Origin of the sequence: Antarctobacter heliothermus (genome assembly GCF_002237555.1) — a bacterium.
In the GTDB taxonomy this organism is placed as follows: domain Bacteria; phylum Pseudomonadota; class Alphaproteobacteria; order Rhodobacterales; family Rhodobacteraceae; genus Antarctobacter; species Antarctobacter heliothermus_B.
Map to the genome: position 1 here is coordinate 3780226 of NZ_CP022540.1, position 57671 is coordinate 3837896.

Genomic DNA, 57671 nt, shown 5'->3' on the forward strand with positions numbered 1-57671 from the left:
TCTGCGTCATGCTGAATATTGCGATTCTCATCCCCGCCGCAGGCGCGTCGTCACGAATGCGCGGACTGGACAAATTGACGGAAAACATCGACGGCTTGCCGCTCTTGCGGCGGCAGGCTTTGCGGGCGAAGGCCACGGGTGCCCATGTAGCAGTCACGCTGCCAGACTGGAATCACCCGCGCGCCGCGGTCCTCCAAGGGTTGCCGGTGCAAGTGATTGAGGTGCCGGATTCAGATTTGGGCATGTCTGCCTCGATCCGCCGGGGTGTGGGATTCCTTCCGCGTGATATCACGGCGGTGGTCATCCTACCTGCCGACATGCCGGAGATTGAAACCGAGGATATTCAGAAGCTTATCCAGAGTTTTCAATCCACCCCTTACCCGATGTTACAGCAGGCCACGACCGAGGATGGAACGCCAGGTCATCCGGTGCTTTTCCCTGCGGATTGCTTCATGGCTTTGCAAACCTTGACCGGTGACCATGGTGCGCGTGAGATCCTGCGAATGAATGCACACCGATTGCGGCACGTCGTACTGCCCGGTCGCCGGGCCTTGATCGATCTGGACACGCCGGAAGCATGGACAGCCTGGCGCGAAGCCCACAAAGACACCTGCCTGATCGGATAAAACCCTCTACGACAGCATGTTAGCAGGTGCGGTTTCTGTGATCAGTGAAGCCGTACATGTTTCTGCATGACCCGCCGTACCGCAGAGCCGATAAATTCACGTTTTGACCAAACCTCACAGACCTGTGCGGCTTGCGCCTTGGCGTACATAAATGGTGAGGGAAAATCGCTGACAATGATCACCGGAACATGGTTGAGGGTCTTGTCCGCATTCAGTTCGGATAGAAAATCGACCCCCATTCCATCTGGCAGGGCGTTGTCGAGAAACAGGATCGACACGTTTTCCGACCGAAGACGCGCGCGCGCCTCACCCAGATTGCGGGCAACGATCAGCGGCATCTCTGGGCAGTGCTTTGCCATCACTCGGCGCATCATGCGCCTGTCGAATTCAACATCATCCACAATCAAGCAGACCTGATCCCCAGACATTTCAATCACCTTTGAGAACGCCAGCCCGCATCTGTCACAGAAACCGTTTTAGATTTCGTAAACCGTTAAATTTGCACTGAAACTCTGGCGCTCCAACGCAAACAAAAACGGGGCGGCACAAGGCCGCCCCGTCTTCTGGTCTTCCGTTCCGGACGCAAGGATCGCGCCCCGGAACAGCGCTGCATATTTCGTTCCGGGAACCCCGGTTATTTGGTCAAAAGCGCGGCTTCGTGCTTTTTCAGCGACCGGCGCGCCGAGGCATAAGCCTTGAGGCCCTCTGCGTGCTCGAGTTCCGGGAAGAGCTCCAGAATCTCTTGACGCTGCGCATTGCCGATCCCTTTGAGGCTATAGTCGCCGGGCTGGAAGCTTTCGGTCCACGCACCGTTCGACAGGATCACCTCATGGCCTTCGAACATCACATGGATGTAGGCAACGCCATTGGCCTCAACCTCATCAACACCGTCCAGACTGGTCAGGTGTTTAGCCGCAACCAGAACCTCACGCTCTTCGAAATAGAGCGCCGTCTTGTCGTTGGCCACCAGAACGCGGTGGTTGGGTGACACCAGCATGTCATGTTCGGGCAGGTTGTTGCCCAAGGCACCCTGCTGGATCAGGATCGGTTTAAAGTGCGGCTTGCGCGCCAGATCAAAGCCAGTCAGGTCCTTGCGGCCGACCCATTTAATCTCTTGGATGCCGTTGTCACGGGTGATGACTCGGTCGCCGACGGCCAGATCCTCGACCAGACGTTCGCCCTGCGGCGTCGCAATCAGCGTGCCGGGGGTAAAGCAGGGTACGATTTCCTCAATCTCGAAAAAGTCCATGGTGCCGGTGACAGCGCCAGACCCGTCGAGGAATTCGATGGTTCCGTCCAGACCGTTACCGTTGCTGTCTGCCACTTCGTTGACCAGACGCCAATCGACACCCTCGGCTCCCACACCAGACAGGTCCAGAATGTCGTAGTCCTGGTTGGGCGGATCTTCAGGGTTGGTCTGATCGACAAACCCACCCGAGCCACCGTCAACTGTGTCACCAATACCGTCAGCCGCGCTGTCGACGATGATCACATCCCGATCCGACCCGCCGCTGATGCTGTCGACCCCCGACCCGCCGTTCAGCGTGTCATTGCCTTGTCCGCCGATCAGCACATCATTGTCGTTGCCACCCATCAGGATGTCATCGTCAATGCCGCCATCCAACGTGTCATTGCCCGACCCGCCTTGCAACGTGTCGTCATCGTCGCCACCGATCAACGAGTCGTCACCCAGGAAACCCTGCAGCAAGTCACGGTCGTTTTCGGTGTTGGGGTCGATGTCGTCGGTCAGTTCCAGAGACGCAAAGTTGGAGCCATCCAGCGTATCGTTGCCCTGACCGCCGTCCAGAGTGTCCGACCCGTGCGAGCCAATCAATAGGTCGTCGCCCTGCCCGCCCATGATCGAGTCGTCGTCGATACCGCCATCCAGCGTATCGTTCCCGCCGCCGCCGTCGATAGTGTCTGCGTCGTCGCCAGTGGCAATGGAATCGTCACCAAGGTTGCCTTCGACGTAGTCGCGTCCGTCTTCCGTGTTCGGGTCAGATGTGAAGCCAAGCCCATTCAACGGTGTGCCGGGTGCAAACGACGGGTCGTCGCCTTCGTAGTCAGAGAAGGTGTCGGTGCCAGCGATGATCGTGTCGTTGCCACTGCCGCCAAAGATGGTGTCAGCGCCCTGCACATCAAACAGAGAGTCATCGCCGCCGCCCAGTTCGACATAGTCGTTGTCGATGCCCGGATTCACGGTGTCGTTGCCACCGCCGGCCAGAATGGTATCGGCGTCGTCGCCGGTTTCGATCAATTCGTCCGTACCGTCGCCGACAATGCTGTCAAGATCGTCCAGCGGATCGGGGTCTTGATCAAGCCCATTCAGCGGGTCAAGCAGCTGATCGCCGGGCGCAACCGGGAAGACATCGGTGTCGATGCGCGGTTCAGCGTCGTCGGTGACTTCGACCGTCACCGTGGCCTCGTCCGTGTCGATGCCGTCGGTGATTGTGTAGGTGAACGTATCCGTCCCAGTGTAGCCTGGATTCGGCGTATAGGTCACCGTCCCGTCGCCATTCAGCACCGCAGTGCCGTTGGTTGCAGGCGTGACGCCAGTTACGGTTAGCGGATCGCCATCCGGGTCCGTGTCGTTGTCGCGCGGATCCAGCGTCACAGGCTCACCGACGGTGGTGGTTGCCGTGTCATCAACCGCGTCCGGCGGGCCGTTGTCCACGTCTACAGTTGAGAATTCGATATCAGTGATAGTCACGCCCTGTTGGCTGACAGCGCCGTTGGCATATTCAATCTGGATGCTGGCCACTGGTCCCGTGATCTCGACCAGAACAGAGGTCGTGGCGTCTTCGAAACCGGTTTCGGGCGTTCCAGTCAGATCCCCACCCGCGTTGGTGACACCGGACCCTAGCGTTAGCGTGACTGGAACCGGATTGCCATCTGGGTCAAGCGCGGTAACGTTGACAACATCCTGGAAACCGCCGCCCGCTTCGGCAAAATCGCCGCCCACGCCGGTGTCGATGTCATTGATGCGGAACGAAACATTTTGCGCCGCGTCGGAATACAACGAAGTGTCCGTGGCACGAAAGTCCAGCACGGTGGTCGATGTATCACTCGCCGCGCCTGTGCCTTCTCCGAACAGTTTCAGAAATGACTGGTTCGAAAATGTCTCATCCGGAGCAACGTAGCCGGGCGCGTTGAAGGTAAAGGCGCTGCTGCCCGCGCTCAGCCCGTCGTAAGAAATGTCGACAGCGACGCCGCCGGTATCAACACTGGCAGAAACACCACCGTCTGCGTCTGCCAGGTTGGTGCCAAACGGACCCAATGCACCCCATTCCAAGACCAAATCAGCCATATTACGACCCTCTTTCACTTCAAATGGGGGCATGCCCCGTGCGCAGTAGCGCCGACAATGCGCGCAGCACCGCCCAATTCATTACTTGCTCGCCAAGTTGCGTCGATACGAAGTGATCGCGGTGCTCCCTGTCGCGTCAAAGCGCGAAAAGAGATGCCATTTCGGCACGGATGGATTCTCCATCCTCGCTTCACTTCGCATCGCAAGATGCGAGCGGTTCAGCGGCCGCCCCCGTGGCCTGCAGACTTCACCCCCCAGTTGGGCTTGGGGAAATCATTAAGGCGCGCCCTTCATTCAGAGAAGTGGAAAATTGTACAAAGAGGGGCAATTGCGCCCTTTCCTCGCCAACTTTCGGCGAATTCGCCTTGAAATTGCCCCCATTTGATCACGCAACTTTTTCCAAAATGGAAACGTTCAAACACAACATTTAGCGCCTATCAACAGCAAGCCCCCAAATGATGCGCTTACCGACCAAACTGAAAGCTAACTGTTCAGATTCCGAGAACCTTGCCGCACGCCGCATTTCGGCCCCATGGGTTGCCTTTTTGTCGCCACATTTTTGCTGGCACTGTCCGCACTCACGCACCAATCCTGCAACCCTTGCGCGATTGGACAATGCAGACACCAGACATCGGGGCAGGAAGTACGAATCATTCGACGAAAATGTCGATTTTGCCCCGATGCCCTTCCATTTCGCTCCGCCACATCAATTCTGCGAAAAAGCCTTAGTTGCGCACCCTGTCTGACGTACGGTGATGTCATGCCCTATTCCGCCCTTCCGACGCCGGCCTTCTGGAAGCGATGCCGCGACAGCGCGGACTTTAGTCTGGATGCGTTATATGCCCCCAAGGTCGCCCTGCACCCCGGGCTGCGGATCGCCACGGCGGGCAGTTGTTTTGCCCAGAACATCGCCACCTACGTCCGCGCTTCGACCCTGACACTGGTCGATGCAGAGCCCGCACCGGCACTGATGCCCGCCGACGTCGCCCGGCGGTACGGCTACGGTCTTTTCTCGGCGCGCTACGGCAACGTCTACACCGCACGCCAGTTGCGCCAGTTTCTGGAGGACGCAGAAAACGCAACCGTGCACGACGCGGCCGTATGGCGGCGCGGAGACGCCTGGATCGACGCACTGCGGCCCAACGTGGAACCCGATGGGTTTCAGACTGAGGCCGAGTTATGTGCCTTTCGCCGGGATCACCTGCGCCGGGTGCGTGCAATGTTCGACGAAACGGATGTTTTTGTTTTTACACTCGGGTTGACCGAATGCTGGGCAGATCGCGCCACTGGGCTGGTCTTTCCCACCGCGCCGGGCGTGCTAGGCGGGCATTTCGATCCTGATCAGCACGTCTTCGTCAACCAGAGCTTTGCCGAGGTTCATGAAGACCTGACAGAGGCTATCGCGCGGATGCGCCTTTGGAACCCGGAACTGAAGGTGTTGCTGACCGTCTCGCCCGTGCCGCTGACAGCCACCGCCAGCGGGGATCACATCCTGTCGGCGACCACCTACTCCAAATCCGTGTTACGCGCCGTCGCCGGAGAGGTCGCCGCACTGGACCCGGACATAGACTATGTGCCGTCTTATGAGATCATCACCGGCAACCCCTTTGGCGCTCAGTTCTACAACGACAACCTGCGCACCGTGACAGCCGAGGGTGTGGCAACGGTCATGTCGGTCTTCTTTGGCGCGCATCCCGAATTGGGTGGCGTTCCACGCCCGGACATCGTGATCTCTGACCCGCAATCTGAACCGGCACCGCAAGAAGACATCTGCGAAGAGGCCCTGTTGGAAGCATTCGCATCGCCGGAGCAAATCCGTTGAAGCTTTGCCTGATCGGCGACTCGCACGCGGCAATGTTGATTGCGGCGCACCGGCTGGACCCGGCAGGCGAAAACCTGACGGTCTTTGCCAAACCCGGACTGGTGGCCGGGGACATTGCGTTGGACGGCCCCCGACTGCGTGCCGCATCTGTGGACATGCACGCAAGGCTGGCCGAGATGGGCATGCCAGACACATTGAACCTTGCCGATTTCGACGCAGTTGCGATTGCCGGGCTTGTGCCCTCGGCCTTTGCAGCTGCTCGCCTGCAACAGGGGCACAGTGTCACTGGCTGGCCATCGGGCGCGCATTCCATTGCAAAAGCTCTCACCGACGCACCCGCGGCCAAGACCCGACCACTGTTGAGCCGCGCCGCCTATGTCGCCTCACTAACCGGACTCTGCCAGACCTCACTGGCCGCGCGGATCGCGTCTATTGCGCCTTGCCCGGTTGTTGTGATCGCTCAGCCGTTCCCTTCGGACGCCTTGTTGGACAAGGACGGGACGTATCCCATCTTTCGCCGCCTGCTGCGCCATGGCGACGGTTCGGCGCTGGCCGCTGATCTGATCACGGCGCATCGCGCAGGGCTCACCCCGCTTTCCGGCACCACCTACCTGCCGCAACCGGCCGACACGCTGTCCCACGGATGCCTGACACAGGCCGGTTTCATGCGGGGCGGGCCACGGCTGTCCAATGGCACCCGGCAGGACAGCAATGACGTGTTGCACGGCAACGCAGCACTGGGCGCACGCCTGCTAAGCGACCTGCGAGCAATCTTGGCCAGACCCGGTTAAACCGCCTCAAATCCTTAACACTCTCGTCAAGACTCCAAAGGCTGCGTTAAGGACCGCTTGCCAAATTCCCCTTTGTGGGAATTTGGAGGTGAGTTGTGGGAACCCCCATTATCGTGCTGGCCGGGCAAAGCAATGCTGGCCGGATCGCCGGTGAGGTTCAGGATGCGCTGGACGCCACCTATGGCGCAGGGAAATACATCTTGGTACGCGCCTATTCGTCCGGCGCGCCACTGACCAGCGCGCGCGATGGCAAAACAGACTGGCAAACCCCCGGCGAGATGCGCGCTGTCATTGTCGACGAAACCGTGGCCGCGCTGCGCGCGACGCCGGACGGCTATGTCGCCGGGGTGATCTGGGTGCAGGGAGAAGGCGACACCGATGAATCGGGCACGCCGGGCGACTATGCCCCCGATTTCCATGCGCTGATGTCAGAGTTCCGCGCAGAGGTCGCCTCGGACATGGGCAACCGCCTCACCGGGGTCGAAGATGCGCCCATCGTGATTTCCGGTCTGTCCGACTACGCCCCTGCCGCCCCCGAGCGTCAGTTCTGGGACGCCATACAGGCAGAGCTGATAGGCTTGGGTGCTGACAACGCCGGGATCGTCACCGTGCAACCGGATCTTGTCCTGACCGCCGCAGGCATCGCACCCGCCCAGATGTTCACAGACGGATTGCACTATTCGGACGCCGCCAGCGTGGCCTTGGCCGACAATCTAGTTAGCGCGCTGGTCCAGATGGACACGCAAGGCGGCGAAGGAGGCGCAAACACCCAAGGCACCTCTGGTGCAGATCGACTTGTGGGCACCAGCGGCAACGACATCTTTATCGTGGACCACAGCGGCGACACCATCGTCGAGGCCGACAACGCCGGTATTGATCTTGTTCGGGCATCCGTTTCTTTTGCGCTGCGCGACTACGGCATGTCTCTGGAAAACCTAACCTTGCTGGGCAATGCCGACCTCAGTGGCACCGGCAACGGCGCAGACAACATCCTGACAGGCAACAGCGGCAACAATGCGCTGAACGGTGCCTGGGGCGATGATGTGATCTATGGCATGGCCGGCGACGACACCTTGCAGGATACCAACGGCACCGACACCCTGATCGGCGGCACTGGGGACGACGTCTATTTCGTGGACGACGCAAACGACGTCGTGATCGAATACAAGGGTCAGGGCCACGACCTGATCAATTCGTCTGTCTCCTACCGTCTCTGGGCCGATGCCCCAGAGGTCGAGGATCTGATCCTGACCGGCAGTGACAATATCGACGGCGCAGGCAATGGCTATGACAACCACATCATCGGCAACGCGGGTGCCAATTTTTTGGACGGCGCGCGCGGGCGCGATCTGCTGGAGGGCGGTGGCGGAGCGGATACTCTGTTGGGACAGACCGGGGCCGATACTCTGCTGGGTCAGGATGGCGACGATGTGCTGTATGGCGATCATGAGGACGGTGCATCGACCACCTATGCCGGGCAGGCCTTTCGCCTCTATCAGGCGACCCTAGCGCGGGCGCCCGATGCCAATGGCTATGGCTTTTGGACCGAACAACTGGCGGATGGGGCCAATTACTTCAACGTCATTACCGGCTTTGTCCAAAGCCCCGAGTTTCAGGCCACCTACGGGTCGCTCTCAGACGATGCCTTTGTCGAAATGCTATATAACAACGTGCTGGACCGCGCCTCTGACGCAAACGGCAAGGCGGTCTGGCAGGCGTATCTGGACGATGGGGCAACGCGTGAATTTGTGGTGTCACACTTTGCCGAAAGCCCCGAATTCCAGCGCATGATGGAACAGGATCTAGAGGCATGGACCCGCGCGCTTGGCCCCGATGACGTGCTGGACCCCGGTGCCGGGGATTCCACCTTGTCGGGCGGAGACTTGTCCGACACTTTCGTCTTCAGACCCTCCTCGGATGGCACCCATATCATCACCGACTTTGAAGCATGGGACGTTCTGGACCTTGTTGCCTTTGGCTATGCTGACGCCAACGCCGCCCGGTCAAAGTTTTACCAACAGGGCGACGATCTGATCTTTGACGATGAAGGCGTGACCATTGTCCTGCAAGACGCGACCATGGATGCGCTCAGCGATCAGGGCCTGATGATCTGAAAGGATCAAGGGTCGGGGCGATCAGCCGCCCTGCCCGTCCATTCGATCCTTCAGAAACTGGCGAATGTCCAACAGTGATTTCTCATCCATCGAAACGTAGACCAGCTCCATGTTCACCCGCTCGCGCACCATTTCACCCGGAAAAGGTAAATAGCTTAGTTCGCGCGACCCGAAGGACGGTGAGGCCGTGCCCACCTGCCACTCGGTCTTCAACTCCACATCCACCAGTTTCAGCGCCGTATCGCTGCCCGCGCCGGGCCGCTCGAACGGGACACCGGCCAGTCGCAGATACGACGCTTTGTCAGCGGCCTGCACAAAGCCGTCGATGAACTGCGTCGCCAGCACCTGCAATTCCGCCGCTTGATCCTCGGGTTTGAGATGGCTGTGCAGGTGGTCGTGATCATGTGGGTGGTTGTGATCATGCGGGTGGTGATGGTGGCCGATATGGCCGTTCACGATGTCATGCGGCATCGGTTTCATCCTCCAGTTCAAAGACCTTAAGCGCAGTATTCAGCGCATTGATCGCGGCCGGCAGCCCGCCATACAGCGACATCTGCCAGATTGCCTCAGCGATTTCCTCACGGCTCAGCCCCGCCTTGCGCCCGCCTGTGATATTTACCGCCAGTTGCGGCGCGGTTTGGCCGCCAAGGGCGGTCAGCGCCGCGATGGTGGCCAAATAGCGGTCGCGTAGCGGCAGGCCGGGGCGCGCGTATTGCTGGCCATAGGCGTAGTCGACCACGGTTTGCGCCATGCCCGGCAAGAGGTGGCCATAGCGCTGCGTCAACGCCTCCTCCATGCCGGGGTTCAACTGTTCGGACAGCTTGCGGCCGGTTTCCAATGTCTCTGACACGTCGTTTACCGTTTTGTCCGGCCGTGCCAGCGTTTGCCCTCGAATTCGCCATGCGGGATGGCGACAGGCTTGTCGATATGACGAGTGTGCTTGCCCATATTGCCGCTGGCGACAAGGCTGCCCAGCACATCAACAATGACCCGCGTGCCCATCAGCGCGGTAATGTCTGACGTGTCATAGGGGGGCGACACCTCGACCAGTTCCATGCCGCAGATCCCCTCTGCCGCGACTTTGGACGCCAGCGCCAAGGCCTCACGCGGCAGGAAACCACCCGGTTCCGGCCAGCCGGTTCCGGGAACAAAACCACAGTCAATGCTGTCGATATCAAATGACATGTAGACCATGTCGACCCCGTCCCAGGCCATTTCCAGCGCCATTTCTGCCGTCTTTTCGATGCCCATCTTTTCCATGTCGCCCATGGTGATGATGTTGGTCTCGCGGTCCCGCGCGACCTTGACCGCCTCACGCGGCACCTGCCAGCCGCCGATGCCGACCTGCACAAGGTTCTTGGCGGGCACGTTCGGCAACAAGGTGGAATGGAACCACGGTGTCGTGTGCATCCGCTCATCCAGATCCTTTTCCTGAATGTCGGCGTGGCGGTCAAAATGGACGATGCCGATCTTTTTCGAAGTACATTCCGCGATACCGCGCACGCAGGGAAAGCCGATCGAATGGTCTCCTCCGATCATCACCGGCAAGGAGCCGCTGGAAAACACATGGCTGACGGCGCGGCTGATCTGGTCAAAGGATTTCTCAAGGTTCGCCGGGATGGTGAACACATCGCCCGCGTCACACAGGGTCATCTGCTCGCGCAGATCCACCCCCAGTTCATAGTTGTACGGCGTATACAGCGCGCTGATCTTGCGCAGCCCCTGCGGACCAAACCGCGTGCCGGGGCGATAGGTGGTGCCGCCGTCAAAGGGAATGCCAAGGATCGTGGCGTCGTAGTCGCCGACCTCTGTCACATCCTCTGCATAGGGCGCTTTGAGGAAGGTATTGATGCCCGCGAAATGCGGCAGTTCCCCGCGCGCAAATGTGGGGATCGACTTGTCCTCGATGCTGTCGGCCCCGGTCAGTCCCATGCGCAGCGCCCAACGGCGTTCTTCGTCCCATCGGCCTTCGGGCAGATCCGCCTCGGCCTTCATCGATTTCCAGCCTTGCAGTTTGGTCAGGTCCGGGTGGTGGGCACGGCGGTCCGTGCCGATCAGGTCGGCAGGATGGTGAGACCGGCGGCGGTCAGCGGGGGTGCAAAACATGGGTGCGCTCCTTGAGTGTCTGAAAGGGGATGCCATCATCGCGGGCATCGAAATCATAGGTGATCGTGGCGGCGTTCTTTTCTGGGTCGGTCGCGTCCCAGACCGGTTTGTCAAAGGCCCAGACGCGATCCCCCAGCTTGAACGCCTCGCCCAAATCATGGGTGATCATGAAAATGGTCATGCCGCTTTGATCCCGCAGTTCCTGCAGGAAATCGTGCATGACAATCTTGGTGCCCGGATCCAACGCGCCAAAAGGTTCGTCCAGCAACAGGATCTTGGGCTCACCAGCCAGCGCCTGCGCGATGGCCAGACGTTGCAGCATTCCGCCCGACAAATCGGCGGGGTATTGATCCGCCACATGCTCCAGCCCGATGCGGGCCAACGTGGCGCGGGCCTTGTCGCGTTCTTCGGCCCGGTCGGCGCGGCTCAACCGTCCCCAAAAGGACGACCGGAACGCGCGCGGCGCGATCAAGTTGTTCAGAACCGTTTGATGTGGCAGCACCGAATAGCGTTGAAACACAATGCCATGGTCGCGCCCCGGTTCGCGCGCCATGGGGGCGCCGTCGATGTGGATTTCACCGCGCGTGGGTTGCTCCTGCGCCAATAGCAGCCGCAGAAAGGTGGTCTTGCCACAGCCTGAGGCACCGACAATGGAGACAAACTGCCCCTTCGGCACACTGACATCGATGTTTTCAATGATGGTGCGTTTGCCATAGGTTTTGGACAGGCCCTTGATGGTGACGTAGCTCATAGCGCCTCTCCATCCCAAGGGAACGCTCGCTTGGACAGCATCCGCAGCGCCAGATCCAGTAAGAAGGCCAGCAGGGTTATCCAGACGACGTAGGTCAGGATCACGTCCATCGCCAAATATCGCCGCACCAGAAAGATGCGGTAGCCCAGCCCCTGATCCGACGCGATGGCCTCTGCGGCAATCAGAAACAACCACGCGGGCCCCAGCGACAGCCGCACCGCGGCAATCAGGCGGGGCAGCACCTGCGGCAGGACCACATGCAGCGCGATGGCAGTGGAACTCGCCCCCAGTGTCTGGGCCTTGACGAATTGTTCGCTGGGCAGGTCAATCACCCGCTGCGACATGTCGCGGATCAGGAAGGGGGTGATGCCAATGACAATCAGCGCCACCTTGGACACCTCACCCAGCCCCAGCAGGATAAACAGGACCGGCAGGATTGCCAGCGGCGGCACCATAGAGACCACCGACACAAATGGCGCAAAGCTCTTGCGCAGGTAGGGCAACATGCCGATGCCGATACCAGTTATCAGCGCCGTGGTTGCCGCGATCAGCACCCCCAATGCCAGACGACGCAGACTGGCGAACGTGTCGTTCCAGAACAGGATCTCTCCGGACCGGCGGTCAGCTTCGGTCAGCAGCCGTTCGGCGGTGGATAGGATTGTCGTGGGCGCGGGCAACAGCTTGTCCTGCGGGTTCACCGCCAGCCGCATTTCCGATCCGATCATGTAGACGATCAGCACTGCGACAAAGGGCACGGCGGCCAACAGAATGGCCAAGGCCGGTCCCGGTTTTCGATTGATCCAGCGCATGGTGATCCTCGGCGGGCAGAGGCCCCGGATCAGGTCCGGGGCGCGGTTCGTCGTGGCAACAAGCGGCCCGCCTATATCAGCGGGCCGCGCAAGGCTTACAAAGCGCCGTCCGCCGCCATCTGCATGTAGGTGGTGTCAAAGCGGAACCTGACATTCGCCGGGTCGCCTGTAGTGCTGCCGTCCGGGTAGGACACGCCGACGAAATCAGCACTTGGCGCGCCCTCACCCAAGATTCCCTTGTCGAACAGGAATTCGGCCACGTTGACCATTGTCGTGGGCAGATCCGCCCCCATGGTGAATGCCACCGCGTCAGCCGGATCATAGAACATCTCTGTCGAATCCAACTGCGCCTTGTAGCCCGCCAGATCGGTGCCAGAGGCCTCTGCCATCGCAGTCAGGACCGCCTCGTCACCCGCAGCCATCAGGCCCATGACCTCGTACCACGCGCCGGCCATGGCTTTGCCGAAATCGGGGTTGGCGGCCAGCGTGTCGGTGTTCACCACCATCAGGTCGATGATCTCACCCGGGATGTCGGAACTGTCGAACAGCTTTTTAGCATTCGGCTCTTCGAGGATGGTGGAAACCAGCGGGTTCCAAGTCACCACCGCCTCTACGTCCGCAGTGGTAAATGCGGCGATCATGTCCGCGTCCGAGGTGTTCAGCACCCCGCCAAGGTCACGTTCCTGCAGGCCGACGCTGTCCAGCGCGCGCGCCAGCAGATAGTGCGAGACCGACAATTCCACCAGATTCACCGGCTTGCCCGCCAGATCCGCCAATTCACCATCGCCCTTGACGATCACCGCGTCATTGCCGTTGGAGAAGTCGCCGACGATCAGCGCCGTGGTGTCTACCCCACCGCCAGCAGGGATCGACAGGGTGTCCATGTTGGTGGCCGACACGCCGTCAAAGGCACCAGCCGTGTATTGATTGATCGACTCGACATAATCGTTGATCTGCACGATCTCGACGGTGATGCCGTATTTCTCGGCCCATTTGTCCATGATCCCGGACTCGTCCAGATAGCCCCAAGGCATCCAGCCCACATAGATGGACCAAGCGACACGAAAGTCGGTTTTGTCCTGAGCCGTGGCGGGTGTGGCCGCCGCCAGCGCAAGTGCCGCGCAGGTGGCCACAAATTGGCGTCTTGCAAACATGGGTGTCCCCTCATGCAACGTCCCGCCTTTGATTGCTGATCGAGGCACCGAGGCGGAACTTGAGAGATCGGTGAAACCTCAACGCGCAGTGCTCTCCCGGGATTTTGCCCCGCCGTGTCCCGGCAGGGAATTTGCCCCGTCGGTGGCATCTCTTGGACCAGTCCCTCCGGGAGGAGAAAAGAGGCGGAACCCTAGATACCCTGCTGTCTTCAGCATCGGGGATGGGGCTATGTTGTCACGCGGGTTGCATCAATCGCAGGCGGCGCAACTCGTCATCGCCCAAAAAACAGGCTATTTTTTCGTCCAATGGTGCGAAATGTGGCAGCGGGCATTGCGCGCGACCTATGACCGGACAAAACTCAGGCCATGACATATCCCATCGCATCGCCGTGGTACGGCACTCAGCAGATCGACGCCCGTATCTGGTGCCTGACGGAACCGCATGTGCACCCGATCTTTTCCGCCAACATCTTTCTGGTCTTGGGATCAGAGGCCGACATGGTCGTGGACAGCGGCATGGGCATCGCCCCGCTGCGGCCGGTCGTGGATGCGCTGCGCCCTGATCCGGCCAAACCACTGATCCTGGTCACCACCCATTGCCACGTCGACCACATCGGTGCCGCGCATGAGTTCGACATCCGGCTTGTGCATCCGCTGGAGGCAGAAGACCTGGCACATCCCACCCCCTACAGCCTGGACACCGCTGGTATTTCAGACACGTTCCGCACACTTTTCCTAGACGCGGGCTATCCTCCGCTCTGGCCGCACCTGATGGATGCCCTGCCCCATGCAGGGTATGATCCCGCCGCCTACACGCTCAAGGGCGCGCCCGCGACCCGCACGGTCGAGGACGGTGATACCGTCGATCTGGGCGACTGGCAGGCAGAGGTTTTGCATCTGCCCGGCCACTCGCCCGGACAGGTCGGGCTGTGGCATGGCAACAGCGGCACGCTGTTCGGCGCGGATGCGATCTATGATGGCCCGCTGATTTACGACGGGCCGGGAATGGACGTTGCCGCCTATGCCGCAACGCTGCGCCGGATCCGGGCGTTGCCGGTCCAGCGTGTGCTGGGCGGCCATGATCCGGTATTTGGCCAAGACCGCTGTCACCAGATTGTGGATCACTACCTGACGCTCTGGCAGGCGTGAAACCGGCGCGGCTCAGGCCGCGTCGATCCGCACCTGCGCCGGTTGTGTCAAAGGCACTTCGCGGCTTTGTCCCAGAAAATCCACCGCGTGCCAGATCAGCGCGCCATCGCCCGTGCAACTGAGCACCGGCTGTCCTTCGAGCAGCGGGTTGGTGCACAATTCGGCCAGACCGCAAGCCCCGTCCCAGCGCCCGAAGGCAAAGACATGCCGCAACTGTTCCTGCAAGGCCCATGTCCGCTGCCCAGCCTCCAGCGCCGCGATGGTATTGCGCGAGTTCTCTGCATCAGGCTGCCCGACGCCAAACACGAACCGCTGGCCGATGGACACGATGAAGGCATGGGCAGACCCCGCCATCAAGTGCATCGCGCTGGCCGGGTGATCCGCCCGCCGGTTCCACAGTTCGGCATAATCGCCATAGACCCCGGTCTCCATCATCTGGTCCGACCCGTTGAGTTCAAGCAGGCCGCTGTCCTCCGCCTCTGGTCGGCCGTGCCAATTGATCTCTCGGTGCCAGGTACAGACGTCGTCGCGCAGGGCCACAACACCGGCAAAGCCCTCGGCCCGCAACAGCGCCATCAGCGCAGCGTCAGGCAGGTCCGCCAACGCAGAGGCCCCGCGCACGTCTGGCCGATTGGGCGGAATGCGGATGTCGGCGTAAAGCGATCCGCATTGCATCCAGTGCACGTTTGTCTCACAGTCATTGAATGACGGCGACTTGAGCCAGGCGCGATGCCAGTGTCCCTGAATATCCCCGGATGTGATCATTCTGCTGCCATTTGACGATTGCCCATCGCCCCGATGATCTCATCCGCGCTCAGCACGGCCCCTGCCTGAAGGTATTCCATAGCGTTCAACGACGCCTGATGCGCCTCGGGCGAGGTGCCTCCAACGCAATCCGCAACAACGCGACAATAATAATCGCTTTGGTGGCCGTCGGCGAAACTGTAGTGGACGCAAACATCCGTCATGCCGCCGACAAAGATCAGCGTTTCCGCTTTCAGGCCGCGCAGGAGGATCTCCATCTCGGTTCCGAAAAAGCAGGAATAGCGTCGCTTGGGCACATGATAGTCGCCAGGCTTGTACCCCATTTCTTCAAAGGCGACTGGTGTGCCTGGATCACCCTCCATGCAATGGATGTCCTCGGAGCCGTCCAGCTCTCGACCATAGTCAATCTGGTCACGGCGGTGGATTTCCTGAACGAAAACAACCGGAATGCCGTTGTCATGCGCGGCATCCACAACGGCGCGCGCGCGCATCATGTTCTCGGCATAGCCGGGCATATGCGGAATACCGCCTTCGGATTTCATGAAAGCGGATTTCTGGATGTCGATGACCATAAGAACGGTGTTGCCGACAAGAGTGGGTTGGCGGGCCATTGTGCGCCTCCTTCAGGTGTTGGATTGGTCCGCGCCCATCAGGCGCGGCAGGTCGCCCCAGCGGGCAACGGCGGAAAAAACAAGGACCGACACGGCGATAAAGGTAATCGCCGCCACGGCCATTGTCGGCGTGTAGCCGTTTCTCAGAGAGTTGAAGATTTGCAGGGTCACGGTGGCGTAGCCGGAGGCCGAGACAAAGAACATCACGATGAATTCGTTGAACGACAGCACCAGCACAAAGAAGAAGCCCGAGATCGTGTAGGGGATCGTCTGCGGCAGGATCACCGTGCGGAAGGTGACGGATTCAGTGGCGCCCATCGTCGCGGCGGCGTCCAGATGCGCGCGGTCGATGCTCTGCAACCCGATTGTGATCGTCACCATCGGCAACGCCATCAGCAGCACCGCATGGCTGACCACCCCTGCCCAAAGCGCACCCAAACCGCCAAAAAAGCTCCAGAAAAAGCCAAGCCCGACGCCAAAAACGATGGGTGGCACCGCAAACGGCATCGACCCCAGCGCTGCCAGCGTGCGGGACAGTTTCGATCCCGTCGACCACAGCAGATAGGCCAACGGCCAGGCCAGCATAACCGCAAGACTGGCCGCGCCGACCGCGACAATCACCGAATTGCCCAGCGCTTGCGTCCAGACGGGTTCAGAAACAAAGAACTCGCCAAAGCGCGCCAACGTCGGCTCGCGCGGGGGAAAGAACATGCTGCGCCCGCCGTTCAACGCAGCGCCGCAAACCACCGCGATGGGCAGCGCCAGCAGCAGTGCGCAAAACGCCATGTAAAGCGGTCCGACAATCCGCATCAGCGCGCCTCCGCCCATGTGTTGATCCGGTGACCAAGCGCCAGACAGACCCCCGCCGAGATCAGCAGGATCACCGCCTGCGCTGCCCCGAAGGGCGCGTTCAGGTTGGCCCCCCGGATGTTGGAATAGATCGCCACAGCGGTCGAATGCTGCGCAGGTGCGGCAAAGACCGTGACGGCAACGTAGGTGCCCAACAGGAACACAAACAGCAGCAATGTCGTGCCAAACAACGGTAGTCGGATCGCGGGCAGGATCACTGTGCGGGCCACGCACCAGCCGCCTGCCCCCATCGTGCGCGCCGCCTCGGACTGTGAGCGATCCAGGCGCGACAGCGCCGGAAACAAAAGGATCACCGCATAGGGCCAGACAAGGTAGCTCATGGTCAAGATGGTGGCGAATTGCGAGGTCTTGAACTTGACGTTGCGCGGGTTCGCCAGCCCCCAGTCGCGCAGCACCTGAAACCAACCTGTGTCCTTCAGCCATTGGGTCAGCCCGGTGGATTTGAACAGCGCCGGCAAGCCAGAGTTGTTTGACAACAGGATGTCCCAGCCCATGACAATGAACACCTCGGACAACGACAGCGACGACAGGATGAAGACCAGCCACGCCGCCTGCGTCCGGCGCGACAGTCGGGTCAGCAGCAACGTGAACGGCAGCGCCGTCAGCACCGCAAGCAAAGAGGCGATGACCGCGTACCAGAACGAAAACCCAAGTTGTTGCAGGTAAAGAAAGGTCACGTCGTCAGGCCAGAGCGTGCCGACGAAAAACCGCTGGTAGTTTTCCAGGGTAAAGTCCCAGACCCAGGCGGCACCTTCGATCTTGCGACCAAAGCTGATCACGAAGACTAACAGGAACGGCACAACGCATAGCGTCACGATCACCGCCGTCAGCGCCCAACTCAGTATGCGCACAACCGGGAATGGTCTGGCCGGGCGCGCCGTGTCAGGCCCCGTTTCGATATGTTCGGCGACCGTCATTCGGCAGCCATGGCCAGCGCATCGTGGGCCGTTGGATCGGGGAAGATGTGCAAGGCATCGGGCGGCAGGCGGACCTCTGTCGTATCGCCGACATGAAAGATCTTTCCGCCCTCACCTGCAGCGTATTCCACGACCATCCGGCCCACCGCAGTCTCGAGGTGGTATTCCCGTATCGGGCCAAGATCGCGCACAAAGGTGATCTTGGCCGGCAATCGGTTTGCGCCCGGTTCCTCATCCAGACAGGCGCGTTCCGGTCGGATCGCCACGCGCACCGGGGAACCGCCAACAAAATGCGGATCAGCCACCAGATGTGTAGCACCGATGCGGATACCGCCCGGCTCTGTCACCCCGTCAAAAAAGTTCGCCTTGCCGATGAAATCCGCGACAAAGGCGTTTTCCGGCTTGTGATAGATGTCTTGCGGCGGGCCCACCTGTTCCACCCGCCCGTTGGACATGACGACGATGCTATCGGCCATAGTCATGGCCTCGCGTTGATCATGGGTGACGACGATGGTGGTGATGCCCAGCCGCTGTTGCAGTAGCCGCAGTTCCACCTGCATCTCTTCGCGCAACTTGGCGTCCAGCGCCGACATCGGTTCGTCCAGCAGGAAAACCTCTGGTTCCTGCGCCAGCGCGCGGGCAATCGCGACGCGCTGGCGCTGCCCGCCCGACAGCTGGCCAATCCGGCGGTCGCCAAAGGCCGACAGTTGCACCAGATCCAGCAACTTGCCTGCCCGATCCGCCGCCTCTGACCGAGAAACGCCGGAGATGTGCAGCGAATAGGCTACGTTGTCTCGCACCGTCAGATGCGGGAACAGCGCAAAACTCTGGAACACCATGCCGAACTTGCGCCGGTGCGCGGGCAGATCCGTGATGTTACGATCCCCCAGCAGGATCACCCCGCCTGAGGGCGCCTCCAATCCCGCCACCATGCGCAAAAGGGTCGTCTTGCCACAACCTGACGGCCCCAACAGCGCCGTCAGTTGCCCTTCTCCGAATGTCAGGTTCACCAGATCAACGGCACGGGTGCCGCCGAAGGTCTTGGAGATGCTCTTGAGGACAAGACCGGACATGACCGGTTACGCCCCAGCCAACATCTTGTCCCAGCTTTCCTTAATGAAGGTTTCTTTGTCCAGATAGGCCTCATAGGCGGGCTTGATCGACGGCGTACCAGACACAAAGTCAAACTCCTCATCTGTCAGATCCGTCTTGGACTGATCGACAAGAGGCGCTGTGCCGATCTTGCGGCTCATAATCGCCTGCGTGGCCGGATCGGACGAGAAGTTAATGAACTCTGCCGCCTCATCCGCCTTGTCCGACAACGAGGACAGGCACCACGAGCCATAGTCCTGCGGGTTGCCCTCCTTGGGGAAGATCGGTTTGATCGGAAAGCCGTCCAGCGCCATCAGGTTGGCCACGTCGAGATAGTATTGCCCGCCAATGACGTCGCCGTTCTTCATCGACTGTTCCATCTGGCTTTCAGCTGACCACCAAAGCGCCACGTTGGGTTTGATCTCTGCCGCCTTTTCGATGATCGCCAGAATGCCTTCGTCGGTCGCAAAGGTCGCCTCGCCGTCAAAGAAGGTCGCCGCAACAATGTCGAGGAACTGCGAGTTATAGTTGCGCGAGAGGCCCAGAGAGGACTCGTATATTGTGCTATCCCAGAACTCTGCCCAGCTTGCCGGGGCGTCTACCTCATCCGGGTTGATAACCATGGCGGAGAACCACGACATTGCGCCAACACCAAGCGGACCTTCAGGGGCCTCGAACACAAAATAGGGGTCCAGATTCGACGCCGCCGGGATCGCCTTGAGGTTCAGGGGTTTGAGCAATCCGCCGATGCGGCTGGCCTTGATCAGCGTGTCTCGCGCATAGAGCGACAGATCCGCAGGCACGCTGCCCGCCGCCGTCGCCTGCTGCATCGTCACCAACCAGTCGGTCGAATTGGGCTGCGTCACCGACTCGACCTCAATCCCCGTAGCCTCGGTGAAGGCAGGATAGACAAACTCCTTAAAGCTGTTTTCAAAGTACCCGCCGTATGAGCCGACCTTCAGGCTGCGGCTTTGCGCGATCAATGGCGTGCCCAGAACGCTGGTGGCGGCAAAGCTGGCCGCGCCGGTCTTGAGCAGGGTCCGTCTGTTGAGTTTGGTCATGATGGTTCCTTCCTTCGTTCGCAGCTGTCTGCGGACCTGATGCAGAGCCTGGTGGCGGTGCCCGGTGATGACCCCATGAACGCGCTGATAAGGATAATCGGTCAAAGGAACTGACTGCAAAGAGACCAACCGCCCGCGAAACTGATCCTTTTTTGGGCAATCACGCCGGACTGATGCGCTTTCTTAATCGCGGCGGATACCGCTGTGGGTTTTTCGGGCCAGCCTGACCCTACGCAATCGACTCGGAGAGGTTTCATGGCACGCGCATCTATATCGGACGATCAAAAGGCCCTGACGGTAGAGGACGCCACCCTGCCGGTGGTGGATCTGTCTGGCCTCTTTACCGGCGACATGGCGGACAAGGCGCGCGTCGCCGCAGATCTGGGTGACGCCGCGCGCACCTCTGGCTTTTTCTACATCACCGGGCACGGTATTTCGCAGGGTCTCATCGACGCGGTCTTTGCCGCGTCCAAGGAGTTCCACGAGAAGTCTCGCAGCTTCAAGATGAAGTATTGGTCCGGGTTCACCACCCATCATCGCGGCTATGTCCCGTTTGAGGAAAACGGCGCCGATTTCCCCAAGTCGATCAATTTCAACGAAGCCTGGGACATGTCCTATGAGGCGCCCGCCGATCATCCCGACTATCTGGCCAAGTGGCGCATGACCGGCCCCAACATCTGGCCCGACATCCCGGGATGGAAAGAGACCGTTGGCGGTTATTACGATCAGGCTTTTGACCTTGGCCTGCGGCTCTTGGATGCACTGGCACTGGAACTTGGGGTCGATCCCGAAGAGTTGACTCGTCACATCACCTTTCCCACCTCACAGTTGCGCCTGCTGCGCTACATCCCCAACGACATGCCCGCCACCAAAGAACTGGTTGGCATCGCGGCGCATTCGGATTTTGAGTGTTTCACCATCTTGATGACCGGCGCGCCGGGGTTGCAGGTGATGAACGCCGATGACATCTGGATCGAGGCACCGCCAATTCCGGGCTGTTTTGTGGTCAACATCGGCGACATCTTTGAGACGTGGTCCGGCGGCCAGTTCAAATCGACCCAGCACCGGGTCGTGAACCTAGGGACCGAGCGATATTCTTTCCCGATCTTCTTTGGTCTGGACTATCATGCGGTTGTAGAGCCGCTAGAGAAGTTCCGCACACCCGAAACGGTGGCCAAATACCCCGCAATGAAAGCCGGGGATCACCTGATGCGCATGTCAGTGGGAGCTTTTCGTTATATGGCCGACGCGCGCGACAAGGGGGAATTGGTGCCTGACTATGACGTGCCAGAGGAAAACCCCTTCAAACGCGAGGCAAAACAGCCCGACCCGTAAGCGCCCCAAGGATAAGGACGGCCAAAGATGAGACTTCGCAGCCATCCCGATTTCGACACGGAACCCCTGCCCCGCAGCGCATCGCTGCGGGGCTTTGCCCTGACTCCGCTGACCCCCGCCGAAGTCGATGAGGATTTCGCCGCCGTCACCTGCGCGGCCCATGTCCTGACGAATATTTTCGGTTCCTGGCCTGACGGGCTGACGTTGACGGAGAACCTGTACGATCTGGCCTGGCATGACCGCGAGTTCGCGGCGGCCCGGTCATTTTCATGGATCGTGCGGGACAAGGATGGCGTTTATATCGGCTGTGCCTATCTCTTTCCCGAAATGGGGCAGCGCGGGGCGGCCAACGGATTTATCTGGATCATCGATCTTGAGGACCGGTTGGCGCTGCTGGACCAGCTACAGGCTGAATTGACTGACTGGTTTGACGCGAGTTTGCCGCATCCCGTCAAGGTCACTTGGCACAGGCCCTCTGTCTAACGGCCTAGAACCCGGCAGAGGTCGTGCAGCGCGCAGGCTCTGTCCGTGCCACAACCCGTCCGTTTGAAATCACGGCCAGCCGGGCGGGCCGCAGTCGCAATGCCTCGATCGGGTCGGGTGCATCCAACACCACCAGGCTGCCCCGCTTTCCAACCTCCAGCCCATAGTCCAGCCCCATCACCTGCGCGGGCGTCTCTGTCACCATCTGATAGGCGGCGCGCATCTGGTCCGGGGCTGTCATCAACGCCACATGCAGTCCCATGTGCGCCACTTCCAGCATGTCGCCGGAGCCCAGCGGATACCACGGATCTCGCACACAATCCTGACCAAAGGCCACCGTCACCCCCGCAGCGCGCAGTTCCGGCACGCGGGTCAGGCCGCGCCGCTTGGGGTAGGTATCCATGCGCCCTTGAAGGGTGATGTTGATCAGCGGATTGGGGATCGCCGCCACCTGTGCCTCGGCGATCAGCGGCAACAGCTTGGCCACATAGTAATTGTCCATCGAATGCATCGAGGTCAGATGCGACCCGGCCACCCGGCCTTGAAGGCCCAACCGGATCGTTTCCGCCGCCAGTGTTTCGATGTGGCGACAAAGGGGGTCGTCGCTTTCGTCGCAATGCAGATCGACGCATAGCCCTCGCGCTGCGGCCAGTTCACAAGCTGCCCGGACCGAGGCCGCGCCCGCCGCCATCGTGCGTTCGAAATGTGGAATGCCCCCGACAACATCGACACCAGCATCCAGTGCGCGGATCACCTGTGCCTCTGCCCCCTGCGCGCGATACCAGCCGTCCTGCGGAAAGGCGACCAGTTGCAGGTCGATCACGTCGCGCACGCGCTCTTGCACCTCCAGCAGCGCCTCGACGGTGCGGAACGTCGGGTCAGTCACGTCCACATGGCTGCGGATCCCCAGCACGCCCCGCCCGACCGCCTGTCGGCAATAGTCCAGAGCGCGGGCGACGATCTCTTCGCGCGTCTGGTGTTGCTTCAACTCTCCCCACAACGCGATCCCCTCCAGCAGCGTGCCAGAGGCATTCACCCGGGGCCGCCCATAGCTGAGCGTCGCGTCCATGTGAAAATGCGCATCGACAAAAGGGGCGCTGACCAGCTTGCCGGTGGCATCGATGACCTCGCCCGCCTCTGTCGTGATCCCCGGTTCTACCCCGATGATGATCCCGTCTGTAATGGCTACATCTGCCTCGCTGCCGTCCGCCAGCACCCCACCCTTGACCAAAATGTCGATGTCCATGCCCTGCGTCCCCTTGAATTGCGGCGATGAGAAAACCCTAGCAGAGGCCGCAATCCGCCTCGACCAGCAATCGCATCCTACGGTGTGTCGAACACTGCCAACATCGCCGCGCGGAGGCGGTCAAGATCCTCATCCACACTTACGGTCGGATCGCAGACGAAAGGCGGCAGGACGTCCACGCGAATCGTGCCGCTGCGCGGGACGAATTTGCCTCGCGGCAACAACTGATCCGAATCGCGAATGACAATTGGCCGAATCGCGCGGCCGGTTTCCCTCGCCACCAGAACCGCCCCAGCCTTGAACGGGCCCAGCGTGTCGGTTCGCGCGCGCGTGCCTTCGGGGAACAGCACCACAGATCGACGGGCGGGCATGGTCCGCACCGCCGCGCTGAGCGTTTCCAACGCCAGCTTGCCGCTTTTGCGGTCAATTTCGACCAGTCCGGCGCCGTTAAAGCCCGTACGCAGAAAAGGAGCCTCGAACAATTCCTTCTTGGCGGCAAAGGTGAACCATTTCTGGTCCGGCACCACGTCCATCAGGACAAAGCCATCGAGGTGGCTGCGGTGGTTGATCACGATCAGGCTGTCTGTGTCGTCACCCAGCGCCTGTCTGTCTGCGGCCGACATATCCGCCCGGATGCTGAGCAGCCACAACAGCCAAGAACAGGCTCTTTTGACCAGACGCCAATACCACCCGGCAAAGCCCCTTCGCCGGGCGCAGAGCAACGGCACAAAGGCGATGAACCCGAAATAGACCGGCCCCAATACGACCAGTGCCGTGCGCTTAAGCAGCCTTGCAGGCAACGGATCAATGGCCGCCGTCGCGGCCTCGCGTGATGCGGAACGTTGTGTCATGGGCCCCAGTCGCAGGTTGTGGCCCCATCGGGCCATTGGTCCATGACAACAATGGCGCCAAGGCGGCAGCCGGAGATCATGACAGGTGTCAGGCAAATCGGCTGTGTCCAGCGTCACTGCGCCTGTGTGAGGCATACCCCCTCACAAATCAATGAAAACCACTGCTCTCATGGATCGGCTCAGGTGAACTTGCGAAACAGCTTTGTCTGGTCAAAGATCTCTTCGAGTTCCTGCATGCGGCCCTTGGTGTCGCCCCAATTCAGCGTTTGAACCGCCGAGATCATGGTTTCGACCAACAGCATCGGCGTAGCCAGCGAATCCCACGCCGACGGCACAATGATCCGACTGGTCAGGCTGATGTCGGCCAACCTGTGCACAGGGGATCGCCACTGATCGGTGAACAACACGATCTTTGCGCCGCGCGCGCGCGCCATTTCCGCCAGTTTCAGGGTGTTGTTCTCATACCGCCTGACGTCGAAGATGACAAAAACGTCGCCTTCTGCGGCATTCAGCAGGTAGTGCGGCCATGTGTTCGACGTAGACTGAACATGGGTCAGGTTGGGGCGAATGACCTGCATGTGCAGGAACATGTACTCTGCCAAGGTATGGGTGATGCGCCCACCCACAATGTACAGATGCCGGTTCCGGTCAGCCGCCAGTGCGCAGGCCTGATCAAAGGCGGCAGGGTCGATGTGGGCCAACGTGTTGCGGATGTTGTCGATCACCGCATCGGTAAAACGGTTCAGGATATGCTCTGACGGAGCTGCCCCGGCCCATGTTTCGTGTTTGGCAATCGGCCCTTTGGCAATAGCGCCCAATTCATCCCGCAGGTCGGCCTGAAAATCCGGATAGCCCTTGTACCCCAGCTTTTGCACCATGCGGGCCACGGTGGGGACAGAGACATTGGCCCCCTTGGCCAGTGCCGCCAATGGCCCCAGACCGGAGGCGGGGTAATTTTCCAGTATCGACAGGGCCAACTGCCGCTCTGCCCGGGTCAGGTCATCCAGTCGGGCCTGGATCCGATCCGAAATGGTGCGGTCTTCGTCCGTCATTGGCGACACCTCATCTTGACTAAAAATATACCAGCGCACACAAGCCTGAGATAATTTTTCCACAATCCTGTTGACAGACGGGCGGCTTGGCAAGAGTTTTTCTCTGGTAGGGGGCGCGATGAATCACCGTGACGATGCCTTGATGAGCGACATGGTCGATGTGCGAAATGCGCAGGCGGCGTCACCGATCGTGATCGTTTGCGAACATGCCAGCGCGCATATTCCGCCGGCGTTTGGCGATCTGGGCCTGCCCGCCTCTGCACTGCACAGCCATGTGGTCTGGGATCCCGGCGCCATGGCGGTGGCTACCGGGATGGCGGACCTGCTGGATGCCGCGCTGGTCGCCTCGAAAACCTCGCGGCTTGTCTATGATTGCAACCGTCCCCCCGAAGCGCCTGACGCGATGCCCGCGCGCAGTGAGATCTTTGACGTTCCGGGAAACGCTGATCTTAGCGCCAATGACAAGGCAGAGCGCGTCGCCAGATATTACACCCCGTTCCGAGAGGCACTAGCGGCCATCCTTGCCGCACGAACTGCACCCATCATGGTGACGGTTCACAGCTTTACGCCCGTGTACCATGGCAAGACTCGCGAAGTGGAAATCGGCATCCTGCATGACAACGATGCGCGCCTCGCGGATGCAATGCTGGGACTTGCGGCCCACCACACGTCCCGTATCGTGCGCCGAAATGACCCATATGGCCCCGGCGATGGCGTCACTCATACGCTCAAGGAACACGCCCTTGCCCATGGACATCTCAACGTGATGCTGGAGATCCGCAACGACCTGATCGCCACCGAGGCCGAACAGGCAGCGGTGGCCAGAACCCTGTCCGATTGGGTGTCCAATGCCCGCGCGCAGATTGAGGCCAAGGCATGATCGGACCAATGCGCCGCTTCATCCGCGTCGTGGACGCCATGAATCGCCGTATCGGGCGGATCATGATGTACGGGATCTTTGTGATGATGGCGATCCTGCTGTGGTCCTCGATCTCCAAGACGTTCTTTCTGCCGTCGCTCTGGACACTGGAAATGGCGCAGTTCGCCATGGTGGCCTATTACATGCTGGGTGGTCCGTACTCGATCCAGATGGGATCAAACGTGCGGATGGACCTGATTTATGGCGAATGGTCTGACCGCAAAAAGGCGCAAATCGACGCCATGACTGTGCTGTTTCTGATCGTTTACCTGGTCTTTCTGCTCTGGGGCGGCTGGGAAAGCCTGATGTATTCGCTGAAATACGGCGGTGAGCGCAGCTCATCGGTCTGGCGGCCTTACATGTGGCCAATCAAATCCATCATGGTTCTGGCGATCTTTTTGATGCTGCTGCAGGCGATCTCTGAGTTCATCAAGGACATCCTGCGCATTCAGGGACATGACATGGGAGACAAGCTCTGATGTCTTATGAACTGATTGCCGCGCTGATGTTTTCCTCGATGATGCTTATGTTGCTGACTGGGCAGCGGGTGTTCGGGGCCATCGGGTTTGTCGCCGTGATTGCCGCGTTCTTCCTTTGGGGCGATCGGGGTGGCTTCGATCTTGGGTTTGCAGCCGCTATCAAGCTGATGAAGTGGTATCCGCTGCTGACGCTGCCGATGTTCATCTTCATGGGCTACATCCTGTCGGAATCCCGCATCGCCGACGACCTGTACAAGATGTTTCACGTCTGGATGGGCGGGTTGTCCGGCGGGTTGGCGGTGGGCACCATTGGGCTGATGGTTCTGATCTCTGCCATGAATGGCCTGTCCGTCGCAGGCATGGCCATCGGGGCCACCATCGCCCTGCCCGAGCTACTTAAACGCGGGTACGACAAACGCATGGTGACGGGCGTCATTCAGGCGGGATCGTCACTGGGGATCCTTGTGCCGCCCTCTGTGGTGCTGGTGCTCTATGCGATGATTGCGCGGCAACCTGTGGGTCAGTTGTGGCTGGCCGGCGTGGTGCCGGGCCTGATGATGGCGGCGATGTTCGTGATCTATATCGTGATCCGCTGCCGACTGAACCCCGCGCTTGGCCCGATCCTACCACCCGAAGAACGCGCCATGCCTATGGGTGAAAAGATCAAACTGCTTGGGGCCGGTCTGCTGCCGCTGTTCATCTTCTTTGCCATGATGGTGCCGTTCGTGAACGGCTGGACCTCGCTGGTCGAAAGCTCTGCCATCGGGGCGATTGCCGCCTTTCTGGCGGCCGTACTCAAGGGGCGCATGACGCGCGAAGTGTTTGAGACAAGCGTGCGCAAAACGCTGGGCATCTCCTGCATGTTCATGTGGATCATCCTTGCGGCGCTGGCTTTTGGCGCGGTGTTCGACGGGCTGGGCGCGGTCAAGGCGATTGAATCGCTGTTCACCGAAAAACTCGGCCTCAGCCCGTGGATGATCCTGATCCTGATGCAGCTTAGCTTTATCCTGATGGGCACCTTTCTGGACGACACCGCCATGCTGGTGATTGTCGCCCCGTTATATGTGCCGCTGGTAGGCGCACTTGGCTTTGATCTGATCTGGTACGGCGTGCTTTACACGATCACGACGCAGATTGCCTACATGACGCCGCCGTTTGGCTATAACCTGTTCCTGATGCGCGCGATGGCCCCGCCGGAAATCACGCTGCGCGACATCTACGGATCTATTCTGCCGTTTGTTTTGGTGATGATTGTTGCACTGGCCACGATCATGGCCTTCCCCGAACTGGCCCTTTGGCTGCCGGGGTACGTCTACGGAAATTAACAACCCAAGAGATCCCGGCAGCGGGACGCATTTGAGAAGAGCTTCAACAGAGAGGAAAATACCATGACCACAAGACGTAAGTTCCTGACCACCGCCGGGATCGGTGGCGCCGCCGCCCTTGCCAGCCCCACTGTCGTCAAGGCGCAGTCGGCCATCAAGTGGCGTTTCCAGACCTATGCCGGCAGCGCATTGGGCGAACATGTGACCAAGCCGGTCATCGACTACATCAACGCCAACTCTAACGGCGAACTTGAGGTCGAACTGTTCTACGCCGACCAGATCGTGCCCACCGGTGAGCTGTTTCAGGCCCTTCAGCGCGGCACCATCGATGGTGTGCATTCCGACGACGATTCAATGGCCTCGCCCACCCCGCTGCGCCAGTTCGGCGGCTATTTCCCCTTCGCGACCAAGCACATCCTCGACGTTCCGGTGCTGTTCAACCAGTACGGTCTGAAAGAGATCTGGGAAGAGGAATACGCCAAGGTCGGCGTCAAATGGCTGTCTGCTGCTGGCCAAGACCCGTGTAACTTCAACACCAAAAAGGAAATCACCAGCGTCGCCGATCTGGACGGGCTCAAGCTGTATACCTTCCCCACGGCGGGCCGCTTCCTGTCCAAGTTCGGCGTTGTCCCGGTCAACATCCCCTATGAGGACGCCGAGGTTGCGGTGCAAACCGGCGAGTTGGACGGCATGGCCTGGTCCGGCATCACCGAGGATTACACCGTCGGCTGGGCGGATGTGACCGACTACTTCTTGACCAACAACATCTCTGGTGCATGGATCGGGTCGTGGTTTGTCAACGAGGAACGCTGGGCCGAATTGCCAGACCACCTCAAATCCGTTGTGATGGCGGCGACTGAGGCCGGTCACACCTACCGCAACCAGTGGTACTGGGGTGGCGAAGCGGCCCTGCGCGCCAATGGCGACAAACTGGCCCTGCGGTCGGTCCCCGCCGGTGAGTGGGCAGAGGTTGAAACCGCCGCCAAGGAGTTCTGGGAAGAAGTGGCCGAAGAAGGCGAAGTCCACCAGAAGATCGTCAACATCTTCAAGGAATACAACTCCGTCATCAACCAAGCGGGCGCGCCGTACAACTTCGAGTAAGCGATCCCATAACACGACCATATGCACCCTCGCTTTTGCGGGGGTGCTTCACCATGAAGAGGGCATAACGACATGGCTGGAAATCTGACGTTCGACGGTCTGAAAGAGGCCGTGGCAGGCGGTACAATCGACACCGTTCTCGCTTGTTTCCCCGACATGCAGGGGCGCCTGATGGGCAAACGGTTCCATGCGGTGAACTTTGTCGAGACCAGCTTTAAGGAAACGCATTGCTGCAACTACTTGCTGGCCACCGATCTGGAAATGGCCACGCCAGAGGGCTATGCCGCCTCTAGTTGGGAAAAGGGCTATGGTGATTACATCATGGCACCGGACCTCTCGACGATCCGGCTGCTGCCATGGCTGGAAGGCACTGCCATGGTGCTATGCGACGTGCTTGACCACCACACCCACGCGCCGGTGCCCCATTCGCCGCGCCAGATGCTGAAAACCCAGATCGCCCGGCTCAAGGCCCTTGGCTATGACGCCATGATGGCGACAGAGCTAGAGTTTTTCCTGTTCGAACAGTCCTTTGACGACATCCGCAAAGGTGGGTTCCGCGATCTGACCCCGATCAGCGGCTACAACGAAGATTACGCCATCCTGCAAACCACCAAGGAAGAAGGCGTGATGCGCCCGATCCGCAACCACCTGTTTGCAGCCGGTCTGCCGATCGAGAATACCAAGGGTGAGGCTGAGACCGGTCAGGAAGAGCTGAACATCCGCTACGCCGATGCGCTCGACTGTGCCGACCACCACACCATCGCCAAGAACGCCGTCAAGGAAATCGCTTGGCAACACGGGCGCGCGGCCAGCTTCTTGCCGAAATGGCACCACGACAAGGTCGGTTCCTCCAGCCACGTGCACCAGTCGCTCTGGCAGGACGGCGAACCGGCGTTCTACGACAAATCCGCCGATCTGGGCATGTCGCAACTGATGAAGCACTACATGGCGGGTGTGATCGCCTATGCGCCGGATTACACCTTTTTCCTCGCCCCCTACATCAACAGCTACAAACGCTTTGCCAAAGGCACCTTTGCGCCGACGAAAACGGTCTGGTCCGTGGACAATCGCACCGCCGGGTTCCGCCTGTGTGGTGAGGGCTCCAAAGGTGTGCGGGTCGAATGCCGTATCGGAGGATCTGACCTGAACCCCTATCTGGCACAGGCCGCCATGCTGGCCGCCGGGATCAAGGGGATCGAGGACAAGATGGATCTCGCGCCACCGACACGCGGCGACATCTATGAAGACGCCAAGGCACAGGACATCCCGCAGACCTTGCGCGCCGCCACCGAAACCCTGCGCGGATCCGCTTTTTTGCGTGAAGCCTTCGGCGATCAGGTGGTTGACCATTACACGCGCTGCGCCGAATGGGAGCAGGAAGAGTTTGACCGCGTCGTGACCGATTGGGAAATTGCGCGCGGCTTTGAAAGGGCCTGATACATGATCCGTTGTACCTCTCCTATCGACGGCTCGGTCTATGCCGAGCGTGACACACTCACCTTTGACGCCGCCCGCGATGCGGTGAACCGTGCAAAGATTGCGCAAAACGAATGGGCCGCGAGACCGCTGGCAGAGCGCATTGCGCTGGTTCAGGCCGGCGTCGCCAAAATCGGCGAAATGAACGACGAAATCGTCCCCGAACTGGCACACCAGATGGGCCGCCCGGTCCGCTACGGCGGTGAATTTGGCGGTTTCAACGAACGCGCGACCTATATGGCCGACATCGCCAAAGACGCGCTGGCGGATATCGAGATTGAGAACAGCGACAGCTTTCGCCGCGTGATCAAACGTGTACCGCATGGCGTCGTTCTGGTCGTGGCGCCGTGGAACTATCCCTACATGACGGCCATCAACACCGTGGCCCCCGCCCTGATCGCGGGCAACGCGGTCTTGCTGAAACACGCCAGCCAGACGCTGCTGGTAGGCGAACGGCTGGCAGCAGCGTTTCATGCGGCGGGCATCCCTCAGGACGTGTTCCAGAACGTTTTTCTGGACCATCAAAGCACCACAGACCTGATCGCAGCTAAATCCTTTGGCTTTGTGAATTTCACCGGGTCTGTCGGCGGCGGCAAGGCGATGGAACGTGCCGCTGCGGGCACCTTTACCGGCGTCGGGCTGGAGCTGGGGGGCAAAGACCCCGGCTATGTCTGCGATGACGCTGATCTGGACGCCGCTGTCGACACGCTGATCGACGGTGCAATGTTCAACTCCGGCCAGTGTTGCTGTGGTATCGAACGCATTTATGTGGCCGAACAACACTTTGACGCCTTTGTCGAAAAGGCCGTGGCCATCGTCCGGGGATACAAACTGGGCAATCCGCTGGACACGGCCACAACGATTGGCCCCATGGCGCACAAACGCTTTGCCGATGAGGTCCGCGCCCAGACCGCAGAGGCGATTGCCGCCGGGGCCACCGCCCATATCGACACGTTTCTCGAAGATGACGGCGGCGCCTATCTGACGCCGCAGATCCTCACCAATGTCACCCATGACATGCGCGTCATGCGTGAAGAAAGCTTTGGCCCCGTGGTCGGCATCATGCCGGTCAAAGACGACGCCGAGGCGATCCGCCTGATGAATGACAGCGACTTTGGCCTGACCGCCTCAGTCTGGACCCGCGATGCGGCGCGCGCCGAGGCGATTGCAGACCAGATCGAAACCGGAACGGTCTTCATGAACCGCGCCGACTACCTTGATCCGGGCCTGTGCTGGACCGGGTGCAAAGACACCGGTCGCGGCGGCGGCCTGTCGATCATTGGCTATCACAACCTGACCCGTCCCAAATCTTACCACCTGAAAAAGGCCTGAGCCTATGACTCTTACTGCAAACTGGTCTTACCCCACCGCCATTCGGTTTGGCGCCGGCCGCATTGCTGAAATCGCCGAGGCCTGCGCCGCCGCCGGGATCACGAAACCCCTGCTGGTGACAGACCGTGGCCTGAAGGACATGGCGATCACCTCCAAAACGCTGGACCTGCTGGAAGCCGCCGGTCTGGGCCGGGCGATCTTTGCCGATGTCGACCCCAACCCCAACGAAAAGAACGCCGAGGCTGGTGTGCGCGCCTTCAAGGACGGAGGTCATGACGGTGTTGTTGCCTTTGGCGGTGGCTCTGGCCTTGATCTGGGTAAGCTGGTGGCCTTTCTGGCGGGGCAAACCCGCCCCCTGTGGGACTTTGAGGATATCGGCGACTGGTGGACACGCGCCGACGCCGACGCCATCGTCCCCATCGTGGCAGTGCCCACAACGGCAGGCACCGGGTCAGAGGTTGGGCGCGCGTCGGTCATCACCAATTCAGAAACCGAGCAGAAAAAGATCATCTTTCACCCGAAATTCCTGCCGTCGGTGGTGATCTGCGATCCTGAACTGACCGTCGGGATGCCCAAATTCATCACCGCAGGCACCGGGCTGGATGCCTTTGCCCATTGTGTCGAGGCGTTCTGCTCACCGCATTACCATCCGATGTCACAGGGCATCGCGCTGGAAGGCATGCGGCTGGTCAAGGACTACCTGCCCCGCGCCTATGCCGATGGCACCGATCTGGAGGCACGCGCGCATATGATGTCCGCCGCCGCCATGGGCGCCACCGCCTTTCAAAAGGGTCTGGGTGCAATCCACGCCCTGTCGCACCCCATCGGCGCGATCTATCACACCCACCACGGCACCACGAACGCGGTCTGCATGCCGGCAGTCCTGCAATTCAACAAGCCCGCCATCACCGACGTTCTGGGGCAAGCCGCCAACTACCTTGGCATCGACGGCGGCTTCGACGGCTTCTGCGCCTTTGTTGACGATCTGAACGACAGCATGGACATTCCCAAGTCGCTGGCCGGTCTGGGGATCGAGAACCCCGACATCGACCGGATTGTGGCGGGCGCGCTGACAGATCCCAGCACCGGCGGCAACCCGGTTGAAATGACTGCCGCGAACACCCGCGATCTGCTGCTACGGATCGTCTGAGACGGACCGGCATCCAGACCGCTGGAAAACTTCTGTCCCTCTGCTCTGGCGCGGAGGGACAGTTTGGGTCAATACCAATCCCCGCCCCTTCGGCAGGGCCAAGTGATGCCACTGGGTCACTCGACGACGCATCCCGCCGGCCACCGTATTGCGCAGGTACAGCATTATCCGTAAGCCCGTTAGCGCTAACTCAAGTACCGTAATCGGAGCACCCCATGAGCACCCCCCAAATCGACAACGCCCAGATCGCCAAGGCGGCTTTTTTCCTCTGGCTGGATGAAGGCCGTCCCGCAGGTCAGGACCGCGATCACTGGTTCCGCGCCACCGAGGCGCTGAAAAACGCGGCTGCCGCCCCGGTCAAACCCGCCCGCAAGCCGCGCGCCAAAGCCGCTGCGAAACCTGCCGCCGCCCGCGCGACAGGTGCCGCCAAGCCAAAGGCATCCGCCAAGACAAAGGCGGCCACGAAACCCGCAGCCACCCGCAAACCCCGCAAACCAGCGGAGAATTGATCCGTCACTGCACGGTGGTCGGGCCCCGACCACCGCACCGCCGCCCTTCCTGATCAGGACGCGACCGGCATCCGCCGTTCGACGATCTCTGCCCACCACGAACAGCCCGCCGGGATCGCCTCATCGTTGAAGTTGTACTCAGGGTGATGCACCATCGCGGTATCCCCGTTGCCGACCAAGATATAGGCCCCTGGCCGCTCTTCGAGCATAAAGGCGAAATCCTCCCCGCCCATGACCAGCGGTGCCTCATCGACTGCGCCCGACACGGCGCGCGCCACGTCGCGGGCAAATTCAGTCTGTTCGGGGTGGTTGACCATCACCGGATAGCCACGGTGGTAAGTCACCTCGGCGGTGCCACCGAAGGTCGCCGCCACACCCGCCGACATTTCCTTGATCCGCTTCTCCGCAAGATCGCGCATAGCGGTCGACTGGGTGCGGACGGTCCCCTTCAGATGCACTCGCTGCGGGATCACGTTGAACGCCTTGGACGAGGTTTCAAAGCTGGTGACAGAAACCACCACCTGATCCACCGGGTCCGCATTGCGCGATGCAATGGTCTGCAGCGCCAGCACCAGAGAAGAGGCCATGACAGTGGTGTCGACCGTCTCATGCGGCTTGGCCGCGTGGCCGCCCAGCCCCTCGAGGGCGATTTCGAACTGGTCGGTGGCGGCAAAGAACGCGCCTTCACGGATGGCAAAGCTGCCCACCGGCTTGCCCGGCCAGTTGTGCATTCCGTACACTTCCTGAATGCCCCAACGGTCCATCATACCGTCATCGCACATTTCTTTGCCGCCGCCGCCGCCCTCTTCGGCGGGCTGAAAGATCACCACAACCGTCCCGTCGAAATTGCGCGTCTCTGACAGGTACTTGGTCGCGCCCAACAACATGGCCGTGTGACCGTCATGGCCGCACGCGTGCATTGCCCCATCGGTCTTGGAGGCATAGTCCAGCCCGGTCTGCTCATGGATCGGCAGTGCGTCCATGTCAGCGCGCAAACCGATCACTCGACCAGACCCGTTTTGACGCCCCTTGATCACCCCCACAACACCGGTGCGCCCGATGCCGGTCACGACCTCGTCACAACCGAACTCCTTCAGCTTATCCGCTACCAATGCAGAGGTGCGGTGCGTCTCGAACAGGATTTCCGGGTTCTCGTGCAGGTCGCGCCGCCAAGCGGTGATTTCATCCTGCAATTCGGCAAAGCGATTTTTTACGGGCATGGAGTTTCCTTTCCAGTTTCAGGTTTGACCCGCACTCCGCGCGCCCGGTTCGAATGGCGCGTCACATGCAAAGCGTGTCAGTCTATCAGATACAATGCGGCAAAGGCCGCCCCAAAGGTCAGTTGCCTTTTGGCAGAGAATACGCCTCGTACCGACGGGTTCAAGACGACCGGTGCGGATTTCACAGGTTCGGCCCCGGGCGTAGGGGACTGCCGTCAAAAAAGCGACCAATGCGAAAACGGCTGAGATCATGACCCGGGTCGCGGCCCGTGGCCAGATCCAGCGCCACGCGGCCAAAACCCGGCCCCGCGCCAAAGCCATGCCCGCACATGCCGGTGCAGACCGTCAGACCGGGCAACGCCTCCACCCGGTCCACCACGGGCACGACGTCGGGCAAGACATCAATCATCCCGCCCCACCCCGCTTGCATGTCGATGTGGCCAAGGTCAGGAAAATGTGTGCCGAACCGCTGCGTGATCTCGGCCAGTTTTGCCACGTTCGGCCCCGGGTCCAGAATGCGCATCCGTTCAAACGGGCTCTGCTCTGCCCCGCTCCAGTGACGTGGGGTCGAAAAGGCATCCGGCCAGTTGGCCGGTTGTGGGTGCCGCAAATGCACGTCGAATTCCCCAGACAGCGCCAACGGTAGATAGTGCCGCACATGGCGCAACGCATCGGGGCCAAGGAACAGTTCCGCAAAGGCGGACGGTGCCAAGGTATAGCCGCCATCGGCGCGCGGCCTGAAGGCAAGCCGATCATCGACCGCCGCCGTGTCGACCACACGGCGCAGCGGTTGCGTCGCCATTGCCGTGGAACGCACCGAAAGCTGTGGAATATCTACGCCATGACGGCGCAGGAACAGCGACGACCACGCCCCGCCCGCCAGCACGACAGCGTTTGTCCTGATCCGCCCAGCCTCGGTGACTACGCCGGTGATCCGGCCCGCCTTGCGGTCCAACCCACGCGCGGCACATCGTTCGATGAGTGTGGCCCCCTCGGCGCGCGCCAACCGTGCAAGCTCTGGCACCGCTGCCCAAGGTTCCGCCACCATGTCGGTCGGTGTGTGCAACGCGCCCATCCACGCGGCGCGCGGATAGCCCAGATGCCGCAACATGGCCGTGCGCCCCAATATCTCGCTGGAAACGCCCAAACCGCGCGCCTCGCCCAGCCACGCCTCGAAAGCGCCAAGTTCACCCTCAGTGCGCGCAAGATAGGTGACCCCGGTGGTCCGTGTTCCTAGACGCCCTTGACAGGCCACGTCCAGATCGCGCCAAAGCGCCTGCGCCTCCAGCGCGATGGGGATCTCGGCCAGATCCCTGCCCTGCACGCGGATCCAACCCCAATTGCGTGAGCTTTGCTCTGCAGCGATCCGTCCCTTTTCCAGCAGAACGACCGAAAGCCCGCGCTGCGCTGCAAACATCGCGGTACTGACCCCGATCACGCCGCCGCCGATCACAACCAGATCCGCCGCCTCGGGCAACGGCGCGTCAAATTCCACGGGTCCCGTGTCACGGAATGGAAAAATCACGGTATCTCCAAACTTGTCGAACGTCCGCCTGAAGCAGCGGAGCAAGTTGAGTATTTTAACCAAGAAGAAGGACTCGGAGCACGCTCGGAATTTTTCTTGGCAAAAATACTCCGGGGGTGAGGCCGGAGGCCGAGGGGTCTTGCTGCAAGCATTCCTGCGGCAGGACGTCCCCTTCGCCCTTTCAGCTTAGCCGCTCTAGTAAATTCTCCATGAACCTGTGGCCCTGCTGGAACTGCGCCAAAGTTATGTACTCATCCGGCTGGTGCGCCACATGGATGCTGCCGGGGCCGCACACCACCGCCTTGTAACCGGCCTGCTGAAAGTGGCTGGCCTCGGTGCCGTAGCTTACAAAATTCTCCGAATTGTCGCCGGTCAATGCGCGGACCAGCGCCTCGGCGGTGTTGTCGTTTTCGGGGGCAAATGGCGGCAATTCGAATTTTTCGATCAACTCAAAGCCGGTTCCGGGACGGATTTCCTGCATCGCGGCGTTCAGCTCTGCCATTTTGTCCGTCGTCAGGCGGCGCCATTGGTCCAGCGACTCACCTGGAACAACGCGATAGCCAAGTCCAAACTCACAGTCCTTGGCACTGATGTTATGCGCGGTGCCGCCGTGGATCATGCCGACATGGACATTTGTGTAGGGCGGATCGAACAAACCCGGCATGCCCGCAGGCTCTGCTGCTTGAAGATCGGCGTTCAGCTGGTTGGCCCAGTCGATCATTTTGGCCGCCCACATGATCGCGCTGACACCCGTGTGCAGCAAAGAACTGTGCACCTCAAAGCCGTGGACATGGACCCAGAAGTTCACTCCGCCCTTGTGGCCGGTGACGGCCTTCATCATCGTCGGTTCCCCAACGATCACGTCCGAGGCGCGCGGGAGCCCCTGCATCGCCTCAATCAACGGCGGCGCGCCGGTGCAGCCAATTTCCTCATCGTAGGACAGCGCCAGTTGCAGCGGCCGCGAGACGCCCCGTTTTTGTGCCTCAACCAGCGTCCAGATCGCCAGCGCATCAAAGCCTTTCATGTCGGTGGTGCCGCGCCCGTACAGTTTGCCATCCTGTTCGGTCACAACAAACGGGTCGAAATTCCAATCCTGCCCGTCTACCGGCACCACGTCCGTATGACCCGACAGGATCACACCGCCCGTCTCTTGCGGTCCGACATGGGCGAAGATCGCCGCTTTTTGCGCGTCATCGGGTTTGACGTGGCGCTGTGCGTCGATCCCGTGACTGACCAGGTAGTCCTGCACCCAGTCGATCAGCGGCAGGTTGGTATCGCGGCTGACGGTGGGAAAGCTCACCAGTTTTTCCAGCAGCGCACGGGGGGACAACACCTCGGGCAAGAGCAACCTCATTGTTTTACGGCGGGTGAACAATGCCTGTCATGGAAGCGTCAGGTCCGCAACCACCGGGTAGTGATCAGAGGGCCAGTCATCTACCCGCCTGCCTTGAATCGCCCAAGGACCGGCCAGAAGGGCCAGAACGGCCATCCTCAAGGTGCCAGAGATCCTATCAATCGGCCCCCTGCGGTTGAAGTGATAGCTGGTAGAGCCGGCAAGACAGCGCCTTCAAGTCTCCCATCACCAAAGCAGGCACACCACGAGACGCCACAGGGCGATATGGCCCAGAATCCGATAGGCCGGGGTTGCGTGCCAACGGCCTGTCGCGCGCCAGATTGGTGTTGCGTTCCCCGTCTGGGCCAATACCGACCATCACCTTGAAAGGCCATCAGGTGGGCGTCCGCTTCCTTGAATACTGCCTCCAGCGCGTGTTACCGCGCCTCTCAGTCTGCCACGGACCGCGCTCACGGGTCAGGTGAATGAAATCCAAAGTGTGCGACCCGACCCACAGGCTATCCCGCGACCGTTCTTGCGGTACCGCAGGGGCCTGTCCGCATCCGATTGCCAGACCCAGAACAAGCGAAGCGCGCATACATCGCCCCCCCTTTGTCGTGAGAATGTCGCACAGCCCTTGTTCGTCAAACTGAGAGAAATAACAATCCGGACGCTCCGATGCGATCAAACGGCCCGGCGTGGCGGCGGTGTCCTAGTCGTCCGGCACAAGGCTGATATAGCCGTCGTCGTGGTTGGGCATCCCTACATGCATCTGAAAACTTGCCCTGCCGAGTTCAGCTATTGCTCTGTGCGTTCCAACGCTTTCCCGGCACATGGCGCTCAATGTCCCTGCGGATCGCATCCGTCGGACCAAACGGGAGGCTCGGGTGTCCGGACATTCGACCCGTCATGAACGGGTCGATCTCAAGGCAGGCATCGTCACGCTTGATCTACGGCAGGGCGCCATAACTATAGGTACAACACCCGCCTGACTGCCCTGTCCCCTTTGCGGTCAGTACCCGCTGTCGGTGGTGAGCACCATGTGGCCCGGGCTGACCTCTTCGTAGACCGAAGGCTCTGGCTCATAGTCAACCGAGTGGATCGGCGATGGGATCGGCTTGAAGTTCAGATCCTTTTCCGATTTGCGGCGGCGGGGATCGGCGATTGGCACTGCCTTCATCAACGCCTGTGTGTAGGGATGGCGCGGGTCTTCGAACACCGCGCGGCGCGGGCCCAGCTCGACGATCCGCCCCAAATACATAACGCCGACATTGTGGCTGACCCGTTCGACAACGGCCATGTCGTGACTGATGAACAAATAACCCAGCCCCATGTCCACTTGTAGTTCCATCATCAGGTTGATCACCTGCGCCTGAACCGACACGTCCAGCGCGCTGACGGCCTCATCCGCGACAATCAACCGGGGTCGCAGCGCAAGGGCGCGGGCAATGGCAATCCGCTGGCGTTGCCCGCCCGACAGTTCATGCGGGTAGCGGCGCATGAAACTGCGCGGCAGTTCGACCCTGTCAAACAAACCAGCGACGTTGTCCATCACGGCGCTGCCGGATTCGAGCCCGTAGTTGTGGATCGGCTCTGCCACCTGATCCGCCAACTGGATCTGCGGGTTCAGTGACGCAAACGGGTCCTGAAAAATCATCTGCATGTCGCGCCGCGCCTCGCGCAGAGCACCCTGCGACAGACCCATGATGTCCGTGCCATCCAGATCGACCTTGCCCATGAGCGGTTCGACCAGCCGCAGGATCGACCGTCCGGCGGTGGATTTTCCGCAACCGGACTCTCCCACCAGGCTCAGCGTCTGGCCCTTGTTCACGGTAAAGGACAAGTCCTCAACCGCGTGGACATTGGCCACCGTGCGGCGAAAGAAACCGCCCTTGACTGGAAAGCGCGTGGTCAGCCCCTCAACCGTCAGCAAACGTTCATTCGTGCCGGAGATCGGTTTTACCTGCTGGTTGTCGTGGCCGACCAATTTCATCGGTTCGGGCAGGTCGGTGCCGGTCATCTCTCCCAGTTTGGGGACCGCCGCCAGCAGCGCCTTGGTATAGGGGTGCTGAGGGTTCTCAAAGATCTCTTCGACAGTGCCCTCTTCGACCTTGTTGCCGCGGAACATGACCACAACCCGGTCTGCCATCTGGGCGACCACAGCCATGTCATGGGTAATAAACATCACCGCCGTGCCGGTTTCCCGTTTCAGCCGGTCCATCAGGGCGAGGATCTCTGCCTGAATGGTCACGTCCAATGCAGTGGTCGGCTCATCCGCGATCAGCAGGCGCGGCTTGCAGGCCATGGCCATCGCAATCACCACACGTTGCCGCATCCCGCCCGACAGTTCGTGCGGATACTGGGTCAACCGGCGTTCAGGTTCCGGGATGCGCACCTCGCGCAGCAATTCGATGGCGCGCGCATCGGCCTGTTTGCGAGACATGCCGCGGTGCACGCGCAACCCCTCTGTCAACTGCTTGCCGACGGTAAAGACCGGATTTAGCGCCGTCATCGGCTCTTGAAAGATCATGCCGATCTCATTGCCGCGAATGTCACGCATGTGGCGCTGGTCCATCGTGCGAAGATCGACAGATCCGCCGTCCTTGCGGTCGAAAAGCAACTGGCCGCCTGCGATGTCGCCGCCGCCGTATTCCACCAGCCGCATCAGCGCCAGTGAGGACACGGACTTGCCAGAGCCGGACTCTCCAACCACGCACACTGTTTCGCCCGGTCCGATGTCAAAACTCACATCCTCGACCCCCACCACAGGGCCGTCCTTGGTCTGAAACTCGACCCGCAATTTTTCGATCCGGGCGATCGGTCCCTTGGTGGCTGTGTCAGGTGCCGTATCCAGCATGTCGCGTGCTCCCCAGCTTCTGGAAACCCGAGGCTATGGGCTGTGTACGCGCCCTGTAAAGGCCCACTGTGCTTTTACGTTAGGCAACGCTTGCATTTTGTGCATCTTCTGCTTCGATGGGGATGGAGTGGGTTCTCCGGCGCATCGTTGAAAGATCAGCGGTTGCATTGCACGCGGTAGCGTGCCGATTATCCCACCATAAACAAAGGGACCGGAGGAGACAGCCAGTCCCGCCCAACATGGAGTGACACAATGAAACTCAAGTCTCTATTGCTTGGGGCCGCTGCTGCAATGGCGCTGGCCCCCGCCGCCTTTGCCGAGCGCGCCTCGGACGGCGAGGTCAAGATCCTGTATTGGCAAGCTCCGTCGATTCTGAACCCGTTCCTGTCCGGCGGCACAAAAGACACCGAAGCCTCTTCTTTGATTGTCGAACCGCTGGCCCGCTACAATGAAACCGGCACGCTGGTTCCCTGGCTGGTCGACGAGGTTCCCTCCGTCGCAAATGGCGGCGTAAGCGAGGATCTGACACAGATCACATGGAAGCTCACACCAGGGCTGCTGTGGTCTGATGGTTCTCCCGTTACTTCGGCAGATGTGAAATTCACTTACGAATACTGCACCCACCCCGAAGGCGGCTGTGCGCAACTGACCAAATTCGAAGGCGTGACATCGGTCGAGACACCGGATGACCTGACCATCGTGGTCACATTCGACGTGCCGACCCCGAACCCCTATGGTCCCTTTGTCGGCAACGAAAGCCCGATCCTGCAAAAGGCCCAGTTTGAGAGCTGTACCGGCGCGGCGGCCTCGACCTGCACCGAACAAAACTTCAACCCCATTGGCACCGGCCCGTTTGTTGTCACCGAGTTCAAGACGAACGACGTGATCACCATGGTCGCCAACACCAACTACCGCGATCCGGCAAAACCCGCCTTTGCCAGCCTCACCCTGAAGGGCGGCGGCACGGCTGCGGCGGCTGGTACGGCCGTGATGGAAACCGGCGAATTCGACTACGCTTGGAACCTGCAACTGGCCCCCGACGTCATCGCCAAGATGGAAGAAGGCGGCAAGGGTGTGCCGGTCGCAGGCTTTGGCCCGCTGTTGGAACGCATCATGCTGAACAACACCAATCCCGATCCGGCGCTTGGCCCGGACGAGCGGTCGGTGATCCGTCCGCATCCGTTCCTGTCGGACCCCGCCGTCTACAAGGCGATGTCGATGGCCATCGACCGTCCGCTGCTGGTTGAGGTTGGCTATGGCCAGGCCGGCCGCGTGTCCTGTTCCTGGGTACCCGCGCCTGCGGCCTTTGCCGTCGACATCGAAGGCTGCGACGTGCAGGACATCGATGGTGCCAACAAGATGTTGGATGACGCCGGAATCGTCGACACTGACGGTGACGGTATCCGCGAAAAAGATGGCGTTCCGCTGTCCATCGTCTACCAGTCGTCTGTTAACGCCGTCCGTCAGGACTTTCAGGCGCTGATCAAGGATTGGTGGGAGCAGATCGGCATGGAAGTCGAACTGCGCGCAATCGACTCTTCGGTCTTCTTCGGTGGCGATGCGGGCAGCCCAGACACTTTCCAAAAGTTCTATGCCGACGTCGAAATGTACGCCAACACCTTCAACGGCACCGACCCGCAGGCCTATCTGGGCAACGGTCTTTGCGACAAGGCACCGCGTCCCGCAACCCAGTGGCAGGGTGAGAACATCAGCCGCTTCTGCGACGAAGAGTATGACGCCCTGCACAAGGAACTGTCCGAAACCGCCGACATGGCAGAGCGTTCGCGCATCGGTAAGGAACTGTCGCGCATGGCGTTCGAGCGTGGGTCGATGATCCCGCTGGTGCACCGTGGCCGTCTTTCGGCGCACTCCAACAGCCTGGGCGGCGTCAAGCTGAACGTCTGGGACTCTGAACTGTGGAACGTCGCCGACTGGTATCGGATGGACTGATCCTGTGAACCGGGGCGCACGCTGCGCCCCGCCCGCAGGCCGGGTATGATCACGGCCTGCCCCCCTCGGCCCCCGTGCCGCAATAAATTGAGGCGCCGATGCTCTCATTCGCGATGCGACGTCTGGTCCTGACGATCCCGACGCTTCTCTTCATCAGCTTTGTCATCTTCATGTTGCTGCAACTCGCCCCAGGCGATCCGATGGCAAACGTGCCTTTGACCGTCCCCGATGAAGTCAAACAAAAGATGCGTGAGGCGCTAGGCCTTGGTGAACCGCCGCTGGTGCAATACTGGAAATGGCTGGTTCAGATGTTCTGGATTGAACCGCAGGTCTTTATCGACTGGCTCTTTGGCACCAACATGACCGAAGGCGTGCAGCGCGTGATCTCGTGGCAGTCTCGGTCTCCGGTGATGGACATCATCCTTCAGCGCATTCCCCAGACACTTTGGGTTGTGGGTACGGCCTATATCGTCGCGATCCTGATCGCCCTGCCCGTCGGCATCTATTCCGCCTACCGGCAATATTCGGTCTTTGATCAGGCGGGCACCTTTGTCACCATGATCGGGTTTTCGATCCCGCCCTTCTTTACCGGACCGCTACTGATCGTGATCTTTTCGGTCCAGCTGGGCTGGTTTCCGTCGATCTATGACACCACCCACACCGTCACCGACTGGGCCAGCTTCAAGGTGCAGCTTGGGCAGATGATCATGCCGGTGCTTGTGCTGGCGTTGCAGATTACGGCACAGTTGTCGCGCTACATGCGCGCCTCGACGCTGGACAACCTCAATCAGGATTATGTCCGCACCGCCCGCGCCAAGGGCCTATCAGAGGCGATTGTCGTCAACGTCCACGTTGTCCGCAACTCGATGATCCCGGTCGTTACCGTGATCGCACTGGGGATACCGGCGATTTTCGGCGGCGCCATCATCACCGAAAACGTGTTCAAGGTGAACGGCATCGGCCAACTCCTGATAACCGCTCTCAGCGCCAATGACCTGCCCATGGTCATGACACTGACCTTCATCTTTGCCGTGCTGATCGTTCTCTTCAACTTGATCGCTGACGTCCTCTACGGCCTGCTCGACCCGAGGATCCGCTATGACTGATAGCCCGCAAAACGATGTGATCGTCACAAAGGACATGCCATTGCAGGCCATTGAGGCCTTGCAAGACAAGGAACCGTCCAAGCCGCCGAGGTCGCGAGGCAAGGACGTCTGGGATCAGTTCAGCAAACACAAGGGCGCCATGTTCGGCCTTGGGTTTTTGACCTTTATCACGCTGGCCGTGCTGATCGGTCCATGGATCTATCAGGTCGATCCGCAAAAGATCGACATCCGCAATAAGGACTTTCGCCCGATCTACGTTGCTCTTTGGGACTCCGGCGCAAAGACCGGCTGGCTGAAGCCCTTTGGATCGGACCAGTTGGGTCGTGACCAGCTGGCGCAGATGATCGCGGGCGGTCGTGCGTCAATGGCGGTCGGTTGGGCGGCGATGATCCTCAGCCTTGTGATCGGCACCGCTGTCGGCGTCGCCGCAGGCTTTTTCAAGCGGCTGGACGGGTTCCTGATGCGGACAACCGATTTGTTCCTGTCTTTGCCGATCCTGCCGCTGGTCCTACTGGCGGTGACACTGTTCCGACAACCGTTGCGCGCCAACTTTGGCCCAGAGGGCGGCATGTTCATACTGATCGTGACGATGATCGCCATCACCTCATGGATGCCGACAGCGCGCATCGTGCGCGGCGATATTCTGGCCATCAAGGAGCGTGAGTTCATTCTGGCCGCCCGGTCCATCGGCACCACCCCGCTCAAGATCATCCGCCGCCACCTGCTGCCCAACGTCCTGTCGCCGATCATGGTCTCGGCGGCGCTGGGTCTGGCGACGGCGATCATCACGGAATCGGCGCTGTCATTCCTTGGCGTAGGCTTCCCCTCGGACTTTCCGACATGGGGCAAAATGCTGGCTGACGCCGTGGTACGGATGGAGGAATTCCCCGAACGCGTCCTGCTTCCCGGTATTGCCATCTCGGTGACAGTTCTGTCGGTGAACTATGTCGGTGACGGGCTGCGCGACGCGCTGGACCCACGCATCCGGGGCCGCTGAACAGCGACTCACGGCACCGTTTCGAGACAAGGGCGGCCCTGTCGGGCCGCCCTTTTTCGCGCCAATAGCGGATCGAACGGTCAACGCGCCAAAAAAGGATAAGCCTGCGCCTGAGCTTGTGGTCCACCGAACACGCCCTGCGGACCGGGCGCGCAATCGGGCAATCCATTCCTGCACGGACTGTGCTTTTGGGAAATGGTTCCATGGTTCACCTAAGCCTATAAGACCAATGTGCTTGCCAAGCGTCACTTACCCCCTCATTTGGAACAAAATTCCTGAGTCCGGAGGCTGACATGTTTGAATCGCTGGGTTTCGAAGACCTGACCGCGCCGCAAGTGGTGGTCTGGTTCGCGCTCATTCTTGGGGTCGGCTTTGGCATTCTGGCAGAGCGTACCCGTTTTTGCCTGCGCCGCGGTCTTGTCGGTGAGGATCGCCGGGCTGCTCTTGGCGTTTGGCTGACCGCGCTTGCCTTTGCCCTGCTGGGGACTCAGGCCGCCGTAGCTATGGGCTGGATCAGCTTTGGCGATCACCGTTTTCTGGCCTCAAACCTGCCGGTGGCCGCGATCGTGATAGGTGGCGCGCTGTTCGGTGCGGGCATGGTGCTGACCCGTGGCTGTGTTTCGCGGCTGACAGTGCTGACCGGGTCCGGCAACCTGCGCGCATTGACCGTACTAGCAATCTTTGCTGTGGTTGCCCATGCGACGCTCAAGGGCGTGCTTGCCCCGATCCGCACCACGCTGGCCGAGGTGACATTGCCGTTGGGTGAAACCACCAGCCTTGCCGCCCTGCCCGGCGGCGCTGCTCTGTGGACTGCCCTGCTGGTCGCCGCCGCGCTGGCCTATGCCGCGCGCTCTGGCAACCGCTGGCAGGCGCTGGTCGGCGGTGCGCTGATCGGTCTGTTGGTTCCGTTGGGTTGGGTCGGCACCGGGTTCATCCTGTATGACGATTTTGACCCGATCGCGATGGAAAGCCTCGCCTTCACTTCAACCTGGTCCGACACGCTGTTCTGGACCGTGGCCTCAACCTCGATCCCGGCGGGATTTGGCGTGGGCCTTGTCGGCGGCGTGCTTGCAGGTGCGTTTGTCTCATCGCTGGCCGCAGGCCGGTTCCAATGGCAAAGCTTTTCGTCCCCGTCCGAAACCGGTCGCTATCTAGCAGGCGCATCGCTGATGGGTGTCGGCGGCGTGCTGGCGGGTGGTTGCACCGTCGGCGCGGGCCTTTCGGGCGTGCCGACCCTGTCGATTGCGGCGCTACTGGCGCTGGCAGCTATCGTCGCGGGTGCTCTGCTGACCAATGCCGTGCTGGCGAGCACACCGCGCACCGCCCTGCACCCGGCAGAGTAACCTTATCTACGGACCCCTCCGGTCAGGAGGGATCAGAGGGCATCGCCCGCGCCAAGCACTCCCGGCGCAGGCGATGCCCTCTTTGTGTTGAGCCAGATGCGCGAGCCATCACAGATCGGGTCCGCTGCCCTCACCTTCGGCATGGTGACGAATGCGCCGGATCATCAGAAAGACAACCGCCACAACGGGCAAGGTCACAAGGGCCGTCAACATGCCCTTGCTGATCCCCAGCATGTCACCCACCGGATACAGCAGGTAGCCCACCAGCGAGACGGCATAATAGCTGATTGCCACAACGGACAGTCCTTCGACCGTCTTTTGCAATTGCAACTGCAATTCGGCCCGCTTGTTCATGCTTTCCAACAGTTGCTGGTTCTGCGCCGAACGCCCCACCTCGACCCGTGTGCGCAGCAGATCGGCAGCGCGGGTTGCACGGCGGGTCATGTTGTCCAGCCGCCGTTCCGCGCTTTTGACCGTGCGCATGGCCGGATCGTAACGGCGCATCATGAATTCCGAAAACGATTGTCGCCCCTGAAAGCGTTCCTCGCGCAGCACCTCGATCCGCTGGCCCACGATGGCCTCATAGGCCCCGGTCGCGCCCAGTCGAAAAGAGGTCCGCGCCGACAGGCTTTCAAGTTCCGCCGACACGTTGAGCAGGGATCTCAGGGTGTCCTCTTCCTGCCCGCCGTCTTCTGTCATGATCTGCATCAGGCGGGTCAGTTCGGAGTCGATCTGGCCCAACCGAGGCGAGATTTCGCGCACGCGGGTAAACCCCAGCATCGACATCGCCTTGTAGGTTTCGATCTCACACAACCGCTGCACGATACGACCAACCCGGCGTTGGCCGATCCCTTGGCGCACAAAAGCGGCAAAGCGTAGATGCCCTGCCGGATCAATGCGAAAGTCCCCGGCGATCACCGCATCGCGGTCGATCACCTCACTGACGGCAATGCTCTCCGGGACCATCCAGTTGTTCAGATTGCTGCTGATGTCCAAGTTTGCGGTTGGCCGGTCATCGATTCGGATCATGGCCGAAGTGACGCGAACCCCCGGCGCGGTGTTCAGCCAATCTGATGGAAACACATCAAAATCGGCAGGGTCGTAGGGCCGCTCTCCCAGTCCCGACATAAAGACGGTGTACGTCACAAATTCGGTATGCTGCTCCCATTTGAGCATGTGCTGCCCGATCTGTCCTTGAAAATGGGTCGCGCCGGGCTGGGGATGTGCCGTGCCATAACGGTCCAACAAATCAATCAGATGGATCAAATCCTGGCTGCGATCCCGTGACGCCGCATCCCGAGGCTGCTTGATCGCAAGATAAATCGCCCGGCACGGGGCTGTCAGCGAGGGAAAAGGCCGCGCGTGCAGCTCATTCGCCAGCTTGTAGCGCAGCGGGTGGTCCTGGATGGGGGGCATGGCACAGCTCCGGTCAGATGGCGCTATATGGAATGCAGAACGCGCAAAGTAAAGAAAAAATACGCTTGGTTTCAATACCTTATGTGAATACCACCGTATACCGTTCAGGCTGGGGCAAGCGGCGAAACAGAATCGGGATCGTTATGTTCCTGCCCGCGTATAGAGGGTGGAGCTGACGTAGGCCTTGCGTGGACCATCAACGCGCCACTTCACCCTCCAGACCGGCCATTCCGCAAAGTCATAGACACCATCATACTGATCAGGGGGGCACCAGTGGACAACAGTGCCGCCCTGCGGCGGGACCTGGTGAAATAGACGCCCGTCGTCAAAAAACACGCTTAGATCCGGGGCCCATCGATAGCGGCGCTCGGCCAGAAACGGTCCCTGCCCGCCCAACCAAACGTGTCCGGTCTCTGAATACAGCGCGCCGGTATCCTCAAGATGCCATTCTGCCGTGCCCTTGAACTGGCCCTCACCGCCGTCGTCCTGTCGGATGGACCGCGTCACGTCCCACGTCCCAAGGAAATCTGCCAGCGTTCGAGAGGTCACAGGCCCTTGCCGCCTCTCGGCATCGCAGCGGCAACGGTCAAAACTATATGGATCAGGGCAATCCGTCTCATCGCGTGCTCCTTGCAGGACATGTACAGGCATCGTAAAGGCAGCGCTTTGCCAGAGACAATGCACGAAAGGGTTTGCGCCATGATCCCCCGTTACTCCCGCCCCGAAATGGTGGCCATCTGGAGCCCCGAAACCAAGTTCCGCATCTGGTACGAGATCGAGGCACACGCCTGTGACGCCCAGGCCGACCTAGGTGTGATCCCCAAGGCCAACGCCGAAGCGGTCTGGAAAGCCAAGGATGTCGAGTTTGACGTCGCCCGCATCGATGAAATCGAGGCCGTGACCAAACATGACGTCATCGCCTTTCTGACCCATCTGGCAGAGATCATCGGCAACGATGAGGCGCGGTTTGTCCATCAGGGCATGACCTCTTCGGATGTGCTGGACACCTGCTTCAACGTGCAACTGGTGCGCGCGGCGGATATCCTGATCAAGGATCTTGAGGGCCTTCTGGCCGCGCTGAAACGGCGCGCACTGGAACATAAGGACACGATCCGCATTGGCCGGTCGCACGGCATCCACGCCGAACCCACCACCATGGGCCTGACCTTTGCCCGCTTTTACGCAGAAATGGACCGCAACCTGAGCCGGATGCGCGATGCCCGGTCCGAGATAGCAACCGGCGCGATTTCCGGTGCGGTCGGCACCTTTGCCAACATCGACCCGGCGGTTGAGGAACATGTCTGCGACAAGCTGGGACTGGTGCCGGAACCGATCAGCACGCAGGTCATCCCGCGCGACCGTCACGCCGCGTTTTTTGCGACTCTGGGGGTGATTGCCTCTTCGGTGGAAAACATCGCGACAGAGATCCGGCATATGCAGCGCACCGAAGTGCTGGAAGCCGCGGAATTCTTTTCGATGGGGCAAAAGGGTTCATCCGCGATGCCGCACAAGAAGAACCCGGTGCTGACCGAAAACCTGACCGGCCTTGCGCGTCTGGTTCGTATGGCCGTCGTGCCAGCGATGGAAAACGTGACCCTTTGGCATGAGCGCGACATCTCGCACTCTTCGGTTGAGCGTAACATCGGCCCTGACACCACCATCACGCTGGACTTTGCGCTTTCGCGCCTGACAGGTGTGATCGACAAGCTGTTGGTGTATCCGCAGAACATGCTGGACAACATGAACAAATTCCCCGGTCTGGTGATGTCCCAACGGGTGCTGCTGGCGCTGACGCAGGCCGGTGTGTCGCGCGAGGATGCCTACCGTCTGGTGCAGCGCAACGCCATGAAGGTCTGGGATCACCGCACCGATTTCCGCGAGGAACTGCTGGCGGACGAAGAGGTGCGCGCCGCCCTGTCAGAGGAAGAGATCAACGAAAAGTTCGACCTTGGCTATCATACCAAGCATGTCGACACGATCTTTGCCCGCGTTTTCGGCGAGTGATCGGAATGGCCCGTCGGATAGGCGGGCCATTTCCATTCTGTCCATCACAAACCGATTTGCGCAACTTTGTTTAGGTCCACCCCCGGTGTCGTGCTATCTTTTGGTGCATTCGCAACAGGAGGACCATGAAGATGACGCTGAAGACCCTTATCGCCGCAGCCGCATTGACCCTGTCCCCGGCGCTGGCAATTGCGGCCTGCTCTGATCACGCTGAACAGGTGATGACCTGCGCAGACGGCACCACCTATGACGCCACCAGCAAGACCTGCGTGGTGATGTCGGGCTAATCCGCCCGGTCCGGTCCACGTTCAAGGAAAAGACCCGGGCGGCCCTAACGGCGGCCCGTTTTCATGGCCGTTTCATCGCGGTTCATGGCTGTAATGCGTCAGGACAAAGGCTCTGGCGCAATCGGAGTTACGGTTCCGGCGCTGACAACCTCTGACATCGCCAGCAGCATTTCCTCCAGCTTGTCGAGTTCGTCGATTGCCATTTGCGGATCACGCCGGGCGACCCGTGCGCGTGCCATGCGCAACGTGCGCAACATGCGTCCCATTCCCGGTGACAGGCTTTCGCCAAGCGGATTGCCGAAATCGGTCACGCGTTGCGCCTTTTCAGTCGTTCGCAGGATCTCGCGCTCCTTGAGAAATCGACTGACCATATCCCATATACTCTGCGTCGAAAGCCGCTCCTTGGACAACGCGGCGATATCGGAGTCGAGGGTGCGCACATCATCGCCCGTTACAATGCAGATCACGGAATCGGCCATCCGGCTGTTTGAGCGAAGCTCTTGCGCGAATTCGGTCCCAAGGCCATCGGGCATCCGATTGTCGATCAGGATCAAATCGGCACTGCCGTGATCCAGAAAGCGCCGCGCTTTTGTCAGAGTAGCGCATTCGTACAGGCGCAGATTGGGGCGCGCACGTCCAACGCATCGCTTGATCATGTGGCGGTCAAAGGTATCGTCATCGATCACCAGACAGGTGGACAATGATTGCTGTTGACGTCACGCCCGCTTGTCTGCTGCACCCTGATACCTCGTCATCCGCCACCAGACGCGAACCTGAACAGAGTTCCCTAACCGGAGATGAATCCGGACGGAAAATTCATGTGCAATTGCAAGTGTTTCTCCGGCCATTTCCCGGTCAACTTGCGGCATCAGACTTAACGGGTCAGAAACCTTGTCCCGCTACCTCTGTCCTTCGTAGCCAACAATGTGGTCGAGAATTTCTGGATGTCAGCCCTTGCCGCCCTGCCCGCCCCTGCCGTCGTCCGCCCCGGCAAACAGCCCCTCAGCCGTAAGGCCAAGGCCGCCATCATCGTGCAGTTCTTACTGAACGAAGGCGCCGATGTGCCGCTGTCCGCCCTGCCGGACGAATATCAGGCCGAACTGACGATGTTGCTGGGCAATATGCGTTATATCGACCGCGAGACGCTGAATGCGGTGGTCGAGGAGTTTTCGAACGAACTCGAATCGGTCGGTCTTGCCTTTCCCGGCGACATGGCCGGAGCACTGAATGCGCTTGACGGAAAGATCAACGCACACACCGCCCATCGCCTGCGCAAAGAGGCGGGTGTGCGCCAGACCGGCGATCCCTGGCAGCGGATCAACGCGCTGGATGTGGACCGGTTGCGCGCCCTCGTAACATCCGAAAGCACGGAAATCGCAGCCGTCATGATGTCCAAAATCGATGTTGGCAAGGCCGCGCAAGTGCTGGCCAAACTGCCCGGGGACAAGGCGCGGCGGATTTCCTACGCGGTTTCGATGACCACCGGTGTCACCCCCGACGCGGTGGACCGGATCGGCATCAGCCTTGCGGCGCAGATCGACGCCGAACCACTCAAGGCATTCAAGACGCGCCCGGATGAGCGACTGGGCGCTATCCTGAACTATTCCAACACCGCTGTGCGTGAGGAATTGCTACAGAACCTCGAACAGGAAGATGCCGACTTCGCCGAGGCCGTGCGCAAGGCCATCTTCACCTTTGCGAATATCCCGGAACGGCTGAACGCAATCGACGTGCCAAAGATCACTCGCGACGTGCCGCCCGATGCCTTGGCCATGGCCATGGCCGCCGCCTCTGCCGGATCAGATGAGGAAAGGAAGGCCGTCGAATTTCTCTATGCCAACATGTCCAAACGTCTGGGCGAAAACATCCGCGAAGAAGCCGCCAATTTTGGCGAGGTCAAGGCCAAGAATGGTGAGGCTGCCATGTCCGCGGTTGTCAGCGCGATTCGCGATCTGGTCGCCGTCGGTGAGATTGAACTGGTCAGCCCGGAGGACGAGTGAAACGGCCTTTACGGCCCCCCATAGGACCGGGGCGGCACCGCCCTCTTGCCGCCCGTGGCCATGCCGCTTAGGTACGGCTCACGCAGGCTTTGGGGCGGAAAATGGGAAAAAGCAGCAAACAGAAGGACGCGCAGGAGCACGGCGGCTGGCGGGATCGCCTGTCCGACATGGCGCTGCGCGGCTTTATCGGGGCGGTCAACCTGCTCCCGGTGCGCCGCCGACTTGCGTTTGTCGGCTGGGCCGTCCGCCGCGTCATTGCACCGCCTCTGGGCTGGTACGCGCGGGTTGAGGCCAATCTTGATCACGTCTGGCCCGCCACCCCGCCCGACCGGAAACGGGCCATCGCAGAGGCCGCAATCGATAATCTGGGCCGCGCACTAATCGAAAATTATGACCCGCAGGAAATGTTGCGCCGGGGCGCGGCATATCCGGTGACTGGCCCCGGCCTGTCCGCATTGGAAGAAGCCTGCGCAGAGGGCCGCCCGGTCCTGCTGCTGTCGGGGCATTACGGTAATCCGGTCTGTGCGCGCTGTGCTCTGGTGGCGCGGGGCATTCCGGTGGGCGGCTTTCTGCGCCCGCTGTCGAATCCCTATTCGAACGCACGTTATATCCAGAATTACCGCGATGTGGCCGATCCTGTCTTTGTTCAAGGACGGCGCGGGTTGATGGACCTGCTCAAGCACATCCGCGACGGGGGCGTTGCTGCTATGGCCTTTGATGTCTTCGAAAGCTCTGGCCCCGCCATCGACTTTCTGGGCCAGCCAGCGCCAACCACCCTGTCCCCCGCCGAGATCGCGCTGAAGACAAACGCCCTGCTGATCCCTTACTTCGGCATCCGCCGAAGTGATGGCTATGGCTTTGACGCCGTCGTCGAAGAACCGATCCCGCACGGCGATGCTCTGGAGATGATGCGTGAGGCAACCCGCCGGCTAGAGGCGCGGATCGAAGCCGATCCAGGTCAATGGATGTGGACGCACCGACGCTGGAAACCCAAGCGCCAGAAAAAGCGTCAGCGCAAGCGGGCCGCAGCCACGATGTGACCGTCAACCGGGTCCTGCACCAGCACAACCACCGGCTCACCCTCGTTCACCTGGACATTACCCTCATAGACGCCGCGCCCGTCCCAGCGCGCCACCACATCCCAACTGTTTGCAATGTTGGTATAGGTCAGCGTGCGGCCTGCGTTTTCGCCTTTCGCGATCATCACTTGCTCTTGTGGCAGGTAGCGCACCACATGGATGTCGCAGGGGCGCAGGCCGCCCCGCGCTTCGGCGCGGATGTTGATGCTGTCGCCGTTGCGACTGACGTCGAGATCCACATGCGACGGCATCGCCGCGTGTTTGCTGATCAGCTTGGTCAATTTCATCGGGCGCGAGCCGACCACATCATCGACGCCGTTGACCACCATTTGCGGGGTATAAATCATCTTCCAGCCGCCGGTGCGCGCATAGGCTTTTTGCCGCCGGGTAAAGGCGTGCTTGGCAAAAACGTCTTTCCAGCCAATGTAGTCCCAGTAATCGACATGCAGGGCCAGCGCGATCACGTCGTCCCGGTCGCTCAGCTCGGCAAGGATGTCGTCGGCGGCCGGGCAAGAGGAACAGCCCTGCGACGTAAACAGCTCGACCACAACAGGAGAGTCCTGAGCGGCAACCGCCCCGGCCAGCGCAAACCATCCCGCCGCCATGTATCCCGCTACTCTGCGCATGAATTCCAAGCCTTTGTCTGTTATCCCCAGTTCGGTCTACCCAAGCTCGTTCCTGAACGCCAATCAAGGTTTTGGGATAAAGCGTGACAGAACGCTTGGCTAGAGACATGAAAGCCGGGAAACACAGCACAACCGGCGATTGGCCGGGCTTTGCCCGTCAAATTGTGTGCGACGGTATACAAAAACGACGCACCCCCCTTGATAGACTCACCGGGTTTCGGCATGAGGGGCGCAAGCAACCCCTTTTCGTCACCCCATCGGAGGCATTTCCCATGACCATCACCGTAGGCCATGACAGCGCCAAGACGCGCAAGACACTGGAGGCCGGCGGCAAGACCGTCGCCTATTACTCGATCCCCGCCGCAGAGGCCGCAGGCCTTGGCGACTTCTCCAAACTGCCCGCCGCGCTCAAGGTGGTGCTGGAAAACATGCTGCGCTTCGAGGACGGCAAGACCGTCACCGTCGACGACATCAAGGCATTCTCCGACTGGGCCGCAAACGGCGGCAAAGGCAACCGTGAACTGGCGTACCGCCCGGCCCGCGTGCTGATGCAGGACTTCACCGGCGTTCCCGCCGTGGTCGACCTTGCCGCCATGCGCGACGGCATCAAGGCGCTGGGTGGCGACGCGCAAAAAATCAACCCGCTGAACCCGGTCGATCTGGTCATCGACCACTCTGTCATGATCGACGAATTCGGCAACCCGCGCGCCTTCCAGATGAACGTGGACCGCGAGTATGAGCGCAACATGGAGCGTTACACGTTCCTCAAGTGGGGCCAGAACGCGTTCAACAACTTCCGCGTTGTGCCCCCCGGCACCGGCATCTGCCACCAGGTGAACCTTGAGTACCTCAGCCAAACCGTCTGGACCGATGAGGACCAGAACGGCGAAACCGTGGCCTACCCCGACACGCTGGTCGGCACTGACAGCCACACCACCATGGTCAACGGCGCGGCCGTTCTGGGTTGGGGCGTTGGCGGCATCGAAGCCGAGGCCGCGATGCTGGGTCAGCCGATCTCGATGCTGATCCCCGAGGTTGTCGGCTTCAAGCTGACCGGCAAGATGCTCGAAGGCACCACCGGCACCGACCTTGTGCTGAAGGTTGTCGAGATGCTGCGCGCCCACGGCGTCGTGTCCAAGTTCGTCGAATTCTATGGCGAAGGGCTGGACAGCCTGCCGCTGGCGGACCGCGCCACCATCGCCAACATGGCCCCGGAATACGGCGCCACTTGCGGCTTCTTCCCGATTGACGACGAAACCCTGCGCTATCTGACCAACACCGGCCGCGACAAGGATCGCATCGCGCTGGTCGAGGCTTATGCCAAGGAAAACGGTTTCTGGCGCGGCCCGGATTACGATCCGGTCTACACCAGCACGCTGGAACTGGACATGGGCACCATCGTGCCCGCGATTTCCGGGCCCAAGCGGCCGCAGGACTACATCGCGCTGGACGCCGCCGCGACCGCCTTTGGCGAATACGTCAAGGGCATCCGCTCCGGTGAGGACGCCACTCCCAAGGAAGAAGTCCGCTGGGAAGGTGAAGGCGGCGCGCCCGAGCCGACCGACATTCCGGGCGACGAAGGCCACCATAAGCGCGGCTACGTCAAGACCGACGAGCACGGCTACCAGCTGCATGACGGCTCGATCGTGATCGCCTCGATCACCTCGTGCACCAACACGTCGAACCCCTATGTGATGATCGGCGCCGGTCTGGTTGCCCGCAAGGCAGCGGCCCTTGGCCTGACGCGCAAGCCGTGGGTCAAGACGTCGTTGGCGCCGGGTTCGCAGGTGGTCTCCGCCTATCTTGAGGCGGCGGACCTGCAAAAGGATCTGGACGCGGTTGGTTTCAACCTCGTTGGCTACGGTTGCACCACCTGCATCGGCAACTCCGGCCCGCTGGCCGAGGAAATCTCCAAATGCATCAACGACAATGATCTGATCGGCACCTCGGTCCTGTCCGGCAACCGCAACTTTGAAGGCCGCATTTCGCCTGACGTGCGCGCCAACTATCTGGCTTCGCCGCCGCTGGTCGTGGCGTACGCGCTGGTGGGCGACATGAACGTCGACATCACCAAGGACAGCCTGGGCAAGGATAAGGACGGAAACGACGTCTACCTGAAAGACATCTGGCCGACCACGAAGGAAGTGGCCGATCTGGTGCAGGAAACCGTCACGCGTGAGGCATTCCAGTCCAAATATGCGGACGTCTTCAAAGGCGACGACAAATGGCAGGGCGTCGAGGTTCCTCAACAGGAAACGTATGACTGGCCGTCGACCTCGACCTACATCCAGAACCCGCCGTATTTCCAAGGTATGTCCAAGGAAAAAGGCGAGATCACCAACATCAATGGCGCGCGTGTTCTGGCCCTGCTGGGCGACATGATCACCACCGACCACATCTCTCCGGCCGGATCGTTCAAGGACACCACCCCGGCGGGCAAATACCTGACCGAGCGTCAGGTGCCCCAGCGCGAGTTCAACTCTTACGGCTCGCGTCGCGGCAACCATGAGGTGATGATGCGCGGCACCTTTGCCAACATCCGCATCAAGAACGAGATGCTGGACGGCGTCGAGGGCGGCTATTCCAAAGGCCCGGACGGCAACCAGACCTCGATCTACGACGCGGCCATGGCCTACAAGGACGCTGGCACCCCGCTGGTGATCTTCGGTGGCGAGCAGTACGGCGCGGGTTCTTCGCGCGACTGGGCGGCCAAAGGCACGGCGCTGCTGGGCGTCAAGGCGGTCGTCGCGGAATCGTTTGAGCGTATCCACCGTTCCAACCTAGTCGGCATGGGCGTCATCCCGTTCGAGTTCACCGGCGGCGACACCCGCAAATCGCTTGGCCTGACCGGGGATGAAACGGTGTCGATCTCTGGCCTTGATACCATCCAACCGCTGCAAGAGGTGCCCTGCACCATCACCATGGCGGATGGATCGACCAAGGAGATCACGCTGAAATGCCGGATCGATACCGCCATCGAGGTGGAATACATCGAACACGGCGGCGTGCTGCACTATGTGCTGCGCAATCTGGCCAAGTCGTAAGGTCATCGCGTCAGAGTAACTCTCTGAACTAAAATGGATTATGGGCCGCTGTTCCTTTGGAACAGCGGCCCATTTCGTTTGTCGTCCCCGATTTGATAAACCACTGGTTCCCGGGCGGAACCGCCGCTAACCTCTCGGCCATAACCCTATGCAGCATTTGTCTCAGCCGGAGTTTCCAGATGTCCGAAACCTTTACCCATATCTTTGCCGTCGGCGGCGTCGACGGATCGGGCAACTACCAGTTGCAAGGCCCCAATGCCATATCCTCGACCGTCAGCGACGGGGCGGATGGCGTCAACGACACCTCCACCGCCGTGGGCGACAATGTCACCTGGACGGTGTCCAGCGTTTTGGCCAGCGGCCCCTATGAGCTGATCGGCCTGACCGTTGACGGCGACCCGGTGCTGTTCGACGGGTCCGCCGCCTATGTGGCGTCAAACAACCCGACACTTGGGCCCGGCGTTGTGAATGCCTCCAGCGACCCAAGCTACACCTACTGCTTTGCCGCCGGAACCTTGATCGCGACACCCTCCGGCGACGTCCCTGTCGAGACCCTGACCATCGGGGACACCGTGCTGACCGCTGCGGCCAGACCCGTGCCCGTCAGATGGATTGGCCGCCAGACCCTGCGCAGCCTGTTTGCCGGCCCCAGACAACAGCTTGTCCGTATTTGTGCAGGCGCGCTTGGTGGCGGCCTGCCCTACAGCGACCTGACCGTGACTGCTGATCACGGCATGATCCTTGACGGAGTGGTCGTCAATGCCTCCGCGCTGGTCAACGGCGACAGCATCAACTTTGTGCCGCTGGCCGATCTCCCCGCACAGGTCACCGTCTACCATGTCGAGACAGAGGCGCATGACGTGATCCTCGCCAATGGTGCGCCGTCGGAGACCTTCATCGACTATCGCGACCGCCGCGCCTTTGACAATTTCGAGGAATACCTCGATCTCTACGGCCTCGAGCGGATCATCCCCGAGATGGCGCGCCCTCGGATCTCATCCCGGCGCATGTTGCCGCAGCAGATCCGGAACCGTTTGGAACCTGCCGACGCCTCAATGGCCCCCGACTTGGCCCGCCTTGCCTGACCGGATCAAGACCGCGAATCCGGTGGACTGAATCGAACACGGCGGCGTGTACCTTTACGTTCTGCGCCCTCCGGCGAAAGCATCGTTCGCGGCAGAATGAGCCGGTTGAACACTTGTGAAAAGGGCACTTCGGCGCCCCTTTTTTGGTTGATCGGATGCGCTGTGCCAGACCTGCGTTAAACCAAGTTGCTTGACTTATCGTTAACCTTTGGGCGTGTTGATCGGCATTAATCTATTTCGAGGGACAAGAAATCATGCCGACAACTTTCCATTTTGAGTCGCAAGTCGGCATCGGCCCCAAGAATACTCCAGCCTCTGCCAACCCCATCAATTTTGACGTCGAGATTACTGCACTGATCGACGACGGTTCGATCCTGCCCGGCGACGAGATCACACTGACGCAACTCGACTTTATTCCCCCACCGGAATGGATCTCAGCGGGTCTGACCCCGGTGAACCAAGGCCCGGACCCCGGCGGCTCGGGGGCCGACGTCTACACCGCCTCTGCCTATTATTATGGAACAAAAGATTTTTCTTCGTCCATCGGAAACCAGACCGGGTTCATTTTCGGCGCTGATCCATCCTTTTCTATCGAG

At 60.7% G+C, this 57671-nt stretch carries 51 protein-coding genes and 1 riboswitch (1 of these 52 running past the window's edge); of the genes, 26 read left to right on the forward strand and 25 right to left on the reverse strand.

Features of this window, described 5'->3' with window-relative positions:
• The first annotated feature begins 8 nt into the window (after positions 1-8).
• Positions 9-626: a nucleotidyltransferase family protein gene (locus ANTHELSMS3_RS17910; protein ID WP_094036068.1), complete on the forward strand. Its 618-nt coding sequence runs from the start codon at positions 9-11 to the stop codon at positions 624-626.
• Between the two features lie 41 nt (positions 627-667).
• Here ANTHELSMS3_RS17910 and ANTHELSMS3_RS17915 read toward each other — a convergent pair whose 3' ends face one another.
• Complete coding sequence (locus tag ANTHELSMS3_RS17915) at positions 668-1054, reverse strand: response regulator (RefSeq protein WP_094037220.1); 387 nt, start codon at positions 1052-1054, stop codon at positions 668-670.
• Positions 1055-1260: 206 nt separating this feature from the next.
• Complete coding sequence (locus ANTHELSMS3_RS17920; RefSeq protein ID WP_254694771.1) at positions 1261-3933, reverse strand: Hint domain-containing protein; 2673 nt, start codon at positions 3931-3933, stop codon at positions 1261-1263.
• 760 nt (positions 3934-4693) lie between these two features.
• On the opposite strand from ANTHELSMS3_RS17920, the gene ANTHELSMS3_RS17925 reads away from it, so the two are divergent.
• The 3 genes from ANTHELSMS3_RS17925 to ANTHELSMS3_RS17935 all read left to right on the forward strand — a co-directional run bounded on the left by ANTHELSMS3_RS17925 (position 4694) and on the right by ANTHELSMS3_RS17935 (position 8660).
• A complete protein-coding gene (locus ANTHELSMS3_RS17925) occupies positions 4694-5755 on the forward strand; it encodes a GSCFA domain-containing protein (RefSeq protein ID WP_157733561.1) in 1062 nt (353 codons plus the stop codon).
• Positions 5752-6546: a hypothetical protein gene (locus ANTHELSMS3_RS17930; RefSeq protein ID WP_094036071.1), complete on the forward strand. Its 795-nt coding sequence runs from the start codon at positions 5752-5754 to the stop codon at positions 6544-6546. The genes ANTHELSMS3_RS17925 and ANTHELSMS3_RS17930 overlap by 4 nt, the downstream gene beginning before the upstream one ends.
• A 95-nt stretch (positions 6547-6641) precedes the next feature.
• The gene (locus tag ANTHELSMS3_RS17935; RefSeq protein ID WP_157733562.1) at positions 6642-8660 is read left to right on the forward strand and encodes a DUF4214 domain-containing protein; all 2019 of its coding nucleotides are present in this window, start codon (positions 6642-6644) and stop codon (positions 8658-8660) included.
• Positions 8661-8681: 21 nt separating this feature from the next.
• Here the strand turns inward: ANTHELSMS3_RS17935 and ANTHELSMS3_RS17940 are convergent, their stop codons facing one another.
• From ANTHELSMS3_RS17940 to ANTHELSMS3_RS17965, 6 genes are all read right to left on the reverse strand, one after another.
• Positions 8682-9131: a hypothetical protein gene (locus ANTHELSMS3_RS17940; RefSeq protein ID WP_094036073.1), complete on the reverse strand. Its 450-nt coding sequence runs from the start codon at positions 9129-9131 to the stop codon at positions 8682-8684.
• Positions 9121-9510 (reverse strand): carboxymuconolactone decarboxylase family protein, encoded by a 390-nt coding sequence (locus ANTHELSMS3_RS17945; protein WP_094036074.1) that lies wholly within the window; start codon positions 9508-9510, stop codon positions 9121-9123. Before ANTHELSMS3_RS17945 ends, ANTHELSMS3_RS17940 begins: the two co-directional genes overlap by 11 nt.
• A gap of 5 nt (positions 9511-9515) precedes the next feature.
• Positions 9516-10766, reverse strand: coding sequence for an agmatinase family protein (locus ANTHELSMS3_RS17950; RefSeq protein ID WP_094036075.1), 1251 nt, complete (start codon positions 10764-10766; stop codon positions 9516-9518).
• Positions 10747-11517, reverse strand: a complete 771-nt coding sequence (locus ANTHELSMS3_RS17955; RefSeq protein WP_094036076.1) for an ATP-binding cassette domain-containing protein — start codon at positions 11515-11517, stop codon at positions 10747-10749. The genes ANTHELSMS3_RS17950 and ANTHELSMS3_RS17955 overlap by 20 nt, the downstream gene beginning before the upstream one ends.
• Positions 11514-12326, reverse strand: a complete 813-nt coding sequence (locus tag ANTHELSMS3_RS17960) for an ABC transporter permease (RefSeq protein ID WP_094036077.1) — start codon at positions 12324-12326, stop codon at positions 11514-11516. Before ANTHELSMS3_RS17960 ends, ANTHELSMS3_RS17955 begins: the two co-directional genes overlap by 4 nt.
• A gap of 95 nt (positions 12327-12421) precedes the next feature.
• Positions 12422-13480, reverse strand: a complete 1059-nt coding sequence (locus ANTHELSMS3_RS17965; RefSeq protein WP_094036078.1) for a putative urea ABC transporter substrate-binding protein — start codon at positions 13478-13480, stop codon at positions 12422-12424.
• 91 nt (positions 13481-13571) lie between these two features.
• A riboswitch (guanidine-I (ykkC/yxkD leader) is annotated at positions 13572-13686 on the reverse strand.
• A 160-nt stretch (positions 13687-13846) separates the two neighbouring features.
• On the opposite strand from ANTHELSMS3_RS17965, the gene ANTHELSMS3_RS17970 reads away from it, so the two are divergent.
• The gene (locus ANTHELSMS3_RS17970) at positions 13847-14629 is read left to right on the forward strand and encodes an MBL fold metallo-hydrolase (RefSeq protein WP_094036079.1); all 783 of its coding nucleotides are present in this window, start codon (positions 13847-13849) and stop codon (positions 14627-14629) included.
• Positions 14630-14641: 12 nt separating this feature from the next.
• Here ANTHELSMS3_RS17970 and ANTHELSMS3_RS17975 read toward each other — a convergent pair whose 3' ends face one another.
• Genes ANTHELSMS3_RS17975 through ANTHELSMS3_RS18000 form a run of 6 tightly spaced genes read right to left on the reverse strand, consistent with a single transcriptional unit; the run spans position 14642 to position 19945 of the window.
• A complete protein-coding gene (locus ANTHELSMS3_RS17975) occupies positions 14642-15394 on the reverse strand; it encodes a hypothetical protein (RefSeq protein WP_094036080.1) in 753 nt (250 codons plus the stop codon).
• Positions 15391-16005 carry a cysteine hydrolase family protein gene (locus tag ANTHELSMS3_RS17980; protein ID WP_094036081.1) on the reverse strand — a complete coding sequence of 205 codons (615 nt, stop codon included), beginning with the start codon at positions 16003-16005 and terminating at the stop codon, positions 15391-15393. Before ANTHELSMS3_RS17980 ends, ANTHELSMS3_RS17975 begins: the two co-directional genes overlap by 4 nt.
• Before the next feature lie 12 nt (positions 16006-16017).
• On the reverse strand, positions 16018-16815 hold the full coding sequence (locus tag ANTHELSMS3_RS17985) for an ABC transporter permease (RefSeq protein ID WP_157733564.1): 798 nt from the start codon (positions 16813-16815) through the stop codon (positions 16018-16020).
• A complete protein-coding gene (locus ANTHELSMS3_RS17990; protein WP_094036083.1) occupies positions 16815-17792 on the reverse strand; it encodes an ABC transporter permease in 978 nt (325 codons plus the stop codon). The genes ANTHELSMS3_RS17985 and ANTHELSMS3_RS17990 overlap by 1 nt, the downstream gene beginning before the upstream one ends.
• Positions 17789-18865, reverse strand: a complete 1077-nt coding sequence (locus tag ANTHELSMS3_RS17995) for an ABC transporter ATP-binding protein (protein ID WP_094036084.1) — start codon at positions 18863-18865, stop codon at positions 17789-17791. The genes ANTHELSMS3_RS17990 and ANTHELSMS3_RS17995 overlap by 4 nt, the downstream gene beginning before the upstream one ends.
• 6 nt (positions 18866-18871) lie before the next feature.
• Positions 18872-19945 (reverse strand): ABC transporter substrate-binding protein, encoded by a 1074-nt coding sequence (locus ANTHELSMS3_RS18000; RefSeq protein WP_157733565.1) that lies wholly within the window; start codon positions 19943-19945, stop codon positions 18872-18874.
• 255 nt (positions 19946-20200) lie between these two features.
• Between ANTHELSMS3_RS18000 and ANTHELSMS3_RS18005 the strand changes: the two genes are divergently transcribed.
• Together ANTHELSMS3_RS18005 and ANTHELSMS3_RS18010 are read left to right on the forward strand one after the other, a co-directional pair.
• On the forward strand, positions 20201-21280 hold the full coding sequence (locus ANTHELSMS3_RS18005; protein WP_094036086.1) for an isopenicillin N synthase family dioxygenase: 1080 nt from the start codon (positions 20201-20203) through the stop codon (positions 21278-21280).
• 27 nt (positions 21281-21307) lie between these two features.
• Positions 21308-21763, forward strand: coding sequence for a hypothetical protein (locus tag ANTHELSMS3_RS18010; RefSeq protein ID WP_094036087.1), 456 nt, complete (start codon positions 21308-21310; stop codon positions 21761-21763).
• A gap of 4 nt (positions 21764-21767) precedes the next feature.
• Here the strand turns inward: ANTHELSMS3_RS18010 and ANTHELSMS3_RS18015 are convergent, their stop codons facing one another.
• From ANTHELSMS3_RS18015 to ANTHELSMS3_RS18025, 3 genes are all read right to left on the reverse strand, one after another.
• A complete protein-coding gene (locus tag ANTHELSMS3_RS18015; RefSeq protein WP_094036088.1) occupies positions 21768-23009 on the reverse strand; it encodes a cytosine deaminase in 1242 nt (413 codons plus the stop codon).
• A gap of 77 nt (positions 23010-23086) precedes the next feature.
• A complete protein-coding gene (locus tag ANTHELSMS3_RS18020; RefSeq protein WP_157733566.1) occupies positions 23087-23860 on the reverse strand; it encodes a lysophospholipid acyltransferase family protein in 774 nt (257 codons plus the stop codon).
• A gap of 179 nt (positions 23861-24039) precedes the next feature.
• The gene (locus ANTHELSMS3_RS18025) at positions 24040-24912 is read right to left on the reverse strand and encodes a MurR/RpiR family transcriptional regulator (protein ID WP_094036090.1); all 873 of its coding nucleotides are present in this window, start codon (positions 24910-24912) and stop codon (positions 24040-24042) included.
• A gap of 118 nt (positions 24913-25030) precedes the next feature.
• On the opposite strand from ANTHELSMS3_RS18025, the gene ANTHELSMS3_RS18030 reads away from it, so the two are divergent.
• From ANTHELSMS3_RS18030 to ANTHELSMS3_RS18065, 8 genes are all read left to right on the forward strand, one after another.
• Positions 25031-25792 (forward strand): N-formylglutamate amidohydrolase, encoded by a 762-nt coding sequence (locus tag ANTHELSMS3_RS18030; RefSeq protein WP_254694772.1) that lies wholly within the window; start codon positions 25031-25033, stop codon positions 25790-25792.
• Positions 25789-26310 carry a TRAP transporter small permease subunit gene (locus ANTHELSMS3_RS18035; protein WP_094036091.1) on the forward strand — a complete coding sequence of 174 codons (522 nt, stop codon included), beginning with the start codon at positions 25789-25791 and terminating at the stop codon, positions 26308-26310. Before ANTHELSMS3_RS18030 ends, ANTHELSMS3_RS18035 begins: the two co-directional genes overlap by 4 nt.
• Entirely contained in the window at positions 26310-27635 is a 1326-nt protein-coding gene (locus tag ANTHELSMS3_RS18040) for a TRAP transporter large permease (protein WP_094036092.1), read from the forward strand. The genes ANTHELSMS3_RS18035 and ANTHELSMS3_RS18040 overlap by 1 nt, the downstream gene beginning before the upstream one ends.
• A 63-nt stretch (positions 27636-27698) precedes the next feature.
• Positions 27699-28736: a TRAP transporter substrate-binding protein gene (locus ANTHELSMS3_RS18045; protein WP_094036093.1), complete on the forward strand. Its 1038-nt coding sequence runs from the start codon at positions 27699-27701 to the stop codon at positions 28734-28736.
• A gap of 72 nt (positions 28737-28808) precedes the next feature.
• A complete protein-coding gene (locus ANTHELSMS3_RS18050; RefSeq protein ID WP_094036094.1) occupies positions 28809-30173 on the forward strand; it encodes a glutamine synthetase family protein in 1365 nt (454 codons plus the stop codon).
• 3 nt (positions 30174-30176) lie between these two features.
• Entirely contained in the window at positions 30177-31544 is a 1368-nt protein-coding gene (locus ANTHELSMS3_RS18055) for an aldehyde dehydrogenase family protein (protein ID WP_094036095.1), read from the forward strand.
• Between the two features lie 4 nt (positions 31545-31548).
• Positions 31549-32694, forward strand: a complete 1146-nt coding sequence (locus ANTHELSMS3_RS18060) for an iron-containing alcohol dehydrogenase (protein ID WP_094036096.1) — start codon at positions 31549-31551, stop codon at positions 32692-32694.
• A 215-nt stretch (positions 32695-32909) separates the two neighbouring features.
• Positions 32910-33203, forward strand: coding sequence for a DUF2934 domain-containing protein (locus ANTHELSMS3_RS18065; protein ID WP_094036097.1), 294 nt, complete (start codon positions 32910-32912; stop codon positions 33201-33203).
• Positions 33204-33256: 53 nt separating this feature from the next.
• Here the strand turns inward: ANTHELSMS3_RS18065 and ANTHELSMS3_RS18070 are convergent, their stop codons facing one another.
• The 4 genes from ANTHELSMS3_RS18070 to ANTHELSMS3_RS18085 all read right to left on the reverse strand — a co-directional run bounded on the left by ANTHELSMS3_RS18070 (position 33257) and on the right by ANTHELSMS3_RS18085 (position 40138).
• Positions 33257-34423 (reverse strand): M20 aminoacylase family protein, encoded by a 1167-nt coding sequence (locus ANTHELSMS3_RS18070; RefSeq protein WP_094036098.1) that lies wholly within the window; start codon positions 34421-34423, stop codon positions 33257-33259.
• Positions 34424-34604: 181 nt separating this feature from the next.
• Positions 34605-35948, reverse strand: a complete 1344-nt coding sequence (locus tag ANTHELSMS3_RS18075; RefSeq protein WP_094037222.1) for an NAD(P)/FAD-dependent oxidoreductase — start codon at positions 35946-35948, stop codon at positions 34605-34607.
• 181 nt (positions 35949-36129) lie between these two features.
• Complete coding sequence (argE, locus tag ANTHELSMS3_RS18080; RefSeq protein WP_094037223.1) at positions 36130-37290, reverse strand: acetylornithine deacetylase; 1161 nt, start codon at positions 37288-37290, stop codon at positions 36130-36132.
• A 1003-nt stretch (positions 37291-38293) separates the two neighbouring features.
• The gene (locus tag ANTHELSMS3_RS18085) at positions 38294-40138 is read right to left on the reverse strand and encodes an ABC transporter ATP-binding protein (RefSeq protein WP_094036099.1); all 1845 of its coding nucleotides are present in this window, start codon (positions 40136-40138) and stop codon (positions 38294-38296) included.
• Between the two features lie 252 nt (positions 40139-40390).
• On the opposite strand from ANTHELSMS3_RS18085, the gene ANTHELSMS3_RS18090 reads away from it, so the two are divergent.
• The 4 genes from ANTHELSMS3_RS18090 (at position 40391) to ANTHELSMS3_RS18105 (ending at position 45534) form a co-directional block, all read left to right on the forward strand.
• Positions 40391-42088 (forward strand): peptide ABC transporter substrate-binding protein, encoded by a 1698-nt coding sequence (locus ANTHELSMS3_RS18090; RefSeq protein WP_094036100.1) that lies wholly within the window; start codon positions 40391-40393, stop codon positions 42086-42088.
• Positions 42089-42186: 98 nt separating this feature from the next.
• Entirely contained in the window at positions 42187-43194 is a 1008-nt protein-coding gene (locus ANTHELSMS3_RS18095) for an ABC transporter permease (protein ID WP_094036101.1), read from the forward strand.
• A complete protein-coding gene (locus tag ANTHELSMS3_RS18100; protein WP_094036102.1) occupies positions 43187-44191 on the forward strand; it encodes an ABC transporter permease in 1005 nt (334 codons plus the stop codon). Before ANTHELSMS3_RS18095 ends, ANTHELSMS3_RS18100 begins: the two co-directional genes overlap by 8 nt.
• Positions 44192-44484: 293 nt before the next feature.
• Positions 44485-45534 (forward strand): YeeE/YedE family protein, encoded by a 1050-nt coding sequence (locus ANTHELSMS3_RS18105; RefSeq protein WP_094036103.1) that lies wholly within the window; start codon positions 44485-44487, stop codon positions 45532-45534.
• Positions 45535-45642: 108 nt separating this feature from the next.
• Here the strand turns inward: ANTHELSMS3_RS18105 and ANTHELSMS3_RS18110 are convergent, their stop codons facing one another.
• Positions 45643-46950 carry a DUF3422 family protein gene (locus ANTHELSMS3_RS18110; RefSeq protein WP_094036104.1) on the reverse strand — a complete coding sequence of 436 codons (1308 nt, stop codon included), beginning with the start codon at positions 46948-46950 and terminating at the stop codon, positions 45643-45645.
• Between the two features lie 141 nt (positions 46951-47091).
• Complete coding sequence (locus ANTHELSMS3_RS18115) at positions 47092-47499, reverse strand: DUF6314 family protein (protein ID WP_094036105.1); 408 nt, start codon at positions 47497-47499, stop codon at positions 47092-47094.
• A 150-nt stretch (positions 47500-47649) separates the two neighbouring features.
• Here ANTHELSMS3_RS18115 and purB point away from each other — a divergent pair, with 150 nt between their 5' ends.
• Complete coding sequence (purB, locus tag ANTHELSMS3_RS18120) at positions 47650-48954, forward strand: adenylosuccinate lyase (RefSeq protein WP_094036106.1); 1305 nt, start codon at positions 47650-47652, stop codon at positions 48952-48954.
• A gap of 131 nt (positions 48955-49085) precedes the next feature.
• Complete coding sequence (locus tag ANTHELSMS3_RS18125; RefSeq protein WP_094037224.1) at positions 49086-49241, forward strand: carbohydrate-binding module family 14 protein; 156 nt, start codon at positions 49086-49088, stop codon at positions 49239-49241.
• Positions 49242-49339: 98 nt separating this feature from the next.
• Here the strand turns inward: ANTHELSMS3_RS18125 and ANTHELSMS3_RS18130 are convergent, their stop codons facing one another.
• Positions 49340-49942 carry a response regulator gene (locus ANTHELSMS3_RS18130; protein ID WP_157733567.1) on the reverse strand — a complete coding sequence of 201 codons (603 nt, stop codon included), beginning with the start codon at positions 49940-49942 and terminating at the stop codon, positions 49340-49342.
• A 243-nt stretch (positions 49943-50185) separates the two neighbouring features.
• On the opposite strand from ANTHELSMS3_RS18130, the gene ANTHELSMS3_RS18135 reads away from it, so the two are divergent.
• Together ANTHELSMS3_RS18135 and ANTHELSMS3_RS18140 are read left to right on the forward strand one after the other, a co-directional pair.
• A complete protein-coding gene (locus ANTHELSMS3_RS18135; protein WP_094036108.1) occupies positions 50186-51241 on the forward strand; it encodes a flagellar motor switch protein FliG in 1056 nt (351 codons plus the stop codon).
• 101 nt (positions 51242-51342) lie between these two features.
• A complete protein-coding gene (locus ANTHELSMS3_RS18140) occupies positions 51343-52281 on the forward strand; it encodes a lysophospholipid acyltransferase family protein (protein ID WP_094036109.1) in 939 nt (312 codons plus the stop codon).
• On the opposite strand, the gene ANTHELSMS3_RS18145 is transcribed toward ANTHELSMS3_RS18140, so the two are convergent.
• The gene (locus ANTHELSMS3_RS18145; RefSeq protein WP_094036110.1) at positions 52251-52946 is read right to left on the reverse strand and encodes a DUF1223 domain-containing protein; all 696 of its coding nucleotides are present in this window, start codon (positions 52944-52946) and stop codon (positions 52251-52253) included. The genes ANTHELSMS3_RS18140 and ANTHELSMS3_RS18145 overlap by 31 nt on opposite strands.
• A 272-nt stretch (positions 52947-53218) precedes the next feature.
• On the opposite strand from ANTHELSMS3_RS18145, the gene acnA reads away from it, so the two are divergent.
• From acnA to ANTHELSMS3_RS18160, 3 genes are all read left to right on the forward strand, one after another.
• Entirely contained in the window at positions 53219-55990 is a 2772-nt protein-coding gene (gene acnA, locus ANTHELSMS3_RS18150) for an aconitate hydratase AcnA (RefSeq protein ID WP_094036111.1), read from the forward strand.
• A gap of 179 nt (positions 55991-56169) precedes the next feature.
• Positions 56170-57075: a Hint domain-containing protein gene (locus ANTHELSMS3_RS18155; protein ID WP_094036112.1), complete on the forward strand. Its 906-nt coding sequence runs from the start codon at positions 56170-56172 to the stop codon at positions 57073-57075.
• Positions 57076-57329: 254 nt separating this feature from the next.
• Positions 57330-57671 carry the beginning of a Hint domain-containing protein gene (locus ANTHELSMS3_RS18160; protein ID WP_094036113.1) on the forward strand. It continues 729 nt past the right edge of the window, so 342 of the gene's 1071 nt are visible here — the first part of the coding sequence; it begins with the start codon at positions 57330-57332; its stop codon lies beyond the right edge, outside the window.

Coding starts and splice junctions, on each gene's coding strand:
- ANTHELSMS3_RS17910 (WP_094036068.1), top strand. CDS start 9: ATGCTGAATATTGCGATTCTCATCCCCGCCGCAGGCGCGTCGTCACGA.
- ANTHELSMS3_RS17915 (WP_094037220.1), bottom strand. CDS start 1,054: ATGTCTGGGGATCAGGTCTGCTTGATTGTGGATGATGTTGAATTCGAC.
- ANTHELSMS3_RS17920 (WP_254694771.1), bottom strand. CDS start 3,933: ATGGCTGATTTGGTCTTGGAATGGGGTGCATTGGGTCCGTTTGGCACC.
- ANTHELSMS3_RS17925 (WP_157733561.1), top strand. CDS start 4,694: ATGCCCTATTCCGCCCTTCCGACGCCGGCCTTCTGGAAGCGATGCCGC.
- ANTHELSMS3_RS17940 (WP_094036073.1), bottom strand. CDS start 9,131: ATGCCGCATGACATCGTGAACGGCCATATCGGCCACCATCACCACCCG.
- ANTHELSMS3_RS17950 (WP_094036075.1), bottom strand. CDS start 10,766: ATGTTTTGCACCCCCGCTGACCGCCGCCGGTCTCACCATCCTGCCGAC.
- ANTHELSMS3_RS17955 (WP_094036076.1), bottom strand. CDS start 11,517: ATGAGCTACGTCACCATCAAGGGCCTGTCCAAAACCTATGGCAAACGC.
- ANTHELSMS3_RS17960 (WP_094036077.1), bottom strand. CDS start 12,326: ATGCGCTGGATCAATCGAAAACCGGGACCGGCCTTGGCCATTCTGTTG.
- ANTHELSMS3_RS17965 (WP_094036078.1), bottom strand. CDS start 13,480: ATGTTTGCAAGACGCCAATTTGTGGCCACCTGCGCGGCACTTGCGCTG.
- ANTHELSMS3_RS17970 (WP_094036079.1), top strand. CDS start 13,847: ATGACATATCCCATCGCATCGCCGTGGTACGGCACTCAGCAGATCGAC.
- ANTHELSMS3_RS17975 (WP_094036080.1), bottom strand. CDS start 15,394: ATGATCACATCCGGGGATATTCAGGGACACTGGCATCGCGCCTGGCTC.
- ANTHELSMS3_RS17980 (WP_094036081.1), bottom strand. CDS start 16,005: ATGGCCCGCCAACCCACTCTTGTCGGCAACACCGTTCTTATGGTCATC.
- ANTHELSMS3_RS17985 (WP_157733564.1), bottom strand. CDS start 16,815: ATGCGGATTGTCGGACCGCTTTACATGGCGTTTTGCGCACTGCTGCTG.
- ANTHELSMS3_RS17990 (WP_094036083.1), bottom strand. CDS start 17,792: ATGACGGTCGCCGAACATATCGAAACGGGGCCTGACACGGCGCGCCCG.
- ANTHELSMS3_RS17995 (WP_094036084.1), bottom strand. CDS start 18,865: ATGTCCGGTCTTGTCCTCAAGAGCATCTCCAAGACCTTCGGCGGCACC.
- ANTHELSMS3_RS18000 (WP_157733565.1), bottom strand. CDS start 19,945: ATGACCAAACTCAACAGACGGACCCTGCTCAAGACCGGCGCGGCCAGC.
- ANTHELSMS3_RS18005 (WP_094036086.1), top strand. CDS start 20,201: ATGGCACGCGCATCTATATCGGACGATCAAAAGGCCCTGACGGTAGAG.
- ANTHELSMS3_RS18010 (WP_094036087.1), top strand. CDS start 21,308: ATGAGACTTCGCAGCCATCCCGATTTCGACACGGAACCCCTGCCCCGC.
- ANTHELSMS3_RS18015 (WP_094036088.1), bottom strand. CDS start 23,009: ATGGACATCGACATTTTGGTCAAGGGTGGGGTGCTGGCGGACGGCAGC.
- ANTHELSMS3_RS18020 (WP_157733566.1), bottom strand. CDS start 23,860: ATGACACAACGTTCCGCATCACGCGAGGCCGCGACGGCGGCCATTGAT.
- ANTHELSMS3_RS18025 (WP_094036090.1), bottom strand. CDS start 24,912: ATGACGGACGAAGACCGCACCATTTCGGATCGGATCCAGGCCCGACTG.
- ANTHELSMS3_RS18030 (WP_254694772.1), top strand. CDS start 25,031: ATGAATCACCGTGACGATGCCTTGATGAGCGACATGGTCGATGTGCGA.
- ANTHELSMS3_RS18035 (WP_094036091.1), top strand. CDS start 25,789: ATGATCGGACCAATGCGCCGCTTCATCCGCGTCGTGGACGCCATGAAT.
- ANTHELSMS3_RS18040 (WP_094036092.1), top strand. CDS start 26,310: ATGTCTTATGAACTGATTGCCGCGCTGATGTTTTCCTCGATGATGCTT.
- ANTHELSMS3_RS18045 (WP_094036093.1), top strand. CDS start 27,699: ATGACCACAAGACGTAAGTTCCTGACCACCGCCGGGATCGGTGGCGCC.
- ANTHELSMS3_RS18050 (WP_094036094.1), top strand. CDS start 28,809: ATGGCTGGAAATCTGACGTTCGACGGTCTGAAAGAGGCCGTGGCAGGC.
- ANTHELSMS3_RS18055 (WP_094036095.1), top strand. CDS start 30,177: ATGATCCGTTGTACCTCTCCTATCGACGGCTCGGTCTATGCCGAGCGT.
- ANTHELSMS3_RS18060 (WP_094036096.1), top strand. CDS start 31,549: ATGACTCTTACTGCAAACTGGTCTTACCCCACCGCCATTCGGTTTGGC.
- ANTHELSMS3_RS18065 (WP_094036097.1), top strand. CDS start 32,910: ATGAGCACCCCCCAAATCGACAACGCCCAGATCGCCAAGGCGGCTTTT.
- ANTHELSMS3_RS18070 (WP_094036098.1), bottom strand. CDS start 34,423: ATGCCCGTAAAAAATCGCTTTGCCGAATTGCAGGATGAAATCACCGCT.
- ANTHELSMS3_RS18085 (WP_094036099.1), bottom strand. CDS start 40,138: ATGCTGGATACGGCACCTGACACAGCCACCAAGGGACCGATCGCCCGG.
- ANTHELSMS3_RS18090 (WP_094036100.1), top strand. CDS start 40,391: ATGAAACTCAAGTCTCTATTGCTTGGGGCCGCTGCTGCAATGGCGCTG.
- ANTHELSMS3_RS18095 (WP_094036101.1), top strand. CDS start 42,187: ATGCTCTCATTCGCGATGCGACGTCTGGTCCTGACGATCCCGACGCTT.
- ANTHELSMS3_RS18100 (WP_094036102.1), top strand. CDS start 43,187: ATGACTGATAGCCCGCAAAACGATGTGATCGTCACAAAGGACATGCCA.
- ANTHELSMS3_RS18105 (WP_094036103.1), top strand. CDS start 44,485: ATGTTTGAATCGCTGGGTTTCGAAGACCTGACCGCGCCGCAAGTGGTG.
- ANTHELSMS3_RS18110 (WP_094036104.1), bottom strand. CDS start 46,950: ATGCCCCCCATCCAGGACCACCCGCTGCGCTACAAGCTGGCGAATGAG.
- purB (WP_094036106.1), top strand. CDS start 47,650: ATGATCCCCCGTTACTCCCGCCCCGAAATGGTGGCCATCTGGAGCCCC.
- ANTHELSMS3_RS18125 (WP_094037224.1), top strand. CDS start 49,086: ATGACGCTGAAGACCCTTATCGCCGCAGCCGCATTGACCCTGTCCCCG.
- ANTHELSMS3_RS18135 (WP_094036108.1), top strand. CDS start 50,186: ATGTCAGCCCTTGCCGCCCTGCCCGCCCCTGCCGTCGTCCGCCCCGGC.
- ANTHELSMS3_RS18140 (WP_094036109.1), top strand. CDS start 51,343: ATGGGAAAAAGCAGCAAACAGAAGGACGCGCAGGAGCACGGCGGCTGG.
- ANTHELSMS3_RS18145 (WP_094036110.1), bottom strand. CDS start 52,946: ATGCGCAGAGTAGCGGGATACATGGCGGCGGGATGGTTTGCGCTGGCC.
- acnA (WP_094036111.1), top strand. CDS start 53,219: ATGACCATCACCGTAGGCCATGACAGCGCCAAGACGCGCAAGACACTG.
- ANTHELSMS3_RS18155 (WP_094036112.1), top strand. CDS start 56,170: ATGTCCGAAACCTTTACCCATATCTTTGCCGTCGGCGGCGTCGACGGA.